The 57,671-nt window shown below is 64.8% G+C and carries 50 protein-coding genes and 1 pseudogene (1 of these 51 running past the window's edge); 17 read left to right on the forward strand and 34 right to left on the reverse strand.

Translation table 11 applies throughout. The features are described from left to right. From G6N25_RS09665 to G6N25_RS09685, 5 genes and pseudogenes are all read left to right on the forward strand, one after another. A protein-coding gene (locus G6N25_RS09665; protein ID WP_083073041.1) for an N-acyl-D-amino-acid deacylase family protein crosses the window boundary here: on the forward strand, positions 1-1,302 show its 3' portion. It extends 459 nt beyond the left edge of the window; 1,302 of the gene's 1,761 nt are visible here — the last part of the coding sequence; the start codon falls outside the window, past its left edge; it ends in the stop codon at positions 1,300-1,302. A 9-nt stretch (positions 1,303-1,311) separates the two neighbouring features. Then, positions 1,312-2,655, forward strand: coding sequence for an aromatic ring-hydroxylating oxygenase subunit alpha (locus G6N25_RS09670; protein ID WP_083073042.1), 1,344 nt, complete (start codon positions 1,312-1,314; stop codon positions 2,653-2,655). Between the two features lie 4 nt (positions 2,656-2,659). Further along, positions 2,660-2,756: pseudogene (locus G6N25_RS09675) on the forward strand (type II toxin-antitoxin system toxin 23S rRNA-specific endonuclease VapC20); the annotation flags it as partial. Between the two features lie 68 nt (positions 2,757-2,824). Continuing rightward, the gene (locus G6N25_RS09680; RefSeq protein WP_232065741.1) at positions 2,825-3,205 is read left to right on the forward strand and encodes a hypothetical protein; all 381 of its coding nucleotides are present in this window, start codon (positions 2,825-2,827) and stop codon (positions 3,203-3,205) included. Between the two features lie 242 nt (positions 3,206-3,447). Continuing rightward, the gene (locus tag G6N25_RS09685; protein ID WP_083073043.1) at positions 3,448-4,827 is read left to right on the forward strand and encodes an HNH endonuclease signature motif containing protein; all 1,380 of its coding nucleotides are present in this window, start codon (positions 3,448-3,450) and stop codon (positions 4,825-4,827) included. Positions 4,828-5,138: 311 nt separating this feature from the next. Here G6N25_RS09685 and G6N25_RS09690 read toward each other — a convergent pair whose 3' ends face one another. Together G6N25_RS09690 and G6N25_RS09695 are read right to left on the reverse strand one after the other, a co-directional pair. After that, entirely contained in the window at positions 5,139-5,744 is a 606-nt protein-coding gene (locus tag G6N25_RS09690) for a class I SAM-dependent methyltransferase (RefSeq protein WP_083073044.1), read from the reverse strand. Between the two features lie 88 nt (positions 5,745-5,832). Continuing rightward, the gene (locus G6N25_RS09695; protein WP_083073045.1) at positions 5,833-7,203 is read right to left on the reverse strand and encodes a sensor histidine kinase; all 1,371 of its coding nucleotides are present in this window, start codon (positions 7,201-7,203) and stop codon (positions 5,833-5,835) included. Positions 7,204-7,359: 156 nt separating this feature from the next. Here G6N25_RS09695 and G6N25_RS09700 point away from each other — a divergent pair, with 156 nt between their 5' ends. After that, positions 7,360-8,001 (forward strand): TetR/AcrR family transcriptional regulator, encoded by a 642-nt coding sequence (locus G6N25_RS09700; protein WP_083073046.1) that lies wholly within the window; start codon positions 7,360-7,362, stop codon positions 7,999-8,001. Next, a complete protein-coding gene (locus G6N25_RS09705) occupies positions 7,998-9,209 on the forward strand; it encodes an acyl-CoA dehydrogenase family protein (RefSeq protein ID WP_083073047.1) in 1,212 nt (403 codons plus the stop codon). Before G6N25_RS09700 ends, G6N25_RS09705 begins: the two co-directional genes overlap by 4 nt. Here G6N25_RS09705 and G6N25_RS09710 read toward each other — a convergent pair. From G6N25_RS09710 to G6N25_RS09780, 15 genes are all read right to left on the reverse strand, one after another. Beyond that, on the reverse strand, positions 9,133-10,356 hold the full coding sequence (locus G6N25_RS09710; RefSeq protein WP_083073048.1) for an LLM class flavin-dependent oxidoreductase: 1,224 nt from the start codon (positions 10,354-10,356) through the stop codon (positions 9,133-9,135). The two genes, G6N25_RS09705 and G6N25_RS09710, sit on opposite strands and share 77 nt — an antisense overlap. A gap of 4 nt (positions 10,357-10,360) precedes the next feature. After that, a complete protein-coding gene (locus G6N25_RS09715) occupies positions 10,361-11,746 on the reverse strand; it encodes an NtaA/DmoA family FMN-dependent monooxygenase (protein ID WP_083073049.1) in 1,386 nt (461 codons plus the stop codon). An 18-nt stretch (positions 11,747-11,764) separates the two neighbouring features. Beyond that, positions 11,765-12,928, reverse strand: coding sequence for an LLM class flavin-dependent oxidoreductase (locus G6N25_RS09720; protein WP_083073102.1), 1,164 nt, complete (start codon positions 12,926-12,928; stop codon positions 11,765-11,767). Positions 12,929-13,501: 573 nt separating this feature from the next. Then, positions 13,502-14,212, reverse strand: coding sequence for an ABC transporter permease (locus G6N25_RS09725; protein ID WP_083073103.1), 711 nt, complete (start codon positions 14,210-14,212; stop codon positions 13,502-13,504). A gap of 59 nt (positions 14,213-14,271) precedes the next feature. Then, positions 14,272-15,237, reverse strand: a complete 966-nt coding sequence (locus tag G6N25_RS09730; RefSeq protein WP_083073050.1) for an aliphatic sulfonate ABC transporter substrate-binding protein — start codon at positions 15,235-15,237, stop codon at positions 14,272-14,274. Further along, positions 15,237-16,019 (reverse strand): ABC transporter ATP-binding protein, encoded by a 783-nt coding sequence (locus G6N25_RS09735; RefSeq protein WP_179961714.1) that lies wholly within the window; start codon positions 16,017-16,019, stop codon positions 15,237-15,239. Before G6N25_RS09735 ends, G6N25_RS09730 begins: the two co-directional genes overlap by 1 nt. 97 nt (positions 16,020-16,116) lie before the next feature. Beyond that, on the reverse strand, positions 16,117-17,205 hold the full coding sequence (locus G6N25_RS09740; protein ID WP_232065745.1) for an ABC transporter substrate-binding protein: 1,089 nt from the start codon (positions 17,203-17,205) through the stop codon (positions 16,117-16,119). 17 nt (positions 17,206-17,222) lie between these two features. Then, positions 17,223-18,038, reverse strand: a complete 816-nt coding sequence (locus G6N25_RS09745) for an ABC transporter ATP-binding protein (protein WP_232065746.1) — start codon at positions 18,036-18,038, stop codon at positions 17,223-17,225. After that, positions 18,035-18,859 carry an ABC transporter permease gene (locus G6N25_RS09750; RefSeq protein ID WP_083073053.1) on the reverse strand — a complete coding sequence of 275 codons (825 nt, stop codon included), beginning with the start codon at positions 18,857-18,859 and terminating at the stop codon, positions 18,035-18,037. Before G6N25_RS09750 ends, G6N25_RS09745 begins: the two co-directional genes overlap by 4 nt. Continuing rightward, the gene (locus G6N25_RS09755) at positions 18,856-19,683 is read right to left on the reverse strand and encodes an ABC transporter ATP-binding protein (protein WP_083073054.1); all 828 of its coding nucleotides are present in this window, start codon (positions 19,681-19,683) and stop codon (positions 18,856-18,858) included. Before G6N25_RS09755 ends, G6N25_RS09750 begins: the two co-directional genes overlap by 4 nt. Further along, positions 19,680-20,549 carry an ABC transporter permease gene (locus G6N25_RS09760; protein ID WP_083073055.1) on the reverse strand — a complete coding sequence of 290 codons (870 nt, stop codon included), beginning with the start codon at positions 20,547-20,549 and terminating at the stop codon, positions 19,680-19,682. The genes G6N25_RS09755 and G6N25_RS09760 overlap by 4 nt, the downstream gene beginning before the upstream one ends. 170 nt (positions 20,550-20,719) lie before the next feature. Next, positions 20,720-23,620 (reverse strand): aminotransferase class I/II-fold pyridoxal phosphate-dependent enzyme, encoded by a 2,901-nt coding sequence (locus tag G6N25_RS09765; protein WP_232065748.1) that lies wholly within the window; start codon positions 23,618-23,620, stop codon positions 20,720-20,722. A 317-nt stretch (positions 23,621-23,937) separates the two neighbouring features. Next, on the reverse strand, positions 23,938-24,822 hold the full coding sequence (locus tag G6N25_RS09770; protein ID WP_083073056.1) for a cyclopropane mycolic acid synthase family methyltransferase: 885 nt from the start codon (positions 24,820-24,822) through the stop codon (positions 23,938-23,940). A gap of 117 nt (positions 24,823-24,939) precedes the next feature. After that, the gene (locus G6N25_RS09775) at positions 24,940-26,010 is read right to left on the reverse strand and encodes a GGDEF domain-containing protein (protein ID WP_083073057.1); all 1,071 of its coding nucleotides are present in this window, start codon (positions 26,008-26,010) and stop codon (positions 24,940-24,942) included. 85 nt (positions 26,011-26,095) lie between these two features. Continuing rightward, positions 26,096-27,010 (reverse strand): GGDEF domain-containing protein, encoded by a 915-nt coding sequence (locus G6N25_RS09780; RefSeq protein WP_232065749.1) that lies wholly within the window; start codon positions 27,008-27,010, stop codon positions 26,096-26,098. 378 nt (positions 27,011-27,388) lie between these two features. Here G6N25_RS09780 and G6N25_RS09785 point away from each other — a divergent pair, with 378 nt between their 5' ends. From G6N25_RS09785 to G6N25_RS23785, 3 genes are all read left to right on the forward strand, one after another. Further along, entirely contained in the window at positions 27,389-28,246 is an 858-nt protein-coding gene (locus tag G6N25_RS09785) for an LLM class F420-dependent oxidoreductase (protein ID WP_083073106.1), read from the forward strand. Positions 28,247-28,350: 104 nt separating this feature from the next. Beyond that, complete coding sequence (locus G6N25_RS09790; RefSeq protein ID WP_083073058.1) at positions 28,351-29,253, forward strand: DMT family transporter; 903 nt, start codon at positions 28,351-28,353, stop codon at positions 29,251-29,253. Positions 29,254-29,323: 70 nt separating this feature from the next. After that, on the forward strand, positions 29,324-30,163 hold the full coding sequence (locus G6N25_RS23785) for an SCO6745 family protein (RefSeq protein ID WP_163672317.1): 840 nt from the start codon (positions 29,324-29,326) through the stop codon (positions 30,161-30,163). Between the two features lie 89 nt (positions 30,164-30,252). Here the strand turns inward: G6N25_RS23785 and G6N25_RS23790 are convergent, their stop codons facing one another. The 3 genes from G6N25_RS23790 to G6N25_RS09810 all read right to left on the reverse strand — a co-directional run bounded on the left by G6N25_RS23790 (position 30,253) and on the right by G6N25_RS09810 (position 32,387). Further along, on the reverse strand, positions 30,253-30,849 hold the full coding sequence (locus G6N25_RS23790; RefSeq protein WP_232065750.1) for a type II toxin-antitoxin system HipA family toxin: 597 nt from the start codon (positions 30,847-30,849) through the stop codon (positions 30,253-30,255). Next, positions 30,839-31,069 (reverse strand): helix-turn-helix domain-containing protein, encoded by a 231-nt coding sequence (locus tag G6N25_RS09805; RefSeq protein WP_232065751.1) that lies wholly within the window; start codon positions 31,067-31,069, stop codon positions 30,839-30,841. Before G6N25_RS09805 ends, G6N25_RS23790 begins: the two co-directional genes overlap by 11 nt. A 157-nt stretch (positions 31,070-31,226) precedes the next feature. Continuing rightward, complete coding sequence (locus G6N25_RS09810) at positions 31,227-32,387, reverse strand: GGDEF domain-containing protein (RefSeq protein ID WP_142272516.1); 1,161 nt, start codon at positions 32,385-32,387, stop codon at positions 31,227-31,229. 907 nt (positions 32,388-33,294) lie between these two features. On the opposite strand from G6N25_RS09810, the gene G6N25_RS09815 reads away from it, so the two are divergent. Next, on the forward strand, positions 33,295-34,326 hold the full coding sequence (locus G6N25_RS09815; RefSeq protein WP_083073107.1) for a fused (3R)-hydroxyacyl-ACP dehydratase subunits HadA/HadB: 1,032 nt from the start codon (positions 33,295-33,297) through the stop codon (positions 34,324-34,326). Between the two features lie 42 nt (positions 34,327-34,368). Here the strand turns inward: G6N25_RS09815 and G6N25_RS09820 are convergent, their stop codons facing one another. The 9 genes from G6N25_RS09820 to G6N25_RS09860 form a co-directional block, all read right to left on the reverse strand. Further along, positions 34,369-35,373 carry a glycoside hydrolase family 6 protein gene (locus G6N25_RS09820; protein WP_083073061.1) on the reverse strand — a complete coding sequence of 335 codons (1,005 nt, stop codon included), beginning with the start codon at positions 35,371-35,373 and terminating at the stop codon, positions 34,369-34,371. Positions 35,374-35,658: 285 nt separating this feature from the next. Next, complete coding sequence (locus G6N25_RS09825) at positions 35,659-35,862, reverse strand: cold-shock protein (protein ID WP_009952110.1); 204 nt, start codon at positions 35,860-35,862, stop codon at positions 35,659-35,661. Between the two features lie 463 nt (positions 35,863-36,325). Next, positions 36,326-38,680, reverse strand: a complete 2,355-nt coding sequence (locus G6N25_RS09830) for a S8 family peptidase (RefSeq protein WP_232065752.1) — start codon at positions 38,678-38,680, stop codon at positions 36,326-36,328. A 155-nt stretch (positions 38,681-38,835) separates the two neighbouring features. Next, positions 38,836-39,813, reverse strand: coding sequence for an AAA family ATPase (locus tag G6N25_RS09835; RefSeq protein WP_083073063.1), 978 nt, complete (start codon positions 39,811-39,813; stop codon positions 38,836-38,838). Between the two features lie 480 nt (positions 39,814-40,293). Next, positions 40,294-41,196 carry an S-4TM family putative pore-forming effector gene (locus G6N25_RS09840; RefSeq protein ID WP_142272517.1) on the reverse strand — a complete coding sequence of 301 codons (903 nt, stop codon included), beginning with the start codon at positions 41,194-41,196 and terminating at the stop codon, positions 40,294-40,296. An 81-nt stretch (positions 41,197-41,277) separates the two neighbouring features. Then, positions 41,278-42,132: a CBASS oligonucleotide cyclase gene (locus tag G6N25_RS09845; protein ID WP_083073065.1), complete on the reverse strand. Its 855-nt coding sequence runs from the start codon at positions 42,130-42,132 to the stop codon at positions 41,278-41,280. A gap of 10 nt (positions 42,133-42,142) precedes the next feature. Further along, positions 42,143-42,652: a hypothetical protein gene (locus tag G6N25_RS09850; protein WP_083073066.1), complete on the reverse strand. Its 510-nt coding sequence runs from the start codon at positions 42,650-42,652 to the stop codon at positions 42,143-42,145. Further along, positions 42,649-43,083 (reverse strand): hypothetical protein, encoded by a 435-nt coding sequence (locus G6N25_RS09855; protein WP_142272518.1) that lies wholly within the window; start codon positions 43,081-43,083, stop codon positions 42,649-42,651. The genes G6N25_RS09850 and G6N25_RS09855 overlap by 4 nt, the downstream gene beginning before the upstream one ends. A gap of 49 nt (positions 43,084-43,132) precedes the next feature. Further along, the gene (locus tag G6N25_RS09860; protein ID WP_083073068.1) at positions 43,133-44,017 is read right to left on the reverse strand and encodes an AAA family ATPase; all 885 of its coding nucleotides are present in this window, start codon (positions 44,015-44,017) and stop codon (positions 43,133-43,135) included. 188 nt (positions 44,018-44,205) lie between these two features. Here G6N25_RS09860 and G6N25_RS24465 point away from each other — a divergent pair, with 188 nt between their 5' ends. From G6N25_RS24465 to G6N25_RS09885, 5 genes are all read left to right on the forward strand, one after another. Further along, complete coding sequence (locus tag G6N25_RS24465) at positions 44,206-44,619, forward strand: helix-turn-helix transcriptional regulator (protein ID WP_083073069.1); 414 nt, start codon at positions 44,206-44,208, stop codon at positions 44,617-44,619. Further along, entirely contained in the window at positions 44,597-45,133 is a 537-nt protein-coding gene (locus G6N25_RS09870) for an ImmA/IrrE family metallo-endopeptidase (RefSeq protein WP_083073070.1), read from the forward strand. The genes G6N25_RS24465 and G6N25_RS09870 overlap by 23 nt, the downstream gene beginning before the upstream one ends. A gap of 591 nt (positions 45,134-45,724) precedes the next feature. After that, positions 45,725-46,186 carry an XRE family transcriptional regulator gene (locus tag G6N25_RS09875; protein ID WP_232065753.1) on the forward strand — a complete coding sequence of 154 codons (462 nt, stop codon included), beginning with the start codon at positions 45,725-45,727 and terminating at the stop codon, positions 46,184-46,186. Positions 46,187-46,545: 359 nt separating this feature from the next. Continuing rightward, positions 46,546-47,541: a DUF4917 family protein gene (locus G6N25_RS09880; RefSeq protein WP_158084854.1), complete on the forward strand. Its 996-nt coding sequence runs from the start codon at positions 46,546-46,548 to the stop codon at positions 47,539-47,541. Positions 47,542-47,800: 259 nt separating this feature from the next. Next, the gene (locus tag G6N25_RS09885; RefSeq protein WP_142272519.1) at positions 47,801-49,147 is read left to right on the forward strand and encodes a hypothetical protein; all 1,347 of its coding nucleotides are present in this window, start codon (positions 47,801-47,803) and stop codon (positions 49,145-49,147) included. Here the strand turns inward: G6N25_RS09885 and G6N25_RS09890 are convergent, their stop codons facing one another. Further along, positions 49,148-50,014 carry a hypothetical protein gene (locus G6N25_RS09890; protein WP_158084855.1) on the reverse strand — a complete coding sequence of 289 codons (867 nt, stop codon included), beginning with the start codon at positions 50,012-50,014 and terminating at the stop codon, positions 49,148-49,150. It lies immediately after the preceding gene. A gap of 456 nt (positions 50,015-50,470) precedes the next feature. Between G6N25_RS09890 and G6N25_RS09895 the strand changes: the two genes are divergently transcribed. Beyond that, positions 50,471-50,653: an antitoxin VbhA family protein gene (locus G6N25_RS09895; RefSeq protein ID WP_083073074.1), complete on the forward strand. Its 183-nt coding sequence runs from the start codon at positions 50,471-50,473 to the stop codon at positions 50,651-50,653. A 234-nt stretch (positions 50,654-50,887) separates the two neighbouring features. On the opposite strand, the gene G6N25_RS09900 is transcribed toward G6N25_RS09895, so the two are convergent. Genes G6N25_RS09900 through G6N25_RS09915 form a run of 4 tightly spaced genes read right to left on the reverse strand, consistent with a single transcriptional unit; the run spans position 50,888 to position 57,511 of the window. After that, positions 50,888-53,509 (reverse strand): TniQ family protein, encoded by a 2,622-nt coding sequence (locus G6N25_RS09900; RefSeq protein WP_083073075.1) that lies wholly within the window; start codon positions 53,507-53,509, stop codon positions 50,888-50,890. Beyond that, on the reverse strand, positions 53,506-54,630 hold the full coding sequence (locus tag G6N25_RS09905) for an AAA family ATPase (RefSeq protein WP_083073076.1): 1,125 nt from the start codon (positions 54,628-54,630) through the stop codon (positions 53,506-53,508). Before G6N25_RS09905 ends, G6N25_RS09900 begins: the two co-directional genes overlap by 4 nt. Beyond that, positions 54,630-56,780 carry a Mu transposase C-terminal domain-containing protein gene (locus G6N25_RS09910; RefSeq protein ID WP_083073077.1) on the reverse strand — a complete coding sequence of 717 codons (2,151 nt, stop codon included), beginning with the start codon at positions 56,778-56,780 and terminating at the stop codon, positions 54,630-54,632. The genes G6N25_RS09905 and G6N25_RS09910 overlap by 1 nt, the downstream gene beginning before the upstream one ends. Then, the gene (locus G6N25_RS09915) at positions 56,777-57,511 is read right to left on the reverse strand and encodes a TnsA-like heteromeric transposase endonuclease subunit (RefSeq protein ID WP_232065755.1); all 735 of its coding nucleotides are present in this window, start codon (positions 57,509-57,511) and stop codon (positions 56,777-56,779) included. Before G6N25_RS09915 ends, G6N25_RS09910 begins: the two co-directional genes overlap by 4 nt. Between the last annotated feature and the right edge of the window lie 160 nt (positions 57,512-57,671).

Genomic DNA, 57,671 nt, shown 5'->3' on the forward strand with positions numbered 1-57,671 from the left:
GGCAGCCAGGTCGCCCACGGCGCCGTGCGCGCCTACGCGATGGGCGAGCGGGGCGCCCGCAACGAGCCGGCCACCCCCGACGACATCGTGGCCATGGCCCGGCTGGTCACCGAGGCGATCGAGGCCGGCGCGCTCGGGTTTTCGACGTCGCGCACGCTGGGCCACCGCGCGATGGACGGCGAACCCGTGCCCGGCACGTTCGCCGCCGAGGAGGAGCTGTTCGGGCTCGGCCGCGCCATGGCGGCCGGCGGCCAGGCCGTGTTCGAGCTGGCCCCGCAGGGGGCCGCGGGCGAGGACATCATCGGCCCGAAGAAGGAGCTGGACTGGATGCGGCGGCTGAGCGGCGAGATCGATCGGCCGGTGTCGTTCGCCCTGATCCAGGTGGACGCCGACCCGAACCTGTGGCGGGAGCAGCTGGACCTCTCCGCGGCCGCCCATGAGGCCGGCAGTCGCTTGCACCCGCAGATCGCCGCGCGCCCGTTCGGCATGATGATCGGATTCCAGGGGCATCACGGCTTCAGTCATCGGCCCACCTACCGCCGGCTCAAGGCCGAATGCGGCCGCGACGAGCTCGCGCGGCGCCTCGCCGATCCCGCGGTGAAGGCGGCGATCCTGTCCGAGGACGACCTGCCCGTCGACCCGACGCTGTTGTTCGACGGGATGTTCGCGTTGGTGCAGCACTCGCTGCACCGCCTGTACGCCCTCGGCAACCCGCCCGACTACGAGCCCACGCCCGACCGCACCGTCGCGGCGATCGCCAAAGCGCGCGGCGAGGACCCGCTGGCGACCCTCTACGACCTCATGCTCGAGTCGGACGCGAGCAACATGCTGATGCTGCCGCTGTTCAACTACGCCAACGGCAACCACGACGCGATCCGGGAGATGATGATGCACCCCGCGGGCGTGCTGGGCCTGTCCGACGGCGGCGCCCACTGCGGGATGATCTGTGACGCTTCCTATCCCACCTTCCTGCTGACGCACTGGGCGCGCGACCGGCGCCGGGGCGACAAGTTGTCGCTGGAGTACGTGATCCGCAAGCAGTCGCGAGACACCGCGCACCTGTTCGGCCTCACCGACCGCGGCACCATCGAGCCGGGCAAGAAGGCCGACATCAACGTCATCGACCTGGACGCGCTGACGCTGCACCCCGCGGCCATGGCCTGGGACCTGCCGGCCGGCGGCAACCGGATACTGCAGCGAGCGAGCGGCTACGCGGCGACGATCGTCAGCGGGACCGTGACCCGGCGCAACGACGTCGACACCGGGGCCCGTCCCGGCCGCCTGGTGCGCGGGGCGCGCTAAGGGTTGCCGATGAACGCGCCCGCCGGCAACCCGACTCGCACCCGCTCGCACGTCCTGGAGGACGCGATCGGCATCCCGCCGGAAAGCCCGACCCTGGTGCCGGCCGCCCGCTATTACTCCCCGGAGTTCGCGCGGCTCGAGGTGGAACGGATGTGGCCGAAAGTGTGGCAGCTCGCCTGCATGGTCGACCACGTCGCGCAGCCGGGCGATTATTTCGAATACCGCTGCGGCCCGTACGGCGTGCTGATCGTCCGCGGTGACGACGGCGTGTTACGCGCATTCCAGAACGCCTGCCGGCATCGCGGCAACTCGCTGTGCGTGGGCTCCGGTTCGGGGCTGAGCGAGCTCAAGTGCGGCTATCACGGCTGGACCTGGGACCTGGCCGGCACGCTCAAGCGGGTGCCCGACCGCAAGGGCTTCGGCTCGCTGCGGCTGTCCGACTTTCCGCTGGTGCCGGCTAGGGTCGACACCTGGGAGGGGCTCGTCTTCGTCAATCTCGACGTCGACGCGATGTCGCTGCTCGACTACCTGGAGGCGGTGCCCGACGACATCGCCTGGTGCAACCTCGGCGACTTCCGCTGCTACGCCACGCTCACCGTCGAGGTCGACGCTAACTGGAAGACGATCGCCGACGGCTACAGCGAGACCTACCACATCCAGACGCTGCATCCCGAGCTGCTGCGCTGCGTCGACGACATCCATGCGCCGCAACAGATCTGGGGTCACACGGGCAAGTCCGACCAGCCGTATGGCGTGCAGAGCCCCCGCTTCGACGGCGCGCTGAGCGACGAAGAGGTGTGGGACGCCTACGTCTACACGCAGGGCGCGCTGATGGGTGCCGCCGAAGGCACACCGTTCCCCGCCGCCGAACGCCGGCCCGGACAGACGGTCCAGGATGTGATCGCGGACCGCACGCGGGCATTCGCGGCCAGCCGCGGGGTGGACCTCGCGTGGGCGGACACGGACCGGATCACCCGGCTGCATCAGTACAACGTGTTCCCGAACATGACGTTTCTGGCCAACGCCGACCACCTGACCGTCATGTGTTCGCGGCCCGGCCCGGATCCCGATCGCGGCGAGATGGTCATTTTCTTGATGACCCGCATGGCGCCGGGCGCGGCGCGCAACAAGCCCACGGATGTGCGCGCGACCGCCGGTGCTGCCGAGCCGGGCGTGGTGCTCACGCAGGACATCGGGCTGCTCGCGGGCCTGCAGCGCGGCCTGCACCAACCCGGCTTCGCGCACTTGGTGCTCTCCAGCGAAGAGCGGCGCGTGATCAACATGCATCGCAATCTTGAGCGCTACCTCGATCTGCCCGAGCCCGAGCGGATGAGCGGCGGCAACGCGGTGTAGGGCACTGGAGGAAGAAGCGTGGGAATGGCTTGCCCGGCATGGCGAGCGGGAGTATTCGTTCGTCGACGCCGCGAGTTTCGCGCTGATGCGCAAGCCCGGATCAAAAGCTGTCGACGTAATTGGCTCAGACCTCCCGAAAGCGGCCCGAAGCGAACTAGAATTCCGCCTTGTGACGACCCCGTCTGGCGCCTGGGGCGACGAACGACGGCAACTCTTGCATCAGGTACAGATGCGATGTCAGGCGCTGGGCCAAAGGCGGGCGCGACGGCTGTGTCACCGCTTCGCCCGGGTCGGCGTCCACACCGCGCCGGAGCGCCTGCGGCAGATGGTGGCGGGCGCGCCCGTCGCGGACGACGAAGTGACGGACGTCAGTTTCGCTTTGATCGCGCTCCAGCTAGACCGTGAGGCCCGCGACGCGAAGCTCAAGCGCCTCAAGCGCCGCGGCACCCGCTCACTGATGCTCGTGGGTTTGATCCTGGTCGTGCTGAACTTCCTTTTCTGCATGGCCTACGTCCTGCTCAACCTGGCCCAGCAGGCCGCGCCTCTCTAGAAACATTCGGTTCTCACGAGGAACACGCGTCCACGCCCGCGCCGAGGCCGCGATGCCGTAGTGGCGGCGCAGGTAGTCCAGGAGTTTGGCTTCGTCGCCTGTGCGACAACCATCGCCGTGCTGTTACGAAACGAACGCAGCGTGAGGCTGCGGTGTCGGCCGGTCGAAAAAACTTGTGTCACTTTGGTTTCAGTGGTCACTGTGCCGGGTTTTTTGTCGGTGGGCTTCGATAGTTTCGGGTTATGGCTGGCAGCGGGGTGGATCGGGAGGTGATCACGGCTGCCTTCGACGCACTCGACGCGGCGGTTGATCGGGTGGCGGCGCTGAATTGTGAATCGCTGACCACTCCGGAGTGGCTGGCCTGGCTGCAACGCTGCGAACGGGTGCGCCGGCGGTTGCCCGCACTCGAACACGCACCCATCAACCACCTGGCGCGCCAGGCCACGTCTGAGGAGTTGGGGGGCACGCTGTCGCATGCCATCGCCGAGTGGGCGTTGATCACCCGCGCCGAGGCGGGTCGGCGCATTCACGAGGCCGCCGATCTGGGGCCCCGCCGCGCGTTGACCGGCGAACCACTGGCGCCGGTGCTAGCCGAAACCGCCGCCGCCCAGCGGGACGGGAAACTGGGGGGCGCGCAAGTCGCGGTGATCCGCCGGTTTTACCACCGACTACCCGGCTGGATCGACGCGGCGACCCGCGAACGCGCCGAAAAACACCTGGCCCGGCTGGGCACCCAGCATCGACCCGAACAACTCGGCGCGCTGGCCGATACCCTCGCCGACTGCCTCAACCCCGACGGCACCTATAGCGACGACGATAGAGCGCGCCGGCGCGGTGTCACGTTGGGTAAACAAGAAGCCGACGGCATGTCCGCACTACACGGCTGGCTCACCCCCGAAGCCCGCGCCACCCTGGAGGCCGTGTGGGCCAAGCTGGCCGCCCCCGGCATGTGCAACCCTGACGATCAGACCCCCACCGTGGACGGCACCCCGTCGCAAGACGCCATTGACAAAGACACCCGCAGCCCGGCGCAGCGCCAACACGATGCGCTGCTGGCCGCCCACCGCGCCCTGCTCGCCTCCGGCGAATTAGGTCAGCACAACGGCCTGCCCGCGTCGATCATCGTCACCACCACCCTGGCCGAGCTCGAGGCCGCCGCCGGCCGCGGGCTGACCGGTGGGGGCAGCATCCTGCCCATGAGTGATGTGATCCGCCTGTCCCGGCACGCCAGGCACTACTTGGCGATCTTTGACAAAGGCAAAACCCTGGCCCTGTACCACACCAAAAGGCTGGCGTCGCCCGCGCAGCGGATTGTGTTGTATGGCCGGGATCGTGGCTGCACCGCCCCGGGCTGCACCGTGCCCGGGTACTACTCCGAAGTGCACCACGTGGTGGGCTATGCCGTCTGTGGCTGCACCGACGTCAACAACCTCGCCTTTGGGTGTCCCACCCAACACCACATCGTGCAACCCGGCGGCTGGAGCACCCGCAAAAACACCCACGGCGACACCGAATGGATCCCACCCCCACACCTCGACCACGGCCAACCCAGAACCAACACCTACTGGCACCCCGAAAAACTCCTCCACCACGACGAACACGACCAAGACGACGACCCGTAGCGCGGGGCACGGCCGCGACGAGCCTAAGGTCGCTACCGCACCGTCGCCTTTGACGGGCGCGTGTCATTGAAAGTGCCTGACAACTACCGCAACCGGTCCCGGCCGGGCAAGCTGCGCGCCGGCCTCTGAGTCACCGGCTCCGCGCGATCAGGATGAGCATGACGAGGGTGAAAATGCCCGAACCGCAATTAGTTTGACCCTGACCGGTCCGGTGACGATGCCGAGCTTTTGCACCGCCATCATGAGCTTGTTCATCGGCTTGAGCCAGGCTGGCGGTCTGGGATAAGACCCATGAAGGATCGGTCCGTCTGTCAGGAACGGTCGGTCTTGCGGAAGCGGACGACGTCATGCCACCGGTTTCCGGTCGCTTCGACGAAATCGAAATTCTCGGATTCGGTGAGGTCGCGCAATTCCCGAACGCTCATCCGGTCGGGATCGGGGAACGCCTCGGCGAAGACGAGGCGCCCGCCTGACTTCAACACACGGCCCAGCGACCGGATGCACGCCGGTTTATCCGGCACCTCCCCGATCACCGCGGCGAGGAAGGCAACGTCAAAGGTGTTGTCCGGAAAGGGAAATCCCTCGGCCGCCTGGCCCGTAGTAAAGCCGACATCGTAAAAGCCGGCGTGCTCGAGCTGCCGTCCGGCCTTCGTCAGCATCTCGGGCTGGACGTCGAACAAGTCAAGCCGGCCGTACGGGAGTCGGCGGGCGATCTCCACGCTGTAGAAGCCCGGACCCGGTCCGACCTCCAGTACGTGCTCGGACCCGGTGAGGCCGAGCGCCTCAACCACCCGTGCCGGCTTGGCCAACGCCCGGCGGACGGGATTGTTGAGCAGGAACGCCGCCTGATGCGGGTACGGCGAGACTTCCTTTTGGCGCGTCTTGTGCAGCAGTGCGTCAACCCAGGTCGTCGGCATCGGGCCTCCTCAGATTCCGTGGCTCAAGTTAGGGTACCCTAACTTGAGCCACGGCGCCAGGTCGCGGTGCGCGCGGGCCCGGTCCGGTTCACGCGGGACCGCGGCCGTCGCCCGCCAGCTGCAGCAGAAGGCGCGTGCCGCCCAGCGGACTGGCGTGCAGGGATGCTGTGCCGCCGTGCAATTCGGCCTGCTGGGCGACGAGCGCCAGCCCCAACCCGGAGCCCGCACGCGCCGCGGTCGACCCTCGGGAGAAGCGTTCGAAGACCGTTATGCGTTCGGCTTCCGGGACCCCGGTGCCGTTGTCGTCGATGGCGATTTCCACGCCTTCGCTGGAACTGCTTACGTTGAGCCGGATTTCGGTGGCGCTACCGTGCTTGACGGCGTTGGCGATGGCGTTGTCGATCACCAGCCGCAACCCCGTGGGCAGCCCCACCATCAGCACGGTGGGCGACGGCACCAGCGACACCTGCACGCCGGGGTAGATGCGCAGCGCGTCGTGCGCGGCGCGATCCAGGAGTTCGGTGATGTCGAAGGGGACGAAGTCATCGATGGTGATCAGATCGCCCTGCGCCAGCCGTTCGAGCGCCGTCAGTGTCGCCTCGATCCGGCTCTGGGTGCGGATGACGTCACCCAGTACCTCGTGGCGCTGATCGGGGGGTAATTCCAAGGTGGACAACACCTCTAGGTTCGTGCGCATGGCCGTCAGCGGGGTGCGCAGCTCGTGTGAGGCGACTGCAGCGAAGTCCCGGGCCGACTCCAGCGCCGCCTTGGTGCGCTGTTGCTCGTTGCCGATGCGGGCCAGCATTCCCTCGACCGCTTCCGCGATCTCCACGGCCTCCCGCACACCGCGGACCTGGACCTCGTCGGGGCTGGACTGGGCGTTGATCGCCCGGGCCTGCTGGGCCAACAGCAGGAACGGATTGACCATGATCAACGAGATCACCCAGCCGACGAGGACCGTGCCGCCGATGACGCTGCCGCAGATCAGCAACACCCGCAGGTGCAGTTCGTTGATCCGATGTTGAGCTTCGGCCAGGGGCGCGGCGAGCGCGATCGAGGCCGGGCCCGCGGTGAAGGTGCGGACGCGGTATTGCACCCCGTTGATGGTGGTGTTCGCATATCCGTTGGGAAGTTTGGGCAGGACGATGTTGCCGGGAACGGACACGGCCACATCCCCGATGCGCGCGGTGCGCACCAGGTTGCCGTCCGGCGTGGGGCGATCGGGGTTGGCGAGCTGCGCGTTGTTGAGCAGCGTGTTGATATCGCCCAGGCTGCTCACCGAGTCCAGGCGGCGGTCCAGCTGGCTGTACTGGTCGTTGGTGACGCCGATCCATACCCACGCGCCCAGCGTGACGACAAGAGCGATCACCGAGAGCGCGCCGACGATGACGATGGTGCGCAGCGACAGCACCCGCCTCGGCAGCCGTACATGGCGAAACAGGGGGTTGTCGGGCTCCATCAACGAACTCGCACGGCCAGGCCGACGTCGCGGGTCTCCACAAGAGCAACGGTAACTTCCATGGTCTTGTCCTCCGTCGAATCCCCCGCGTGTTCGAGACGATTGTGCCCCGGCACGTATTTGCGTGCGCCTGAGGTGAGTGAGTACTCTCTCACCATGCAGATGTCGGGGCGTGATCGGCTGCTCGCCGAAGCGCTGAAGCTGTTCGCCGCCAAGGGGTACGCGGCGACGTCGGTGGCCGACATCCAGCGGGCGTCCGGCCTGGCGCCCGGATCGGGGGCGCTCTACAAGCACTTCGGTTCCAAGCGTGAGCTGTTGGAGGCCGCGGTTGCGCACCGGATCGACAGCATCGTGGGCGCGCGTCAGCAGTTCGATGCCGGGGAGCCGGGCAGTATCGAGCAGGCGGTTCGCACCGCGGGCCGGCTGATCTGGAACAACCTGAAACAAAGCGAGGAGTTGCTCAAGGTCACGCTGCGCGAGCCCGGCGAGCTCGGTGATCTCGACGAAAAGACGTGGCAGGTCATCACCGACAACGCCTATCAGCGCTTCGCCGACGAGCTGGCCGCCTCCAATCGTTCCGGCCGCACCCGCATCCCCGATCCGCAGGCGACCGCGGCCGTGGCGATCGCGTCGTTGTCTTACGCCGCGACGCTGCAGGCGCTGAGCGGCCGGCTGCCCGGCAACATCGACGAAGAGCGTTACTTCGAGGCGTGGGTCAACCAGACGCTGAGCGTCCTCGCGCAATACCGAAGCCCCGAAACCCTCAGACAGTCAACCGATTCCAGGAGTGAGCCGTGACGTTTTCACTGCAACTGACCGACGACGTGATCGAGGTGCGCGATTGGGTGCACAAGTTCGCGGTCGAGGTCATCCGGCCCGCCGCGTCCGAATGGGACGAGCGAGAGGAAACCCCGTGGCCGGTGATCCAGGAGGCCGCGCGGGTGGGCCTGTACTCACCCGACTTCTTCGCGCAGCAGGCGGGCGAGCCGACGGGGTTGGGCATGCTCACCGCGTTCGAGGAGATGTTCTGGGGTGACGCCGGCATCGCGCTGTCCATCATGGGCACCGGGTTGGCCGCGGCGGCGTTGGCCGGCAACGGAACTCCCGAGCAGTTGGGACGCTGGCTTCCCGAGATGTTTGGTACGCCCGACGAGCCCAAGCTCGGCGCGTTCTGCTCGTCCGAGCCCGACGCGGGGTCTGACGTCGGGGCGATCCGCACGCGGGCGCGCTACGACGAGGCCGCCGGTGAGTGGATTCTCAACGGCACCAAGACGTGGGCGACCAACGGCGGCATCGCCAACCTGCACATCGTGGTGGCATCGGTCTATCCCGAGCTCGGCACCCGCGGCCAGGCCACATTCGTCGTCCCGTCGGGCACCAAGGGTCTGGCTCAGGGGCAGAAATTCAAGAAGCACGGGATCCGCGCGTCGCACACCGCCGAGGTGGTGCTCGACAACGTCCGCCTGCCCGAGGACTTCATCCTCGGCGGGCGGGAAAAGTTCGAGGCCCGGATCGCGCGCGCCAAATCCGGTGCGTCCCTGGGCGGACAGGCGGCGATGAAGACCTTCGAGCGCACCCGGCCCACGGTCGGCGCGATGGCCGTCGGCGTGGCCCGCGCCGCCTACGAATACGCCCTCGAATACGCCTGCCAGCGTGAGCAATTCGGCCGCAAGATCGGCGAGTTCCAGGCGGTGGCGTTCAAGCTGGCGGACATGAAAAGCCGCGTCGACGCGGCCCGCCTGCTGGTGTGGCGGGCCGGCTGGATGGCGCGCAACAACCAGAGTTTCGATTCGGCGGAGGGCTCGATGGCCAAGCTGGTGGCCAGCGAGGTCGCGGTCTACGTCACCGACGAGGCCATCCAGATCCTGGGCGGCAACGGGTATACCCGCGACTACCCCGTGGAGAGGATGCACCGGGACGCGAAGATCTTCACGATCTTCGAGGGAACCAGTGAGATTCAGCGCCTGGTGATTTCGCGGGCGCTGACCGGCCTGCCCATCCGCTAGAGCCCTCGTGCAATTGGCTTCGGCGGGACCACTCTTCGGCGAGCAGCCGGTAGGAGCGCACCCGGTCTTGGTGGTCGTGGGTGATCGTCGTAAGGATCAGCTCGTCGGCCTCGGTCGCGTCGCGCAACCGCACCAGCTGATCGGCGACCTGAACCGCGGATCCGACGAACTGGGTGTCGACCCGGTCCGCGACAAGTTCGCGGTCGGCGTCGGTCCAGGTGTGGGCGCGCGCTTCGTCCGGGGTGGGAAACGGGATCGCGCCCTCGGCGGTGCGGATGCTGCGTACCCAGAGCCCGTAACCCGCGGCGAGTTCCCGGGCGGTGGCCTCGTCCTCGGCGACGACGACGTCCGCCGAGACAGCGACGTAGGGCCGGTCGAGCCCGGCCGACGGTCGAAACGCTTCCCGGTACGCGTCGGTGGCCTCGAGCACCGTCGCCGGGGCGACGTGGTAGTTGGCGGCGAACCGGAGGCCCCTGCTGCCCGCGACGGCGGCGCTCTCCCCGCCGCTGCTGCCCAGGATCCAGACCTGAAGGTCGGCGCCTCCCCCGGGCACGACGTGGGCCTCTTCGCCGTCGTCGGAACGGTAGGTGTCCGCGATCAGCGCCAGGATGTCGTCGACCTGCTCGGTGTAGTTCTGCGGCTGCGCGCCCGGCAGCTGCAGTAACGCTTTCTGCAACGCGAGGCGCGGTGACTTGAACAACGGCGTGGGATCGAATTTCGCCGGGATCAGCAGCCCGTTCGGTGTGCGTCCATCGATTAACTCCCGCGGGGTCGGAGCGGCCCGCGCCGACGACGCCGGCTCGCGCGGCTTGCCCCCGGAACGCCCCAGGCCGAGGTCGAACCGGCCGGGGTACAGGGCGTCCAGCAGGCCGAACTCCTCCACCGTGGACAGGGCGGTGCGATGCCCCATCTGCACAGCGCCCGAACCGAGCCGGATCGTCGAGGTTTCGGCGGCGGTCAGTGCCAGCAGCACCGCGGGTGAGGTGCCGGCAACGCCGGGATTGAGGTGATGTTCGGCGAACCAATGGCGCGCGTAGCCCAGGGACTCGGCGTGCTGGGCGAGGTCGATGCTGTTGCGCAGGGCCTGCGTCGCGGTCGAGCCCGACGAGATCGGAACCAGGTCGAGGACCGTTAACGGAGTCGTCATGGCCCTACGAAGCCACCCCGCTGGAGGTCGCCCGGCCGGCCGAACGCCGCGGTGCCGGCGCCAGCCCCAGGTGCTCGCGCAGCGTCGTGCCCGCGTAGTCGGCGCGGAACACCCCGCGCTCCTGCAGCAGCGGCACGACCCGGTCGACGAAGGGATCCAGCCCGCCGGGCGTGATGTGCGGGACCAGGATGAATCCGTCGCTGGCATCGGCCTGCACGAAGTCGTTGATCGTCGCGGCGACGGTTTGCGGTGAGCCGACGAAGGATTGGCGCCCGGTGACCTCGACGATCAGTTCGCGGGTGGTCAGGTTCTCCGCCTCGGCCTTGGCCCGCCAGTCGTTGGCGATCGCGATCGGGTCCCGGAACATGCGGACGCCAGCCCGGCCGCGCGAGATGGTGTTTTCCCCCACGACCGGGTCCACGCTGGGCAGCGGCCCGTCCGGGTCGTGGTCGGAAAGGTCCCGGTTCCAAAGCTGTTCGAGGAATTTGATCGCCGTCTGCGGGGACACCTGGGCGAGCCGCACCTCGTGGGCGATCTCGTCGGCCTCGGCGTCGGTGTCGCCGATGACGAACGTCGCGGCCGGCAGGATGAGCAGCTCGTCGCGGCGTCGCCCGTGGCGGGCGAGGCGGCCCTTGACGTCGGCGTAGAACGCCTGCCCGGCGCCCAAGGTGCTGTGTCGGGAGAAGATCGCGTCGGCGGCGGAGGCGGCGAAATCTCGGCCCTCGTCGGAATCGCCGGCCTGGAAGATCACCGGGCGACCCTGCGGGCTTCTCGGAACGTTGAACCGGCCGTGGATGTCGAAATGCGGGTCCTTGTGGGTGAATTGGCCGGCGTTCGGGTCGGACAGGAAGACGCCGCTTTCCTTGTCCGCCACGATCTCGTCGCCGCGCCAGGAGTCGAGAAGCTCCAGGGTGGTCCGCAGGAACGTCTTCGCCCGCTCGTAGCGCTGGTTCTCCGCCAAAAAGCCGCCGCGGCGAAAGTTCTCTCCGGTGAACGCGTCCCAGGATGTCACGACGTTCCAGGCGGCACGCCCGCCGGAGAGATGGTCCAGCGAGGCGAACTGCCGGGCCACCTCGTAGGGCTCGTTGAACGTCGAGTTGATCGTGCCGGTCAGGCCAAGCCGCTCGGTGACCGCCGCCAGGGCGGTCAGCACGGTGAAGGTGTCCGGGCGGCCGACCACGTCGAGGTCGTAGATCTGCCCGTTCTGCTCGCGCAGCCGCAGCCCTTCGGCCAGAAACAAGAAGTCGAACTTGCCCCGCTCGGCCGTCTGGGCGAATTGCGCAAACGAGCCGAACTCGATGTGGCTGCCGGCGGCCGGGTCGCTCCACACCGTGGTGTTGTTGACGCCGGGGAAGTGCGCGGCCAGGTGAATTTGCTTTAACGTGCTCATCTCGAGTCCTCGGAACTGTCAGGCGCTGGCGTAGTGGTTGGCGGGGCGGGGCAATCCGAGCAAGCCGCGAAGCGTGTCGGTCTCGTAGCCGCTACGGAACAGCCCTCGGCGCCGCAGCTCCGGCGCCAGGCCCTCGGTGATCTGTACGAGGTCATGCGGCAGCGCGGCGGGCCGCAGCCGAAATCCCGATAGCCCGGCGGCGTGCCACTCCTGCAGCACATCGGCCAGCTGTGCGGGGGTGCCGGCGAAAATTTCGGCGTCGCTTCGGTATTCGGTGCCGGCGAGTTCGTCGAGCCGACCCCGCCGCGCCCGTGCCGCCTCCGGGGTGTGATCGAGGAACGCCACCAGGTCGCCGAAGATGTGCAGCGCTTCCCGGCTGCGACCGGCGGCCCGCTGCACCGCGGTGATCTCGCCGACGATGTCGGCCGCCTGCGCGGCGCCGCGCGGGGTGACGAATCCGACGTCGACGCTGCCGGCGATCAAGTCGTAGGACGCGCCGCCGTGGCCCACGGCCGCGACGATCGGCTGGCCCTGGGGCGGACGGGGCGTGATCGAGGGTCCTTTGATGGAGAACCAGCGGCCTTCGAAATCGATGTAGTGCAGCTTGTGCCGGTCGATGAAGCGTCCGGTGGCGATGTCCCGGATCTCCGCGTCGTCCTCCCAGCTGTCCCACAAGCGACGCAGCACCTCGACGTAATCCGCGGCCTCGGCGAAGTGGTCGTCGATCACCTGCTCTTCGCGACGCCCAAAGTGGGCCGCCACGTCCGGGCGCACCGCGATCTGAACCCGGACCCCGGCTCGGCCCGTGCTGACATAGTCAAGCGTGGCAATCGATTTCGATACGTGGAATGGCTCGGTGTGAGTGACGATCGCCGTCGGCACGAGCCCGATGCGCCGGGTGCGCGGCGCGACCCGGGCGGCGATGAGCACCGCGTCCAACCGGCCGCGGACACGATCGGTTCGGTCGTCGGGCTCGAAGGGGTCGTCGGACTGGATCGCCAGCGAATCCTCGATGGTCACGAAGTCCAGCGATGCGCGCTCGGCTTCGGCGACCAGATCGGCCCAGTAACCGGCGTCGAACAGCTCGCCCGGTCGGGCGTCGCGTTCCCGCCACGCGGCCGGGTGCCATCCGGCGCCGTCGAGCGCCACGGCGAGGTGCAAGGGACTTGACGAATTAGCCATCACAAGACCTGTCTTCCTAATGGATACCACCACTGTGCCGAGGGGCTTCCGGGGATCGGCGGCGGCGACGCCGGTTGCGGCCGGGCCTGTCTGAGGCGGGGAATAATCCGTCGGCGGTATGGTGGCCGCCGCACGCGCGCGACGTGTCGGCGTCCGGCTACACGGACCGCCGCCAAGGAACCGGTTGCCGGAGGCGGTGCGGACATGTCGCCGGCCGCATTGTCGCCGCCCGTCCCGCCGCCCACCCGGTGCGGGTTCCGGCCTGGCACTTCAGAACCCATGTGTTCGTCGCCGGCGCTCATCACCCGACTCGTGGCCTCGCTACGCCGGTCGGCGCGCGCCGCGGCGGAGGCGGCGGATGGGCCTCTCGCCCCTACCGCGTCACCGCCACCGGCGTCGATATCGGGCGCCAACGCACGCCCCACGCGCGGCGGACCGGCTGAAATCATCGCGATTGCAACCCCGCGCGAATGCCCTACGTGGCCAACAGCGGCAGCACGCCCTCGCGAACCAGTACGCGGTGCCGGCGCCCCCGCGGGCGGCCATGCAAGTTGCGTCCCGGGCGGTCCTGAGCTAGCTGCGCCGCCGCACCATCCGACGCTCGAGAGCGCCCAGGGCAGCGTCGCTGAGCTTGCCCAATCCGGCCAGCAGAATGATCGCGAGCAGCATGATGTCGGTGCGGCCGGTGTTCTGGCTGTCGATCAGCAGGAATCCCAAGCCTTTCGACGAGGCGATCAGCTCCGCCGCGACCAGGAACAGCCACGCGTTCGCCAGGCCCAACCTGAGCCCGTTCACCAACTCCGGGGCAGCGGCGGGCAGCATCACCGTCGCCAACAACGCGGCGCCGCGCCGGCCGTAGGCGCGTCCCACCTCCACAAGCTGCGGGTCGACGTGTGAGAGTGCCGACGCCGTCGTCGTGTAGATCGGGAAAAACGCGCCGATGGCGACGAGCAAAAGCTTCGGTGTCTCGTCGATGCCAAACCACAAGAGCAGCAACGGCACCCACGCCAGGGAGGGAACGGTGCGGAATGCCGCGACCGTCGGCTCAAGCAACCTGCGCACGATCACCGAGAGCCCGACGAGGGAGCCGAGCACGAGCGCAGCACCCGCGCCCGCCAGATAGCCCAACAGCACCCGCAAAAGGCTCGCTTGGAGGTGGACCCATAAATCGTCATGCCGGAGCAGTTCGCCCAGCGCGGACACCACGTCGGCGGGAGGCGGCAACTGGCTGGCCGAAAACCACCCCTCCGCCGTGACAAACTGCCAGATCGCCAGCAGCAGGATCGGGACGATCAGTCCCGCCAGCGCGAGCGGCGGCTTGGCTGATAGCGCGGCGCGGACCCTCAGGAAGCTTGCTGGGCGAATTTCGGCTCGAACAGCGTGTTGAGTGCGTTGCGGCCGGCCTCTTCGGATTTGATGTCGCCGTCGGCCACCGCGATCGGCACGATACTGGTCAACACCACTCGCAGCGGATCGCCCGGTACCGGTGAGATGTCCAGCGCCGTCCGCTGCAACTCCTCCTGGGCCACGCTCGGCGTCACCTTCGCCTGCGAGGCCAACAAAGCCACCAATTCGTCGGGGTGCGTCTTCGCCCACTTCCGGGCCTCCTCATAGCTGTTGACCACCGTTTGGACGGCATCCGGATGGGCGGACAGGAAGTCCTCGCGAACGTTCAATACGCCGTAGGAATTGAAATCGGGGTTGCGGTACACCAGGCGCGAACCGTCCTGCTGAACCGTTTCCGCCATGAAGGGGTCCAATCCCGACCAGGCATCGACGTTGCCGCGCTGCAAGGCGGTTTTGCCGTCGGCATGCTGCAAATTGACGATCTCGACGTCACTGGCCGAAAGCCCGGCTGTCGCAAGCGATTGCAACAGGAAGAAGTACGGATCGGTCCCCTTGGTGACGGCGATCTTCTTGCCCCTCAAGTCCGCGACCGAATTGATGGGCGAGTTCTTCGCAACGACCAGAGCCGTCCACTCCGGTTTGCTGTACAGGTCGACGATCTTGATCGGTGTGCCGTTGGCCCGCGCGACCAACGCGGCCGAACCGGCGGTGGACCCGAAGTCGAGTCCCTTCGAGCGAAGGCCTTCGTTGGCCTTGTTGCTGCCTGCCGAGAGCACCCAGGTGACGTTGTAGCCCCGCTTTTCCAGTAGGTGCTGGTCTCGCAACACCAGGCTCAGGGGGTTGTAGTAGGCGTAATCCAGGTGAATCTCCTTTGCCGCCGTCGTCCCGTTGTGCGAACCACACGCGGACACGGCTACGACCGCGGCGACAACCGAGATGGCGGTCAGGTATCGACTTTTCACTACGCGTGCGCCTCCTCATCGACGGCGGTTCCGGGGCTGGCGCCGGTGCGCCTGGGTACCCCGAGTTCGTCCAACAACTGGTCGCGCAGCGCGGTGATGCGCGGGTCGCCGCGGTCCCGCGGCTTGGGGATCGCGACGTCGAATGCCGCGGCGATACCGGCACCTCCCGTTGGGTCGGCGCGCAAGATCAGCACCCGGTCGGCGAGGATCACCGCCTCGTCCACGTCGTGCGTGACGAGGAGCGTGGTCGTGCCGGCCTCCTGCTGCACCGCGTCCAGCAGGTCCTGCATCCGCAGCCGGGTCAGCGCGTCGAGGGCCGCCAGCGGCTCGTCGAGCAGCAGGACGCTCGGTCGCCGGGCGAGGGCGCGCGCGAGGCCCGCGCGTTGCGCCATCCCTCCGGACACCTGCCGCGGGTGGTGATCGCCGAATTCGTGGAGCCCGACGACGTCCAGCCAATGCCGCACCGTCGCAAGGCCTTCCGACCGCGCGGTGCCGGGTGGCAGCCCGAATGCGACGTTGGCCGCCAGGGAACGCCACGGCAGCAGGCGAGGTTCCTGGAAGACCATGGCGCAGCGCGGGTCGATCCCGTGGACGGCTTTTCCGTCGATCTCGATCCACCCATGGGTCGGACGGTCGAGGCCGGCGACCAGCCGCAGCAGCGTCGATTTGCCGCTGCCCGAAGATCCGAGCAACGCGACCACCTCGCCCGGCTCGACGTCGATGTCGACGTCGTGCAGCACGGTGTGCGTTCCGAACGTTCGGTCGACGCGACGAAGTGACACGCATGCCGGCGCCGGACTGGTCGACGTCACCTGCGCAGCCTAGGCATCGGCGCGGCCCGTCACGAGGTTTGGATTGATCATGATTGAAACCCCTGTCCTATTGCGCCCTAACGAATCCCGCGCCGACCGTCGGGTTGGCCCCCGCGTCGCGCAGCACCGCGATCGCCGTGTCCGGTTGGACCGCCCCGTCGGGCAGCGTGGCGGCGGGTATCGCCTTGATGCGGTACAGGAAGTCGGCGGCCGTCTTGATCAGATCGGCGCTTTCACCGGTGGGGACGAACGGGAGACGCAGGCGGATTCCGTCGGCATTGCCGCCCTGGTCGACGGGCCACTTGCGGTAGAGCGAGTCCCGGAGGTCGGCCGCCGAGTAGCCCTCGGTTTGACTCTGCGCCAGGCGGACGATCTCGTCGGCGTTTGCCGGGTCGGCGAGGAACCGCTGTGCGTCCAGTTCCGCCCTCAGCCAGCTCTTGGCAATGTCCGGGTGTTTGTCGGTGAACTCCTTGTCCATCACCAGAAATCCACCGTCGTGCTGGTCGGCCAGCGTGCCGCTGGCAACGCGCTTGGCCAGTCCGGCATTGACCAACTTGGACGGCACGGGTTCCCACACGATGGCGGCATCGATGGTGTGGTTCTGGAAGCTGGACGTGATCACGTCGATGCTCTGGTTGAGGTAGGCGGCGGGCTTCACACCCAGGGCCTCGAACGTGGCCTGCGCGATGCGGTCCGTGCAACTTCCCTGCGGCGTGGCGACGGTCTTGCCGCCGAACCAGGCGAGCGCGTCGCGCTGGCTGGCGAAGTTCGGCGCGTCCGGTCGGGTGAGAAACACCCCGCACTGGTCCTGTGAGAGCGCGAGTGTCGCGACGATGCGCAGGTCTCTCGTGCTTCGTTTACTCACGCCGACAATCGCCGGCATGTCGCCCGCGTAGCCGATCTGTTGTTTTCCGGCCAGCATCTGGCTCACGATGATCGAGCCCTGCAGGCCGACCTGAAAGTCGACCGTCGAGCCTTTCGGCAGGTACTTCTTCCAGAACTCCTTGCCGCGCATGACAACTCCGGACCATGCTTCGGTGTAGTAGGGCTGGTACCCGACGGTGAGGTGGACGGCGCCGCCGTCCGACACGATGTCGTTGCCGCCGATGTGCCCGACGGCGGCGCAGCCCGCGGCGGTCACTACCGTCGTCAGCACACCAATGAGTGTCTTTTTCAGTCGCATCGGCATCTTTCTGTCGTCAAAGGTGTTGGGGCTCCGGGTGGACGCAGTAAGTCCATGGCGCGGTGTTTGATGTGCTGCAGCTCGTCGTCATGGAGGAGGTCGGCGCGCCGCCGCGGACGGGCCGGCTTGATGGGGAACTCGTCGCGCACCCGCGCGGGTCGTTCGGTCATCACCAGCAGCCGGTCGGCGAGCAGCAGCGCCTCGTCGACGTCCGTGGTGATGAACAACACCGTTCGCCGTTGTTCGGCAAGGAGTTCGGCGGTGTACTCCTGCATCAGTTCGCGGGTCATCGCGTCCAGACCGCGAAACGGCTCGTCGAGCACCAGGACCGCGGGTTCGTTGATCAAGGCGCGGGCCAATTCGGCGCGTCGGCGCATGCCCCCGGACAGCTCCCCGGGATACCGGTCGCCGAAGTCGGCGAGTCCCACGCGGGTCAGGATGGCGTCCGCGCGCAGTCGCGCGTGCGGGCCGCGTTCGCCGCGTGCGCGCGGCCCGAACATGACGTTCTCGCGCGTCGTCAACCACGGCATGAGCGCGTTCTCTTGGAACAACAGCAGCCGCTCGGCGGAAGGCCCGTCCACCTCGTTGCCGTCGACCGTGATCCGGCCGCTCGTGACCCGGTGGTAGCCGGCGAGCAGGTAACCGATGGTGGTCTTGCCGCCGCCCGAGGGTCCGATCATCGCCACGATCTCACCGGGCGCGAGGCGAAACGAGCAGTCGTCGACCACTTTTACGTCCTCACGACCTCTGTGGACGTGAAAGGACACGTGATCGAAGCGCACCGTGCCGGCGGGGCCGTCCGTCACGACGCCACGCTTCGCCACGGCATCAGCCGATTCCCCAGCGCCCGCACCAGTCCGCTCGACAGGTAACCGGCGATGCCGAGGCTGATCATCGCCACGACGACTCGCGGTAACTCGTTGCCCTGGTAGGCGTTCCACACCAGGAAGCCCAGGCCACCGTCGCCCGACTGCTGCCCGCCGCCGGAGATCAGTTCGGCGGCCACGACGACCTCCCAGGTGATGCCCATGCCGACGGCCGCCCCGGTCACCAGCGACGGCAGCAGCGCGGGGAACAGGACTCGCCGGAAGACGTAGCGCCGGTTTGCGCCCATCGAGCGCGCGGCGAGGATGTGGCGGCGGTCGATTTCTTCGGCACCGCCAACGGTGTTCAGCACGATCGGAAACAGCGCGCCGAGGAAGGTCACGAACGTGATGGACAGCTCCTGGGTCGGCCAGAAGATGATGGCGATCGGCACCCAGGCAAGCGGGGGAATCGGCCGCAACGATTCGAATACCGGAAACACGACGCTTTTGAGCCGCGGCCGGGTCGCCATCAGCAGCCCCAAAGCGCCGCCAACCGCCAGCGCCGCTCCGAACCCGGCCAGGACCCGCTGGAACGACAGCGACCAACTGTTCCAATAGCCCGGGCTGCCAGCGAGTTTCAGGAAGTCGACGACGACCGCCGACGGGGGCGGCAGCTGACCGACCAACGGCACGGTCACGCCGGTCCAACCGTGCAGACGGGTGGCGATTTCCCACGCCACGGCGAAGGCGACGACGCCGATCGCGCCGCGCCTCAGGGCCGTGGTCTCGACGTTGCCGGCGCGACTGAGCAGCGTTGTCATCGCGCCATCTCCCGCTCGCCCGCTTCGAACGCGCGCCTGGCCTCGTCGCGGACCGCGTCGGAGACTTCGCCGACGAGTTCGCGGAAGTGCGGCGCGGTGATGATGCCGGGATCCCTGGGGCGGTCGAGGGTGACGTCGATCGTGGTCTTGACGCGACCGGGGCGGGTCGTCATGGCGGTGACGCGGCCGCCCAAATACACGGCTTCCTCGATGTCGTGGGTGATGAAAAGCACCGTGACCGCGGACCTGTCGTAGATCTGCAGCAGGGCATCGTGCATCGCGGCCCGCGAGATCGCGTCCATGCCCCGGAACGGCTCGTCGAGCAGCAGCACGGCGGGCTCCATGACGAGTGCGCGCAGGATCTCGACGCGCCGCAGTACGCCGCTGGACAGCTCCGCCGGGTAGCTGTCGGCGATGTCGCCGAGCCCGACGGCGCGCAGGCGCTCCCGCGCGATGCCCGCCGCGGCGCCGCGGCCGGCGCGGCGCTGCGCGACCAGGCCGTAGCCGACGTTGTCGGCCACGGTGAACCAGGGGAACAGGGTGCTGTCCTGAAACACGACGACGCGGTCCGGGCCGATCCCGGCCGTGGGCTGCCCTGGGCCGCACAGCAGTTGCCCGTCGAGCTCGATCCGACCGGATGTGATGTCGGTGAACCCGGCGATCGCCCCGAGCAGGGTGCTTTTCCCGCACCCGGACGGTCCCACGATGACATGGAGCTCGGCGGCCGCGATGTCGAGGCTGAAATCTTCCACCGCCGGCACCGGAGCGCCCGCCGTCCGGTATGCCTTGCCCACGGCGTCGAGGACCAGGTTGCCCCCGCTCACGCCCCGATGCTCCGTGCCCGGTACGCCATCAACCGGCTGCCCACGAGGCGAATCGCGGCGCTGCTGGCGAAACCGACCACGCCGAGCGTGATCATCGCGATGACGATCGTCGGGTAGCGGGTCGTCGTGTACGAGGCATTGATCAGGTAGCCGAGGCCGAACTGGCCCGCGATCATCTCCCCCGCGACGAGCGAGAACCAGGCGACTCCCATGCCGATCTGCAGGCCGGTGAAGATGTAGGGCAGCGCCCCGGGAACGACAACCGTGCGCAGCACCGTGCCGGGCCCGGCGCCCAGGCACCGCGCCGCCCGGATCAGGTTCTGATCGATCGAGTGAACTCCGAGCAACGTGTTCAACGTGACCGCATAGAACGCGGCCAGGTAGGTGAGGAAGATGACCGAACCCTCCCTGGTGTGAAACATCAGCATCGCCAGGGGAACCCACGCCAGGATGGGGATGGGTCGGATCAACTCGAAGACCGGAAACGCGTACTGGCGAAATCGCGATGACCACCCCAGCAGCAGGCCGAGCGGGATCCCCGTAACGAGGGCCGCCGTGAAGGCGATGGCGACGCGCCGAACGCTCGCCCAGATGTGCTCGTAGTAGGACGCGGTGAAAATGGACGTGCCGTAGGCCGGATTCGGGTTAACCCATTCCCGAATCACCTCGGTCGGGCCGGGAATGCCGCGAAACCGTGGCAGCGCCAGCGCGTCGACGGTCAAATACCAGCAGCCGACGAACAGCGCAAAGCCGAGCAGGGCCAGCGGAAGCGCCGGCGACAGAATCCGACGACGCATCGGCTTTGGCCTGGCTACCGCGCTGCGCTGAGTGGTCAGGGGGATCGCGTCGGTAGACAGGACGCTCACGAGCTGCCTTCCCTGGGAATAGAGAAGCCCCGTGGCTGAAGTTTGAGGCGTGGCCTCGAATCCGTCGCGGGGCGTTCTGGCGCAGACCCCGCCATCATTTCCGCACCGATGGCGCGCCGCAACGGTATAGATCGCGTTGACCAAAACCCGCCGGCCGCGGGCGCGCCGAGTCAGCCGGTGTGCACCGCGTCGCCGGGGTGCTGTTCGGCGCCGGCCTCGAGGGCGTCGCCCTCGCCGTTGGCCCCTTCGCGCTTGGCCTGCTTCTTCCTCGACGTTTTCTGTGGCGTTGGCGCCGCCGCGCGCTCCGTGGGGCGGTTTCCGTTGGGTGCCAACCCGACGGTCTCGCCGACCATCTCGATGGCCTTCTCGGTGTACACGCGGTAGCCGAATTCCGGTAAGTAGCCGTGGATCTCGGGTGTATCGAGGTCGCGCATGAATTGCAGTATCCCGCGGCTGAACACCTGGCCGGGCACCAGGACCGGAAATCCTGGAGGGTAGGGCGTCACGAACGTCGCCGACACGACGTCGACCCCCGCCTCCAGCCGTTCGTCAATCTGCTCACCGGTGAGGTATTCGCAATTGGTGTCGTCGTAGGAGAGGTAGAACCCTCGGCGGACATCCCCTTCCGGCGTCGGCTCGCTTCCGCTGTGATCCAGGAATGCGGGGTGAAAGCCGCTGAAATCGGGGAGGGGCAGCGACATTTCGGTAAGCCGATAGACGGCCCGCGCGAAGTGTTCGCGCTCGCCGACGCTCATCTCGGAAATGTTTTGGTCGAGCTCACCGGCGATGTTGACCAGGACTTCCACCAGGAAGGCGACGGAGCTGCGGGTGGTGCCGATGTTGGTCATGAACAGCACGCTGTTGCGTGACGTCTTGTTGATCTGGATTCCGTAGCGGTCCATCAGCTGCTGGCGTTTGAACGTGTCCCCGTCATAACCCGTCTGCCCGATGAACAGGGTGATCCTCGACGGATCGAGCACGAACTCGTCCTGATCCCAGGCCGCCATCATGTTGCGCAGCCCCGAGCGGAGGGGCTGGGCGATGGCCGAGGGCCGGAAGCGCTCGGGGATCAAATCGGACGTGCGAAGGCATCTCATGTACTTGCTGAGCAGCGGATGGTTGTCGATCGCGTCGCGCAGTTGCATCGCGTTCTCGATCTGGCGCTGCACCAGCTCGACGCCTTCCAGCGCCACCTGCCGGCGGCCGAGGTCCAGGGACGCGAGGATCTGGTAGTTCGGCGAGGTCGAGGTGTGCGCCATGTACGCCTCGTGGAACGGCTCCGCCACTTTCTGGTCGAAGTCCTGGTCGAAGACGTGGATCATCGATCCCTGCCGCAGCGCGGTCAGCGTCTTGTGCGTCGACTGGGTGGCATACACCCGCACCCGGGCCCTGGCCGGGTCGGGCATCAGGCGACGGTCCAAAAGGTCGTCGTCGCTTAGCGATTCGGCGGCACCGGCGGCGAAGTGCTCCTCGTAGCGGCGCCGGTAGTCGGGGTTTTGCAGCCGCTCCCGCAACGCCCGCGCCGAGGCCATCGCGGTGCGAGTCCGATAGACGGGGTGGAACCGCGCGAACGCGAACCAGGCCTCGTCCCATAAGAACACCAGGTCGGGCTTGATGGCGAGGCACTCCTCCATGACCCGCTCGACATCGTAGACGATGCCGTCGAAGGTGCAGTTGGTCAGCGACATCATCTTGACGCGGTCGAGCTTGCCGGCGCGCTTGAGTGCCAACAGCTTTGACTTGATCTCGCGCAGCGGCACCGCGCCGTACATCGAGTAGTCGTTGAGCGGATAGGCTTCCAGGTAAACGACATTCGCACCCGCCAGCATCATCCCGTAGTGGTGCGACTGATGGCAGTTGCGGTCGAGCAGCACGATGTCGCCCGGCGCCACCAACGCCTGGGTGACGATCTTGTTCGCCGTCGACGTCCCGTTGGTGACGAAGTACGTGTGGCGCGACCCGTAGGCCTGCGAGGCCAGCTGTTGCGCTTCGCGCAGCGGCCCGGTCGGCTCGAGCAGTGAGTCAAGACCGCCGCACGTCGCCGACGTCTCGGCCATGAACACGTCCAGGCCGTAGAAGCCCACCATGTCCTTGATCCAGTGCGAGTTGACGATCGACTTGCCCTGCGAAATCGGCAGGGCGTGAAAGACACCCGTGGGCCGGTGGCTGTACTGCTTGAGCGCGCTGAAGAACGGGGTGCGGTAGCGCGCCGCCACCCCCTGCAGGATCGACAGGTGAAGTTCGAGCATGCCTTCCCGAGCGTGAAACACCCTGCGGAAGTACTGGCCGAGGCGCCCGGCGATGTCTTCCACCTCGATTTCGGTCATGAGGTAGAGGTCGAGCTCGGGCCGCAGCGTCGCCAGGGAAGTCGCCAGGATCTGGGCGCGTTCTTCGGGCGACTGGTGATCGCCCAACTCGTCCGACACCGCCGTGTCGACGAACTCCGCCAGGGTCGACAGGTCCCGGGTCGATTGGTGCGAAAAGCGCCGCCGGATCACCACCGCCTGCAGGTTGACGTTCAGTCGTGCGGCGATGAGGGCCTCGTCTCCGCTGGACACCACGACGAGTTCGTAGACGAATTCGTCGTCGGAGCGGCGCCATTTCCGCACCTCGTTGCGCAGCGCCCGCTCTTGGGCTTCGGTCATCTTTTCGACGACGAGGACTTCGAAATAGGGGCGGTCGGCCGGCGTCGCCGTCTGATGCTCGAGCTGGCGCGGATCGGACGGGAACATGTCCAGCTCGTCGGCGCCGGCGTTGTCCACGTCCCCCGAGCGATACGACTCGGTGGTCAGCGCGCGGTTGATCCGCCCCACCGCCTGCGCGAACTTTTCATAGCTGCCGGCGGCGAAAAGCCGTTGAACGAGCGCGAATTGGGGAGAGCCGGGATAGGCCCAGTAGGGCTCGACCGTGCTGAGGCGGGCCAGCAGCTCCCGGCACGTGCTCAGGCATTGTTCTTTCAGCGCCCCCGCGGTGGTGGGGCGCGTCAGCCGATCGGCGGCTTCCTCCAAGCGGCACCACGAGTCGTTGCGGACCTGCCACAGACTGTTGTAGGCGCGCAAGTGTTCTGTCATGGCCGGGCCCTTCCCGAGTCGCGGGCGGCTCCGTGTCCCGGAGCGTCGCTCAAGGCTTGCAGACCCAATCCGCCCGGCGGTTACCGGAAGACAAACACTGCGCATCCGTCGGGTGACGGCCCGAGTAGACGGCGGTAACGGGGCTTTACGCCCTGCGCCGCCCGCGCCCGCGCCGGCCCCGGCGCCATCCTCGAAAGTGCAACTGGCGAAACGTTTCTCGGGAAATGCGTTGCCAGTTGCACTTTCGCGGCGCGCTTCACGCTTGACTGGTGCTGCCGGCATGGACGTGCTGCCGCCGCGAGGCAAATGCGCTTCCGTTAGCCCTTGGCGAGGGTGAACTGCGCGACGTCGGTGTAGCCCTCGCGGAAAAGGTCGGCGCAACCGGTGAGGTACTTCATGTACCGGTCGTAGACCTCTTGCGACTGAACCGCGACGGCCTCGTCCCGGCGCGACTCGAGGGCGGCCGCCCACGTGTCGAGGGTACGGGCGTAGTGCAGGCGCAGCGGCTGGACCCGCTTGACGGTGAAGCCCGCACGCTCGGCATGCTCCTCGACGACCTTGGCGTTGGGGAGATCGCCGCCCGGAAAGATTTCGTCCATGATGAACTTCATGAACCGCAGCTTGGTCATGGTGATGGGCAGGCCTCGCTCGGCGAACTCCTCTTCGCTCGGCTTGATGATGGTGTGCAGCAGCATTGCGCCGTCGACGGGAAGCGCCTCGTAGGCCATCTTGAAGAAGTCGGTGTAGCGGTCGCGCCCAAAGTGCTCAAAGGCGCCGATCGACACGATGCGATCCACCTTTTCGCCGAACTGCTCCCAGCCTTGCAGTAGCACGCGTTTGGCTCGCGCGCTGGGATGGCCGTCCAGCCGCTGCTGTGCGTGGGCCTGCTGATTGCGGCTCAGCGTCAGGCCGACCACGTTGACGTCGTAGCGCTCGAGCGCGCGGGTGATCGTGGCGCCCCAGCCGCACCCGATGTCGAGCAGCGTCATCCCCGGTTGCAGCCCGAGCTTGCCCAGCGAGAGTTCGATCTTGGCGATCTGGGCCTCCTCGAGCGTCATGTCGTCGCGCTCGAAGTAGGCACAGCTATAGGTCCGTGTCGGATCGAGGAAGATCCGGAAGAAGTCGTCGGACAGGTCGTAGTGCGCCTGCACGTCCTCGAAATGCGGCTCCAGTCCGACCGTTTCGCTACGTTTCTCGGTCAAGGCACTACCTCTGACGTTGATTTTTCCGGCTCACGGCGTGCGATCGATGCCGATCGACGTACCGGTTACCAGTGTATCCGGCCGATCACCAGCGCCGAACTGGTTGCTCTCCGGCGCCTACATCCTCGCGCTGTGGCAAGCCTGGTTTCCGCCGCTTCGTTTGGCGGCATACATCGCACTGTCGGCGATCATGATGAGTTCGTCAACCAGGCGGGCGACGTCGGGCCGGGTTAGTGGGTCCAGCCTGGCGCTTGCGGTGCCGATGCTGGCCGTGACTCTCGGGGAGAGCCCCGCGAAGGCCGTGCACAACCGCGCGGCCAACGCTCTCACGTCTGGGGTCGAGGACGTCAACGCGACCAAGAACTCCTCGCCGCCGGCGCGGCAGATCACCGCGTCGGCGGGAGCATTCTCGCGCAGCAGCTCAGCCACCTCCCGCAGGGCGCGGTCACCGGTTGAATGACCGTGGGTGTCGTTGATGTGCTTGAAGTTGTCGAGGTCGACCATCAGCACCGCCAGATGGGTGTGCCCCGGCGACGGATTCGCCAAGCGGCTACCGACCCCGTCGGTGAATGCCCGCCGGTTCAGCAGGCCGGTGAGGACGTCCTCTTCGGAGCGCTGAGCATACATTCTCATGGCTCGTGATACACCCCAAATTCCAAGGGGTACAGACAAATTGAGAAACGCGTTTATCCATAATGCCGACACCGCCGTGGCCATGTTGACTTCATGAACCAGCCGCAACGCCGCCGCGGTGGCGACCACCACCGCCACTGTGGCGTTGAAAAGGAGGAGCCGCGGGCTGTGGAAAACCGCGATGTAGCCGCCGGTGACGGCCATGGCGGTACACGCCAGGGCGGCAAGTGCCGCAGTTGGCTGGACCAGACTCCACCCGCCGACACACAGCACGCCGATGACCACACCGGCCCGCGATTGTCGACGGGTGGGCCAGTGCGTCAACCACAACACGGTGACGGCGATGGTGAACGTGGCGGCAACTCCACCGAGGATCACTTCGACGGGATTGGGCCGGTATTGGCTCGGCAATATGGTTAGTGGGACCAATGCCGACGAGCCGGCGAGGACGGCCAAAAATATCCGCGCCGGACGCAGCATTCCGTGTTGGCGCAGGAACGCGGTGATCCGGTCGTACTCGTCGGGTTGGCTCCACCAAGCCTTCAGGCGTGACATTAGTCAGCGAATGCTACTCCCGCTGTGAGCGTTGCGTTTCGACCCGGCAATCCCGGCCTAAGATCTTGGCCGCGTGCGACGCCAGCTACCTTGCCCCCGGAGGCACCAGCGCGGGATGGTGGCAAACCCGATTGCCCCCAGCGCGTTTGGCCTCGTACATGGCGGCGTCGGAAGTGCTGATCAGGTCCTCGATGAGTTGCATATCGGGCGGGGAGGCGTCGAACGCGACCCCGGAGGTTCCGATGCTTGCGGTGATCTCGAAGGGAATCTCAGCTATCGCCGCGCGAAGTCGTTCGGCCATCGCCACGGGGTTGGGTGTGGCGTCGGTGTCGACGATCACGAACTCCTCTCCCCCGATGCGACTGATCACGGCCGTGGGACGGCAGTTCTCCTGAAGGGCCGTGGCGACGGCGACCAGGACCCGGTCGCCGACGGCGTGCCCCAGGGTGTCGTTGACTCGCTTGAAGTTGTCCAGGTCGATCACCGCGATCACCAAGCACTTTGCCGCGAAGCGATCGCGATGCGTCATTAGCTCATACACCGCGGTGTAGAAGGAGCGCCGGTTGTGCAGGCCGGTGAGCGAATCCCGGTCGGAACTTCGAAGGTCGGTTCGCAGCGCATGCACCAACGATTGGATCCCGAACGGCACGCCGATGTTCAGTGCCATCACGGTGATGAGGCCGGCGCTGGCCAGGGCGATGTCACCCGTGGCCTCGACGAATTGATGCGCAAGGATAACCGCGCAGACGGTGGCCGCGGCGAAGTTGACAAGCACGTAATAGCCGGTGTGGAAGTACGCGATGAAACCGCCGAGGATCGCAAAGGTCGTGCATCCCATTAGCCCCGTGTAGGGGTTCGACAATCCCATGCAGATTATGGCGACGGCGGCGATTGCTCCCAGCAAAAATAGGATCGACTGCCGTCGGGTGGGCCAGCGCAGCAGCCAGAGGGTTGCGCCCGCGAATCCCAACACCGATATGACGACGGACGCGCCCCTCAACGTTGCCTGGGTAGGTCCGGTCGGGCTCCAGAGCATCAGGAGCGGCAAAGCCGCCTGTGATGCGGTGAAGGCGAAGGTTGCCCCCCGCCACGCGGTCTGGAGGCCACGGCCCTTCAGGTAGGCGCTGACCCAGTCGTACTGATCGGATTGCCTCACCACCGACGTGCCGATCCGGCGCCGATGTCGCGCCCGCAATGAAGCGACGCCGCCATCGGGTAAACCGCCACGAGGTCACACGATGGTTCTGTCACGTGATGAATTAAAGACGAACTTCAATAAAGTGCAACCCCGCCCAGAATGGCCATCCGTCGGCCGCTCGGCGTCCTGCGGGTTTCGTTGTGCGGGAAGCAATTGCGGCACCTCGTGGTTTCACCGAAAATGCGCATTGGAGTTGTGTTCCCCCAAACCGAAATCGGCGGAGACCCCGCAGCCGTACGCGCCTACGGGCAGCGCGTCGAAGAACTGGGATTCGCCCACATCCTCGCTTACGACCACGTCGTGGGCGCCGACCCGGAGGTGCACCAGGGCTGGCAGGGTCCGTACAACATCGACTCGACTTTCCATGAGCCGTTCGTGGTGTTCGGCTACCTGGCCGCGCTCACTTCGCTCGAACTCGTCACCGGCGTCATCATCCTCCCGCAACGGCAGTCGGTGTTGGTGGCCAAGCAGGCCGCCGAGGTCGATCTGCTCACCGGCGGGCGGTTCCGGCTCGGTATCGGGCTCGGCTGGAACGCCGTCGAGTACGAGGCGCTCGGCGAGGAGTTCACCAACCGCGGCAGGCGCTCGGAGGAGCAGGTCGAGGTGATGCGCAAGCTGTGGACCGAACGCTCGGTCACCTTCGACGGGAAGTATCACGCGGTGACCGGGGCGGGCCTGGCGCCGCTGCCGACCCAGCGACCGATCCCGGTGTGGTTCGGCGCGGCGTCCGATCGCGCCTACGAACGCGCCGGGCGGCTCGGCGACGGCTGGTTTCCGATGATGGAACCCGGACCCGGCCTCGACTATGCGCGCGCGCAGGTGACGCGCGCCGCGGTGGCCGCGGGGCGGAACCCCGACAGCCTCGGCATGGAAGGCCGGGTCAACTGGACCGGCGACCCCGACAAGGTCGCCGCCGATATCGCCGCCTGGGAAGCCGCCGGGGCCACACACCTATCGGTGAACACCATGAACGCCAGCCTCGCGACTGTCGACGACCACCTGACCGCGTTGGAGCGCGTCGCCGCCAGCCTGAGGTAGGCGTGGCACCACCTGGGTGATGCGCGTGGGCGGCGCGGCTGTAAAAAGGGGGAGCCAGGAGGCATGCATCCAACGCCCTTCCGACACCGACGGAGAAACCGCTCATGGACAAGGTGGATATCGCCGCGCTGCTCGCGCTGGGCGCTGCGCTGTGCGTCGCCATCGGCGACGTGCTTCAGCAACGTGCGACACACCGGATCACCGACACGTCGGTCGGCCTCATCGAATTGTTCGCGAGGCTGCTCCGCAATCCACGGTGGCGGTGGGGTGCCCTGATGATCGTGGCGAGCATCGTCTTTCAGGCGGCCGCCCTGAACCAGGGTTCGGTGCTGCTGGTGCAGGCGTTGCTTGTGCTGTCGCTGCTGTTCGCGCTGCCGATCGGTGCGAGGTTGTCCCGCCGCAGGGTGACCGGCCGGGAATGGGTCTGGGCCGTCTTGCTGACCGCGGCGGTGACCGTGATCGTCACGGTCGGCAACCCGCAGCCCGGCCAGTCGCGCGCATCGCTGCATACCTGGGCCGCGGTGGCGGCGGTGCTCGTGCCGCTGCTGCTCGGCTGCGTCGTGGCCGCCCGGATCTGGGGCGGCGCCCTGGCCGCGGTGTTGTTCGCGTTCGTGTCGGGTTCGCTGTGGGGGGTCTTCGCGGTCCTCACCAAAGGGGTCGTCTCCGCGCTCGGCGACGGCGTGGGGGCGGCCGCGCGGACACCCGAGTTGTATGCGTGGCTGGCGGTCGCGCTCGCGGGTTTCGCGTGGGAACAGTCGGCTTTCCGGGCCGGTGCCCTGACCGCGTCCATGCCGACCCTGCAGGTCGCCCAGCCGGTGGTGGCGGCGGCGCTGGGTGTGGTCGTCCTCGGTGAGACGCTGAATACCGGCCGCGCCGGGATGATCGCCCTGGCGGCGGCCGCGCTGCTGATGGCGGCGGCCACCGTCGAACTCGCGCGCGGCGACGCCGTCGATACACACAACAAGGTCGAGGCGCAACTCCCTGACGTCGTCGGCGAACCGGCGTAGTTACCTTGCGGCGCAACGTCGTTGGGTTGTCCTTCCTGCGTCACGGTGTGCCGGCGGTAAGGTCATGAGGATGAAGCGCACGACAGACAGCGCCTCGATTCACTCGCTGACGCGCCAACTGCGCGCCCTGGTCGAGCCGATCCTCGGCGTGGTTTTCCAGGCGCCGGAAGCCCGCGCCGGAGCGCTGGGGTTAGACCCGTTGGCGTGGTACATGGCGGGCCGGGCCGCGGCGCTTGGACCGGTGCGACCGGCCGCTGCCGCCGCCGTGTTTGCAACCTTCAATCCTGCCCTAGTGGAGCGAGCCTTGACGGGCGTGTGGGACCGGGTGGCGATCGACGCGGTGCTCGACGCGCGCCTGGCCAGCGCGTGCCGGCTCCTGGAACGCGTTGTGGGCCATGACGAATCGCGGCTGGCGCGCGCAAACGAGCTGTTGCGACCGATTTCGACCGCCGGACAGGTGTTCGGCGCCCCGCTGTACGCCGGCCTTAAATCGCTGGAGTGGCCGCAATCAGAGGTGGGGATCCTCTGGCGCTGCTGCGATCTGATCCGCGAACACCGCGGCGATGTGCACAATGCGGCGTGGCGGGCGGCCGGCCTGGACCCGGTGGAAATCAACGTGCTGTCCGAAGCGTGGCGGGGCGTCGAGTACGGCACGGTTTCGGTGAAACAAATGGGTTGGTCACACGGTGCGATGGGGCGCGCGCTCGAACGGCTCGAGTCGGCCGAGCTGATCAAGGACGGGGTCATCACCACGGCCGGCCGCGCTCTGCGCGAGGACATCGAACTCACGACATCGCTGCAGCAGACCGAGTTGGCGGAGTCGTCAGGGGGCTGCGCGGGCGAACTCTTCGAGCTGATTACCCCGTGGGCCGAGCAGTGCAGCAAGTCGGCGGTCACATATTGGGAGTAGCCGACATGACGGTTTCCCTCCTCGAAGCGCTCCAAACGCGACTCCGCGGCTTGGATGTCGGCCCCACGAGCCACCTGTAATGCCCAATCCTACTTCTGGACAAGGTGTTTCACTGCACCGCCGAGTGGCTCGGGCTTGATGATGTGCGTCGAGGCCGCACCGGCTTCCGGCCAGCCCCAGCCGCCGTCGGGCAGCGCCACCAAGAGCACTTTGTCCTGAATGCCGGCCAGCGACGCCTGGACCGTGGCGCCGCCGGGCAGGTGGTGGATCGGCAAGTCCGCGACGAGGCTGTCGACTTCCTGCTTAGTCAACCGACGAGCATGACCGGCATCCGGCAGCACACCCTCGGTGAGAAACTGAACAGCGCCGGCACATTCCGCACCCACCTGTTCCAATAACCTCATCGTGTCGGTGACCGACACACCGGCCTCGGTAGCGACGTGGCGGCGCAGGTTGCCCTCTGGCAGAAGACCTTTCACGAACGCCGATACCTGCCCCGACCCACTGCGCCGATCCAGGACAGGCCGACGTGAGACCGGCAACGCCAGAGACAGGGCCCTACTTCCGTCGCCGAAGACATCGAGCGCCTCCTCAGTGAATTCCAAGCGCAGACGAAACCGGCTTGGCTCACTTAGCCTGGCGAGGTGAACACCGTGCAACCAAACATTGAGCGCCTTACGCGCCATCGAGCACCGCCACACGGGAAAACTTCGGCACCAGCGCGAGCGCGATGCCGCACTCCGACAGCGCACGCAGCGCGGTGTCGACGCTGACGGATTCGCCCCGCTCGAGGCGGGAGATGGTCATACGGGTGACGCCGATGCGATCAGCGAGCTCATCCTGGTGGAAGCCCTTGTCCTGGCGTGCGCGCCGAACGTATTCGCCGAGTTCGGCGGTGTCGTACACCAGCGGAACAAAGTGATGCATATTTCGATCATACGATAATTGCGTTGGGATGCTCGATATTTTTAGCATCGCCGCCGAGTGCTCCGGCGATCGAAATATGAAGCTTCTGGGGTTGGCGTCGGGGATACTCGCCTGCGGCCCGCAAGCGCCTGTAGCCTCAGGGTGCGTCGTGATTCCGGCCCCGGTCTGTGATTGCCGGGCCGCTGTGAGGCCAGCCGCCCAGCGAGGCCTGTCGATATCGAATTTGGTTGCCACCGCAACGTTTTGCGTCATACATGGCGGTGTCGGCGCAGCAAATCAGCTCGTCGATGACATCGCGGGCAGGTGGGATCGATCCCAAAGGCACCCGCGCGCTGACGACTCCGATGCTGGCGGTGATACCGAATGGGGTATCGGCGATGGCGCGCCGCACCCGCTCAGCGGATTCTTCCCCGTCCGCGTGGTCGGCAAGTTCGGCGACGAGGAACTCCTCACCGCCGATGCGTGCCACGACCGCGCCGTCGTGATGGCGTCGAAGGATATCGCTGACGGCAACCAACGCGCGGTCACCGACCGCATGACCGAGAGCGTCGTTAAGCCGTTTGAACTGATCCAGGTCGACCATGGTGACCGCCAGGTACTGCTGGGCGGCGCGTGTCCCGCCGCCGAGCAGTTCACCGGTGCGCCGATAGAATCCGCGCCGGTTCAATAACCCACACAGCGGATCCACGTCGGAGAAGGCGACATCGATGGCCAACCGGTGGACGAGCACCTGGGTGGCCATCGGCACGGCCAGCACGGCGACCGCGACCACCGAGAAGGTGCCCACGGCCGCCACCCAGTCACCGCTCCTAATCCCCTGCACCACAGCGAGTGTGGCAGCGGTGCCCAGCGCCACCGCCAAGTGTGCGGCCAGGATCCGCGGCCTGTGGAAGAACGCGATATAGCCACCGAGCACGGCGAAGGTGACGCATCCGGCCAGACCGAGCAACGCATTGCGATAGCTCAGGCACGCGATCGCGATGCCGCCGTCGGAGATCGCTACGTAACACACAGATTGCCGGCGGTTCGGCCATCGGCGCGCCCACAGCACCGCGGTCGCCAGGCACGCCGCGGCCGCGCCCAGCGCCGCGGCCATCCCGACAGGCCGCCACGAGCCAGCGGGACTCCACTGCATGCCGATAGTGTTCGCGCTCAGAAGAACGGTGGCGGTGGCCACCGTTCGGCGAACGAGGCCCTGCAGATCTTGTGTCGCTAGATAAGCAGACAGCCAGTCGAAGTGATCGGCCTGCTGCCACCAGGAGACCAGTGATCGCCCGTCGCTGCCAAGGCTCCGCATCCCGTGTGTCCCCTTACCAGCTGGACCCAGCTGTCGTCGGGCGGCCCGATGATGCGCTGTGCGGCCCATGTCATCCATTCCGTCCATGACATTGCAACCGAGAATATGACATTCGAATTTGAGAAACTGTAGGTTTCTTGAGTTTGGCTGCATCTGGCAGTGCTCTTGGCCTGCGCTTAGCTGACCTGTCTCACGTCGGCGGCGCCGGGGTTTGTCTCACGAAACGCCGCATTTCCCACGAGGCATTGCAATCAGCGTTCTGGTTTCCGGGCGTCCCGTGGCGCGCAGCATCTGATCCGCGAACACCGGCCCTTATGGCTCGGTCGGCTCCACCCTGTCACGCGGTGATCGCTCAAAGTCTCTGCCTACCTTATGTTTTGGCGTACCGCGACGCGGTGAGGCGTCGCCGATCGTGGCGCTGAGCGTGTCGAGTTCGGCCAGAACGTCGGTGGCGGGCCAGATCCGGTTGCGGGCGCCGCTGGGCAGTAGCTCCAGGCTCCCCGCCGGCGGTGTCGGCGGGCCACGCCGGACACCTCGTGGTGGTCACATGTGTCACTCGCGTCTCGGCTTTGGAGGCACATACCGTTCTGCCCACCTAACCGCGACAATCGCGGTGGCTGTCGCGCGTAGGTAGACACATCGTCGTATGCCGACCAGCCAGTGACCGATGTGACCTGGGATTGACGCCCGACCTTTGGCCCGCCGCGCCCCGGCTGGGGGCGACATGAACCCGCAGCAGCAGCTCCCTTGACCTGCGGCGCTCCCTGCTGTCTCAGAGCGGGTTCAAATTCTGTCGACTCGCCAAGGCAGGCAGGAAAGCCGGGATAGTCGCGATCGGCGGTGCCCGCACATTACTGTGCTTTGGTCGGCCTCACCGAACAAGCCGATAGAAGAGTTGAGCCAATTCATGACCGCAGCAGCAGAAGCGTCGGAGATCGCGTCGCGAGTCGGCCACTACTACCAGGTGGACGACACCTACCAGGTCGGCCGCGAGAAGGTACGCGAATACGCCCGTGCAGTGCAGGACAAGCACCCCGCACACTGGGACCCAGCGGCCGCGGCGGAGCTGGGCTACTCGGGCGTGGTGGCGCCACTGACGTTCACGTCGATCCCCGGCATGATGGCCAATCGCGAGATGTTCGAGTCGGTGGTCGTGGGCTATGACACCTACTTGCAGACCGAAGAAGTCTTTGAGCAGCACCGCCCAATCGTGGCCGGCGACGAATTGCACGTTGACGTCGAGCTGTCGTCGGTGCGCAGGATCGCCGGCAGAGACCTGATCACCGTGACCAACACCTTCACCGACGCTGCCGGCGAGCGGGTGCATACCCTGCACACCACCGTCGTCGGCGTAACCGCCGACGACGTCGATCCGGCGATCAAGGCGACCGTGCAGAACGCGATGATGCACGACGCGTACGCACTGCCGATCGGCGAATCCGAGTCCACCTACCAGAAGACGGTGCGCCCCGATGGCGAGATTCGGATCGCCGACGGAGGCACGACCCGCACGCCAGGCACACCCGACTTCGGCGACGTGAAGGTCGGCGACGAGCTATCGGTGCATCACGCCCGACTGTCCCGCGGGGACCTGGTCAACTACTCCGGCGTGGCCGGCGACGCCAACCCGATCCACTGGGACGAGCAAATCGCCAAGGCGGCGGGCCTGCCGGATGTGATCGCCCATGGGATGCTCACCATGGGCCTGGGTGCCGGATTCGCCTCCGCGTGGTCTGGCGACCCCGGTGCGGTTACCCGCTACGCGGTGCGGCTGTCCCAGCCCGCGATTGTGTCGGGTGCCGAGGGCGCCGACATCGAGTTCAGCGGCCGGATCAAGTCGCTGGACCCGGCGACCCGCACCGGTGTCGTCCTTGTCGGGGCGAAGTCCGGCGGCCGAAAGATCTTCGGGCTGGCGACGTTGAGCGTCCGCTTCCGCTGACCCGGCGGCACTGGTGACGGCGGTCCGCGCGTGCGGCCCCGGCTACCGGCCCGCGTTATGGACCAGATCGATGGCGTACTGATTCACGAAGTTGCCCGCCGGCGGATCACCTTTACCGCATGTTCCGTCGGATTCACCGGGACGTTTGATCCACAAGTAGGCGTCGGCGTGCGCGCCGGCAGTGGCCGCGGTAGGCGGAGCGCCAAGCGCTCGGCCGCTGGGGTTGCACCAGTTGAGCTCGGAGTCGGGCGCTGGTCCGGCTCCGTTACGCGACGTGTCGATCACGTAGTGCGAACCGTTCGTGAGGCCCGAAATCGCCTCGCCGTAACCGATTTCGTCCTCGGTGGTGAAGAAGTTCGCAGTGTTGATGCTGAAACCCCGCGCGTGGCCGATACCGGCCTGATTAAGCCTGGCGGCCATGTCGTCGGGGCTGTGCCAGCGCAGGTGACCGGCATCGACGTATACGGCCGCGTTCGGATTCCGGGTCAGCGCGTCGACGGCGTAGCGAATCAGGTCGTAGCGTTCTTGGCGCTGATCGGCTGACAGACAGTCGGCCATGGCGAGCGCATCGGGTTCGACGACAATCGCCGCCCGCGAGGCGCCCACGTCGGATGCGATGCCGTCGATCCATGCGCGGTATTCGCCGGCCGACCCGAAGCCACCCGCGGCGAAGCTGCCACAGTCGCGGTGGGGGATCCCATAGAGCGCCAGAACCGGGATGGCGCCGGCGGCGGCCGCGTCGCCGGTGTACTTCGCGACCGTGGATGCCGAAGAGCCCGGGACGATCCAGTATGCCTGCGGCGTGTTGGCGATGGCGGTCAGCTCGGGACTCGGCGGATCGGCGCTCTGCGCCGCGCGCATGGCCGCCGACGTGGGATTGACGTAGAACGGCGCTCCAGCCAACGGGTTGCCGTCAGCGGCCAAGCGCACCGCCGGGGCGCGCCCGACCTGCGGCGGGTCGGCGGAAACAACCATGCAGGCAACGGCCGCAACAGTCAGGAAGGGAGCAACCCACCGCGCGAGAGCGCGAGCAGCTGAGGGGATCACATCAGGAAAGTTAGTGCGTCAAGGCTTTGGGCGCGAATCCCGGTGGCAATTCTCTGGCATGGGCTTCGGGCCTACTGCGTTGGGGTGGGCCGGGTGCGCAGCCGGATGACGGGGAGTTCGCGGTCTCCGGTTTTCACCGGGAACTAAGCCTGCGAGTGTCGCCGAGGCGCTGCCAGCCGCCTGGAACGACGGTACCGATCAGGCCGAGGAGCCACAGCACCGGCCGTAAACGATCTGTGGGCCGGCAAAGGATAATCCCCTGCCGGCCCACAGATTACGTAAAGATCAGACCGCGGTCACTCCGGTGGCCTGGGGGCCCTTGGCGCCCTGTCCTACCTCGAACTGAACCCGCTGGTTCTCCTCCAGTGAGCGATAGCCACCGCCCTGGATCTCGGAGTAGTGGACGAAGACGTCCGCACTGCCGTCATCGGGAGCGATGAAGCCGAAGCCCTTTTCGCCGTTGAACCATTTCACGGTTCCTTGCGTCATATTTTCTGTACTTCTTTCGTTGACTTTCACGAATGCAGAACACATTCGCCGTGCAGCCTACCCCACAATCGGGAATCTCTAAATCCGTCTTCGACGGTGGCGTTGCGGCGGGGCACCCACCGGACAAGCGGCCCGCGGCGTTCAAGCAGTTCAGCACGGCGTTTCTGGAACAGCAACACGCCGGAGCGAGGTCTCGCGCGGTCGCGTTGACTTCCATCCAATCCAGACCATGGGTCAAGAGCCCTAACTCAACGCTCCTTGTTAAACAATAGGCACCCGCTTGCTAATCTTCCCTGCACCTCGACAACAATGTAGGTTCTCACGGTTCGCCGCATATGCCCGTACCGCTGAACTGGCAATTCTCGATCTGTCTCACGATGGCAGCGTCGTGGTTCGTCTCACGGAGTGCTTCATTTCCTACGACAGCACGGGAATGCGCACTAACGCCCGTTCAGAGTGTGCTTCATTGAGGTCGTACCGCCACGCGCGCAGCGACCTGGTCCCGGACTTGGCTGTAGACGTCGACGTTGATAGTCGGGGCTACCCACAGTGAGACTGCTACCGCGAAGTCCACAGCGCGTCCACCAAGTCCGCCAGCTTGTTCATAGCACTTAACCCGAATGTTCATATCGCTTCCTTGCCCGGAAGCGAACGTCTTTTCCAGTTCCCATGTTTGGTGCTGTACGGTTGTTGCGCCGCGAGTGGTTACGGCCGATGGATGGCCGGCTGGCGCACCAAGCGTTGGGATGGCACCGCCCGGCGTTACGAAAGATAAACTTGCGCAACGGTACTGGCGGCTGCGCCAGTTGACTGGCGTAAGCCAGGCAAGGGTTGCATCGATCTGTTTTGTCTCGCGAACGTTAAGTCCGTCAGGCAACGGAAACAACAGCTCTTGCTCTTCTGCTGCCCCAATTGAGCCAAGGTAGAGGACTACTGCCTCGTTAGTGGCACATCCGTCCGCATAGTCCCGTGATACGACGCCATTTCCGATGGCGATCTCCGGGAACAAGGGATCGTAGGCTAGATCGGGCGGCCACGCAGTGCCATGAACCAATAGTGCCTTTATCGCAGCCGCTCGCTGACGGCGAGTTGGGAAGGTTCCCGCCGCAATTTCATCGACGAGATCATGGAGGCGTGCAGCCTGCCGCGATACCAATGCTGCGGCGAAACTTGTTCCTGTTACATGAGTTTCATTGCGGCCCGCAGGGGTCGCCACCTTAAGCCCGGGGCCAAGAGGCGAGAGACCGCGTAACGTGATCACTTCCTGAGCGATTGCACCGTCGACATAAAACGCTCGACCACCATGGGTCATTACGTCCGGCTTGATGCTGCGGCGATATCCACTTCCCGTCGCGGTCACGGGGCTGATACTCGGACATCCGTCCGTCGGGTCGACGAGGTAACCCTGCGCAACTGCTTCAGAACCGTCGTCGTGAGTAGCGCCCACGGTGATTGCATTGACAGATTCCGCCGGAGCAAGCATCCGCCGTTCATTCTGTCGACGATCGATGGCTTCCAGCAGTATCTGACGTCGATCAGTTCCCACCGCCCCCGTGAGATCCGTTGACAACAAAGGACTTAGCGACAGCTTTCCGTAATTTCCTACGGAAATTACGACGAGAACACCGTATTCGTAGCTCAGCCAGTCGATCGCACGCGCCCAGGAAGACAGGATGGTCTCAAACGGCACCGCGGGGTCACCCACTGAGATGTTGACAATAGTAACGGTGGGTGCCGCTGCGGGGCCGCCTGGGCCGTCCTCGAACAGCTCCCGGAATACCCGCCACATGAGATCTGGTACCAGCTCGCTGGATGGCAATTCCTCTGTCCGATCGGCTGTCTCGTCCGACGGAACCAGCACGGGGCGAACCAACACAGGCCGAGCCGCCGGCACTTGATTCGAACCACGGTCACCCCACACAGCGATCGAAGCTGTCCAAGTTCCATGTCGGCGTTCGCTGACCGTCGCCAACTGGGTGAGATCGTCTGGGTCATAGACGTTTACCCGATCACGTAGCAGGATATGATTCGCCATGGGCACGCCGTCAAGAAGGCAAAGAACGGGGTCGCCGCCGGGCAGCGGGTCGTCGATCTCCGCAGAGATCTCAACGGAGGGTCCGACTATCGGCAACGACTGCCCCGTGATTCGCAGGTACATCACATTGGCGGAACGGACTAGGCGGACACCATCAAAGTTGCCCGCTGCGAGTTCGCGCAATAGCGCAGTCGGAACCTCGCACTTGAGCCCATGAAATCCAATCTGATCGATGACCGCCACCGTGGCGACTCGCCCACCCGCCTGCTCGACCAGAGCCGCAACCTCCCGCTGGCTCTTGTCGCGTGCAGCGGGACCGCGACGGTACCAAAGCTCGACCTCGATTGAGTGGAGGCGATCGTCGATTCGGCCTTCGAAATACTCGTCCCAATCTATCGTTTGCAACCGGTCTTGCGGACCCCACGGCCGAACATCCTTGAGGTGGGCGAACAAGTCTCGTAATGGCGAGTACCCCCGCGGCAGTTCTCGACTGTCTCTCCATGCGCGCCACAATGACAAAAGGTTGTCGAACGCCGACTGATTCATGCACACCGCGTGAAGACATGATCCGATGAACGGATTGCGGGGCTTGTCGCTCGTGAGCCGGACATCGTCGGTCGGCAGTACAGCATCTTCGGCTTCAATCAACACTTCGATGCCGAGCTTCTCGGCAACGTTTGCGAGGTCGATCTGTTCGTCGAGCGCCTCGAAAACGAGGATCAGCTGCGGATCAGCGGCCTGGATGGAATCCGAGATACGCACCTGGTCGCCAATTGCAACCATCGCAGCGTCAAACTGTGCGTCGATGCGCCGATTGCGGGCTTCCGGATCGGTGAATTGAGCTCGGCTCCCGCCTCCACGGCGGGCTGGTATAGCGCGGGGTGGTGCAGCGCGCCCCAAGATCACTGGTCTGGTCGAGGCGCGTTCTTCAGGCGGCATTACCCGTCGTCACCGTCGGCTCGCGCGGCCCATTGTTTAAGAACCTGCTGGGTAACCGCCGTGTCGTCTGGCTCAGGACCCGACAGGATCGAACGTCGCTGAACATCGAGTGCGAACTCTTCGAGCTCAGCGAAGCTGACCCGACCAAGCCGGTCCGCGATGGTTCGCTGCGTCAGACCCAGGCGGATTCCGGTCTTAGCAGACCAAGCTTGTAGCCATTCAACCTTCCCCGCCCGAGTTGGTTGAGGAAGGTTGAGCCTCAGTTGCATCCGGCGCCAAACCGCTCGGTCCAAGAGCTCGGCGTGGTTGGTTGCCGCTATCACCACCACGTGGCTAGGTAGGCGATCAACCTGCAATAGCAAAGAACTGACCACGCGCTTGATCTCGCCCGTTTCGTGCGTGTCGCCGCGTTCTTTCGCGACCACATCGAATTCATCGAAGAACAAGACGCACGGACGGACGCGTACGGCGTCGAAGAGTGCTTCCATCCGCGACGCAGTTTCGCCCAGAAAGCTCCCGATCAGACCCTCGTAGCGAACGCTGAGCAGCGGCACAGCGAGTTCGGTGGCAACCGCTTCCGCCAAGGACGTCTTGCCACCACCGGGAGGGCCCACGAGTAAGACGCGGTGCCGAGGTTCAACCCCATGGCTGCGCAAGAGATCGCGTCGATAGTGTTCCTCGGTTAGCTGTCCGACGGCGTGACGCACCTCGGATGGTAGGACCAAGTCCGATACACGGCGCTCCGGCTCTTGCTCGTAGAACAAGCCTCTGGTCGCCTCGCTGCGGCTCAGCGCCGTCACACTCGATGAAGACTGAGGCCGTTTTCGGCGCAGCGCCTCTGTGAGCTGCGAAGCAAGGACATTGTGCCGCTTATTTTCCTCCTCGGCGATCAATGCCTCAGCCGCACGCCTGAACGCGAGATCGTCACCACCTGCACCCGATTGGACGAGTGCTAGGAGCAGGTCTGCACGTGCCATGGCCCTTGTTCTCCTAAACCCGCGCGGCAGTCACCGTGCCGATATCCTACCGAGTGCCCGGGCGTTGGTCCGCAAACCCGCCGACCAGTTGCGCAAGCCAACTCGTTCGTCACAACGGAATCTCTGGCTGTCTAAACGCGAGGTCGCAGTCGTGGATGAGACGACCGACGATCTGACGGCTGACGCCGACCGACTCCGCTACGTCTCGCAGCGACAACCCGCTGCCGCCCATGGAACTCGATCAGCCGTTCGCGGGGGAGCGCTTCCTTGGCCGCCGCGTATGCCCGATTGTCGGGAGTCAGCACCAGGTTGTCCCGGTGCGGGATCCCGCCGGGGTCCGGCGTGGATCTCTAACAGCGACGCGCGCCTACAGATTCTCAAGATCCGTGTTATTTCGTGACATTCTGACCTCGGCTTCCACCCGCGCGCCCGCACGGCATTGGCGACAACCACAACAAGCCCCCACCACCGCGGCACCCATCAATCGGCGAGGCCGCGGCGCCGCGCTTCCTCCACCCGGGCCTGAGCGGAGCTGCGCATGGCTGCCTCGTTCTTCGTATGGAAGACGCTGTCAAGCCAGTCAGGGATATACGGGTTGTTCTGGCGGAATTGCAGGATTTTGTCCTGAATTTCTCGCACGTCCTGTTCGGTCGGGGTGTCGTTTCCGCTCGTGCCTTGCTCCCAAAGGTCAGTGATCTTCCGCTCGGCGGAGGCTTTGGAACGGGCGGTGTCGAAGTTGGCCACACTCTGCTCGACGATCTCTTTGGTGGGTGCCAGGAACGGGACGCCTACAGCGAGCAGGAAGTCCGTCACCGGAAGTCTCAATATGGCGACCTGGACGCCGATCAACGTCAGTGCGAGGACCCCAAACGCACCGATTAGCATCCACGCCCAAAGGAAGTGCATCGAGGCGCCCCAGCCGAGGTTTGACGATTGGCAGATCAGGAGATCGAAGGGGCGGTGGGTGCCTTCAGTCGATACATACCAGTTCTGGTCGCGCCCTCCCCTGTAACGGTTGGCGGCTCGGTTGACGTCATGTGCGTTCGGCTGGTCGGCCTGGTGTCTGTTCCAACGGATCTGGAAGACCGCCGTATCAAACTTCTCCTGGATGGCCGCGGCCCGATAGCGCCAGGTTTTCTCTAGACTGCTGGCGGCAAAGGCGACCAGCAGGAGCACGGCACCGCCAACGCCGCCGATCAGAGACCGGGCTGACGGCAGCGCGACTGCGCATGCTGCGCTGGTGCCGGCGAGCACGAATACGACGATGACCCGGATTGCAAACACAGCTTTGGCATCTGAATAAGTCCGCGCTTGGGCTGCAACGTGCCGTCGCATATCAACAGTGTTCTGTGCCTCGAATACCGAAGGCGTCGTCATGGACATGATTTCCTGGTATCCCTCGGCAGCAAGTGGACGGGGCGATCGAAGATCAGCCGGGTGGCCGGCGATTGCGGCCTGCGTCGCTCAAGGGCGTGGCATGCGGTCACCGAACAGCTCCCGCCATTTGTCCACGGCTGCGCGTTCCTTACCGTGCGCCTCCAGCAGGATGGCTTCCTCCGCTGCCGCCAGCCAGCCACGGATGTTGGTTTGCTGCTGGCTGCGCTGCCAAGAGTTGCTTCCGGCATTCACGTCGGGACCAAGGCCGGCCGGGTCGGGCCAGTCGGCAGTGATTTGGTCGGCCATTGAAGCGAGCAGAAACCGCACCTCGTCCTTGAAGGCGCCGACTGGACTTTCGACGAGTTCGAGCGCCATAACCTCGATGAGGAACGACGGCTGGATCGGCTCACCTGCCTGCCGGTTCATTCCCTTAAGCATCTTGACCAGCGGGACGAACTTGCCGTCGCATTTCGTGTTCTTCTCGGTAACCATGCGCGCATGCTCGTTGGGGTTGGTGTTCATCCAATGCAGACCATTCGGGATCTTGTATCCGTCGTCGGTGGCGAAGGCTGGGGCGATTTCGTAGGACGCGACCTCCTCGCCGCTGTAGTAGATGGTGACGACCGTGTCGTCGGCGGCAATGTCGGACCACTTTTGCTCGATGACCTCTCTGAGGGCGGTCACGGCGGCGGTCCCTGTGCCATTAGCCAAGTGCCCTTGGGGTCCGTCGGGGTCAATGACGATGAAAATGTCGATGTCCTTGAGTTTCTTGGTCTTTGTGTGGCGGTCGTAGCTACCGGTGAGGAAGTCCTCGTTGAGCGACCAATACTCCCGAATATGGTCACGGATCCGGTGGTGTCGGCTCACCGCGAGGTTACGTTCGGTTGTGGTGATCTCCAGGTTTGTCTTCAGGCCACCGAAGGCATCGTCGACGTAGGTCATTTTCTGATCCTCAGATGGTGTGGACACGGGCAGTAGCGATGGCATCAGGCGCGCCAGCGAGAGTGCCGATGCTTCGGGTTCGAAGACCGCTGGTAGATGCACGTGTGCCGTCTGTCCAACCCGGCTGCTCGGACGGAGTCCAGCGGTAGGAGCAGAACAACCTGAAAGTGGTCCCTAGTGGGACGCTCTGGATCTTTGCGAGGTACGTCAGCAAGGAGGCGTTGTCAGCGGTGAACTTGCGGTCGCCGATGCCGCCCGCGGTGTACGTCACGACGAATTCGAACACGGGCGCGACGGTGCCGTCGGGTCTCACGCACTCCACTGCAACTTGCTCGAGGCTTCCCTCCTCGATCCATCGAGTGATGGCGTTGGCGTTCAACTGCCAGCGCTGGAAATGGCGGGCCGTGTCGATACCGAGCGTGACCAGGATGTCACTGATCGAGGCCATGATCGTGTCGGAAAGGTGCGTGGCGGTGTGCGTCCGCGTGTAAGAGTAGGTCGCCGTATTGGTCGTGGTCACTGGGCACCTCCGAGCCGGCGAAGCGCCGACTCGTTGATCCTCAGAGGAACTCCCGTCGTGGCGGCGGCCTGCTGCTTCGCCCCAGGACCGGTTGGCGGGCCTACTTTGAGATGGTCTGCGTCCTTGACCGCGCCGGTGACGACGCCTAGGAGGTGGCCTGGCGGCTGGATGTACAGCGCCCAGGTGTTGGGCGCAGACGCACCGCCTGGAACTGGCGCCAGGTTCTCCTCGATCGTGAAGGCCTCGTCACCTCCGATGATGTAGATCTCGAGGCGCAGGTCACCTGCAACCAGGATGAATGGCGTTTCGGCGGCGGCTCCGGAGGCCGCGATCGTCGGGGCGAGACCATCCAGTGGAAGGAGCGCGGTCGCGACAGAACCCGCCGGGACGTCACTGCTTCGTTCGAGCGTGTCGACTAGCAGGTCCTTCACGACGGCCCACGCGTCGGCGGCAGAACGGACCGGCGTCCCAGCGATGGCTCTAGTCCGCTGCACGATCCACCGCCCATGACTTCGCCGGCTGCACCAGCCATAGAGATGAGGCCTGCTCGAGGTCGTTAACCGTGAGGCATCCGGGATCGAGGGTGGTCTCGACGCGGCGCTGCATGGCCTCGGTGACGAGCTTGCGGATGCGGCGGCCATCCATACCTGCCAACTTCGGGGCCACCCGCGCTAGTGCTGGGGCAGCCGCAACCTTCAGCAGAGCCGGGTAGGCGGTGGCGAACCCGGTAAGCGTCTCCTTGAGGATCTGGGTGATCGCAGCCTCGTCGGGCAGCGGCACCATGACGGTCACATCGGCGCGCGACATGAGGGCATCGTCGAGCGCCTCGGTGAAGTTGCTTGTCGCTACGACGAAGATGTGCGGCGCAGTGGTGGTCATCTCGTCGAGCGCGGTCAGGACGGCGTCGGTCGCACGGTGAACGTCGGCGGGGTTAGCAGCCAATGACGCGGACCCACGCGCGACCGCCATGCTCTCGACCTCATCGAGCAGAACCACGGTCGGTATCCCGTCGTCGGCCATGAGCGGCACGTGCTCGGCGAGGAGTCGGTGCACCCTCTGCTGACTTTGGCCGTGTTCGCCGCTCATAAGGCCATGTGGATTGATCTCGATGAGCCGAGCCTTGCCATCGATGGTCTCGGCGACCTTGGAGGCAAGACCGCGGGCAAGTGTGGACTTACCGGTCCCCGGCGGGCCCGTCAGAAGGGCGAGCCCATGCAGCGCTGTGACATGGAACGGCAGTTTCGAGCGAACGGTCAGTGCGAGGAGGGCCGAGCGCAGCAGGCGGTCCTTGACATCGCCCGCGGTGACGATGACATCCCACAACGGGTCGTACCGCTCGTGGGGCACCACGACGTTGGCGGTCACGCAGTCTGCGACATCAGCAGTCGACACAAGTCCTCCTAGATCCGGGCTGACCGACTACCAGTGTATTGTGTTGCAAACACGCCGAAGGATGTCAGTGTAGCTGTCATAGTAGCGGCCTGAGAGTCCGGTGGTCAATCTCAGTCGATAGTCCGGCGTGTCAAGTTTGCGTCACAAACGCTCCGGCGGTTATGCTCTGGGCAGTCGCAGATGCCATTCTGGCCCGGGGAGGCGTTGTGGACTGGGCCGAAGACGTGGTCGATGAGATTTACATCGACGTCGGATCAAGAATCCGGTCTGCACGGATAAAGCAGGCATGGAACCAGGCAGAGCTGGGCCGCAACGTCGGTCTAACACGCTCATCCATTGCGAACATCGAGGCTGGCCGACAAAGGGTGTTGGTTCACTCCCTTCTCCGCATCGCCGATTCGTTGAACGTCGCCGTGGAATCACTCCTCCCCGGTACCGATCAATTACATCAGCTCACAGATAGGCCGCGATCCGCGCCAGATCTGACAGGACAGACTGACGCGGCTCGGGATTTCGTGACTTCTGCTCTTCGTCGCACGAGAGAGGGAATACATGGCTCAGCTGAGACGACATGAAATCGAGCGAGACGCGGCCAAATTACTAGAGCGACATAATTTCAGATCCGCACCCATACCGGTGGAGCTGCTCGCCCAGAACGAAGGGATAGAGGTCGTTAGAGTGGCGGCAGACTGGAATGAGTCAGGCTTTTTGTTGCGCGAGGAAGGCCGCCCCCCAATCATCGGTATCAATCGCAAGACCTCACCAAAGCGCCAACGGTTCACTATTGCGCACGAACTTGGCCACTGGCGACTCCACGAAGGCAAACCACTCATCGTCGATCAATCAGTAATGGTAAACAAGCGCAACGACGTTTCAAGTCAGGCTTCGGATTTGCAGGAGATTCAGGCCAATCAGTTTGCAGCAGCGCTGCTCATGCCCGAAAGTTTAGTTCGAGTACGCGCGAACCATTCAGCAATAGAGGGGTTTCGATCGCGAGACGAGTTAATCTCAAGACTGTCGAGCGAATTCGACGTGAGTACTGACGCAATGAGCTGGCGGCTCGTCAACTTGGGAATATTGTCGTCTTGAGCGTCTGTTTTTGAATACAGCTCGGAAGTCGGCGTGTTAGCGCACACGGCGGCATCGTTATGGCAACTCATCACATGTACATCCTTTCAGGAATCGCGGCGCGGTAGCGCCCGCTACCCACCTCAGCCAAGAGCGCCGCGGAGCTGACGTGTCCGGCCTCGCCAGCGACTGCGGTGGGGCGGACGATTTCGCGGATGTCGCTGCCGCTGGCGTTCTCAGATAGCGCGCCCGCCACCGTGGCGGCGTCGATGGTGTGGCCGCCGGGCAGGAGCGCTCTACTCCGGCCCGAATTGGAAGCGTGGATCAACCGGCTGGACTCCGCGTCCGCGGTTGGCCTGGACGCCCCCGAACGAACCCGTGAAGTGGTGCAGCGCGCTGCCCGACGCCGACGAGCTGATCCGCACCAACGGGGCGACGAGCGCTGCGGACCGGATCCACCCTGCATTGCACGGGACCCAATTGCCGAACCCTGCGAGGGTTGCCATCTGACGGGTTCCAGTTCCGTGAATGGCGCAGAAGTCCCAAGGCGCGATGCCGGAAATTCGGCAGACGCGCAGAGGGACCCCGCGTGCGTAGGGTGTTGTTTGGCGGGTGGTTTTTGTGGTGTTAATGGTGTTGTTTGTACGGATCTTCCCGGTTTATGCATGGAGGTGCGAGATGCCTGTTTTGACCCCTTCAGCTGCACACAAGCTTGATATCGACGCAGCTTCGATGTCGATCCGTGAGATCGCTACGTACTTGCAGGACACGGTCGGCCAGCGCGTCTCGGCTGCGATAGCTGGCTTGGCCGACGCTAAACAGATAGGTCGCTATACCCGCGAGCACGGCCCGCAACCGCATGCGACGACTGATCGTCGGCTGCGCGAGGGCTACAAGGTGGTCCGGATGCTTGTCGACGCTTACAACGATGAGACCGCCAAAGCATGGCTGTTCGGCACGAACATGCGGCTGGATGATCGAGCGCCGATCGAGGTCCTAGGTGGTGCGACTGAGACGGCGGATTTCACGATGGTGGTGCAAGCAGCGCGCCAGGTGGCTACCTTTCAGGCGTGAGCGGCAGCCCGGTCGATGGCCCACTGTGGCGTGTCGGATGTCATCGCACGCCGGTTGATTTCACTCCGCTGGGCCTGTACGGATTCTCGCACCGGTTCGACGATGTCGACCAGCGGTTCCGAGCACTGTATGTAGCCGAGTTCGAGGTGATGAGCCTGCGCGAGGTGTCGGCGGACTTCCGGCCACGAACTTCGTGCACGGTTGAGCCCAGGCCCGCAGCAACCTCCTCCTCGGTGTAAGCGGTCAAGAAGAGCCGCGTCGTAAGACCAGCGACCACCACGAGGTTGGCCATTACCTAAAGTCCATTTCAAGATGATGGATTGGTACGGCCTTAGCCAGGAACCGGAGGAGTTATCGACGTGGCCGAGACGGACAATCTAGTTGACTGGTCGAGTCTTTCCGAGGACGTGTGGCCGACATTGCTTATCGGCAATGGTCTAAGCATCAACACCTGGCGGCGATTCTCCTATTCTGAGCTGCTTACCGTTGCAGCGTTGGAACCCCCAGCCATCCAAATATTTTCGGACCTAGAGACGACGAACTTCGAAGAAGTTCTCGAGGGCCTATGGCACGCCGAGCGGGTTCTGGTGGCCATGGGCCAGGAGAGCATCGGTGTCCGCGACCTTTACGCTCACGTACGGCACGAGCTCGTCGCCGCCATCAAGCGAGTCCATATTCGTTGGACTGACATGCCAGTTGAAAATCTGCAGCAGATCGCGGCAGTGCTTGATCAGCACCGCTGGGTCTTCACGTTGAACTACGACTTGCTTACCTACTGGGCGTCGATGGACAACCAGACGACGACGGAGATCGTCGACTTCCTCTGGAATAACCCTTTTGATCCCCTCGATTCCGAGATCTGGTCCGCGAGCGCCACCGGCCTCGTATTCCTCCACGGCGGCATCCACCTATGGCAGAACTCGGCGACGGGCGAATCAGGAAAATGGACCAATCAGCAACCAGGTGGGCTACTTTCGCAACTCGACGAAACCCTTGAGACTAATCCAGATCGGCAACCATTGATCGTCAGCGAGGGGCGGTGCGAACAGAAGCTACGCGCAATCCGACGCTCAGACTACTTATCCTTCGCCTACCAACAACTCTCGACTAACACCGATCCGACAGTTGTTTTTGGAGCGAGCTTCGGCGCCCAGGACGCGCACATCGTGAAGGGGCTACGCAAAGGCGGCCGCCGTAGGATCGCGATCTCGGTCCTACCCGGCGAGGACTACGAAATCATAGCGACGATGGCCCGGTACCGAGCCAATCTTCCGGATCAGGACCTCGTGTTCTTCAACTCAACAACCCATCCCCTAGGGGACGCTGCGCTACGGGTCGCCGATAACCGGCTCTGACTGCGCGGATGACTCCCTCGCCTGGCTAGTGGTCTTAGCCTCCGCTACTACCGACGATCGCCGAACACGTCGGCACACAGATCCATAGCTTTTCTTTATGTCGGTCGCGCGCCGATACTGTCTAACGACGGTCGATAAAGCGGATCGCGGCGACCTCGCCGAGTTTGTGTTCTCACCAGCAGCGACTACGCGCCATCGATGCAGGAAATCACAAACACAAACATGCGGGACCGAGCTCGTTTAGTGCGATTCTGGCCTCATGCGCCGCGACCAACCTCTGACCGCTCGACAGGTTCAGGTTTTGAAATGGATCGCAAAAGGCTGCCCTGACGGCGTTTGGCGGGACTTTACATACAAAACAACCGCATACGCTTTGGCGGCGCGGGGCATGGTGACGGTGGATCGGCGCCGCAAGCAGTGGTCGGCTTCCATCACCCCCGAGGGCGATTTCTACCTCTTGCATGGCCCGTTCCCCACGGAGGCCACACCCGACGGCGATACTCAAACGTCCGAGAGCAACTCGGGGGCAAACGATCTCGCGATGAAGGTCCTCGCGGAGCTCAGATCCGGGGACGGGCAACTTACCGTGGAATCGCCGACCGCTCGTGAACGTGCGCAATACCGCCGGGCGATTCACCACTTGATCACCGCTCACCAGGTTCCGGAAGGTTTCGTGCTGCGTCACGCCGGTCGCGATCGCGGCGATCTCGTCATACGCCTCATCTGTGAGGCCGATGAGCCTCGGTCAGCGCCGACGCCGCAGGTGCCGGTGCCGGTGCCGGTGCCGCCATCAAAAGTTCAGGTCAGCGGCGAGGTGCGCACGCTGGGATCCGAAGTCCGGATGGCGGTTACCGAACCTTCGAAGGAGCGGGCGTTGCGGATCCTGCAGGCCATCACCGACGAATGCGCTTCGCGGGGCTGGACACTTGACCGTGATCGACGAGATGACCGCCGGTTCGAGATCAACACCAGCGAGTGTTCCTTCGAACTGAGCCTCCGTGAGGAGCTCGTCGACCGCGAGGTGCCAGACGACGAGAAACTCGGCACGGCAAAGTATTCCTGGCAGCGAGTCCCCCTACAGGTCAAAAAGGTTGGGTCGGGACGACTGACGCTGCAGCTAGGCCAGTACTACCGAACGAAGTCCTGGTCGGATCGGAGCCGTTGGACCCTCGACAGCAAGCTGGGTGCGTTGTTCGCCGAACTTGACAGCCGGGTGGCCGAAGCAGCCACCCAGAGGCGGCAACGCGAGGCCGATCTGACACGGCGACAGCAGGAGTGGGACACCGCCGTCCTCGCTGCGAAGCAGGCCTACGTAGGCGATCTCAACCGGCAGCGGCTGCACGAACAGGCCGGTCGGCACGCACAGGCACAGGCTCTGCGCGACTACGCCGAAACTCTCGACGACGTTGTTGCCGATTGCACCGACATCTCGGCGACCGAGCCAGTCCGCAAATGGCAGCGATCGGCTCTCGACGAGGCCGCCAGGATCGACCCGATCAACAACCCCGACGTGCTCTGCCATCTCGAACCCGACACCATCACGCCCGACGAGTACGCGCCGTTCATGCCCAAAGGCATGAACGCACACCGGCGCCCCAACCATTAACTACGACTCGCTGTGCCGCAGCATTTCTACCGGTGTGCCAAGCTGGCGGCCCAGAAGCTCAGCCTCCTGCTTTCGTCCCGACGCTCGCAGTGCATTGATCGCGGACTCGGCGATCTGCCCGACACGGTGAATCTCTTTACGCAACTCTGCCAACTCGTCGTACCGATCGACCGCCTCGACGCCGCACCATTGCCGTAGGATCGCCCGGCGCGGCTTGCAGTACTCGTTGTCGGTCTGGATACAGATGTCGGCCGGAATGGTGTAGTCCGGCCGAGAACCTCGACCGCGATACCAATGCCCGTGGATCGCCTCATAGCGCGCCTCGCTCTCCTCTTTCTTCACGGCATCCAGGATCGGGGTCGGGTTGAGCCGCACAGCGGCCGACGCGATCTTTTCAGTGACCGGCCAAGGCGCCACCAGATCGTCACCGTCGGTGAACCCGTCAGGGCATTGTGCCCACAAGGTCTCACTTAGGCCGGTGATCTCGGCGAGGCGACTCGAGTTGCTGATCCGACATGCGCCGGACTCCCGGTACGCCATGCGCGCGACGTCGTCATCGATCAGCGTCTCGAAGACCACCTCGGCGGCTCTACCGACCGGGTCGTCGCCGTTACCTAACTCGTCGATGCGATTCCAGCGCGCCTCATGTTTTCGGAACTCATCGACCGCCGCCCAGCGCACCTTCAAACGCGCCGGCGAGACCCACTCCTGGCGACCCTCGAATCTTTCGTCCACGAACCGCACCAACACCCGAGGAGGTCGTTGTGTCCCTGGCTTGAGCACTTCGACTTCGACGACGTCATCTATCTGCCGGGCACGATAGGCCCATGATTCACCAACCTGAGGCTGGCTCTCCGTGATCGTCATACGACAAGTGTGGCCCGCGCCGGTTGCCCAGCGAATGTTTTCTTCGGAGTAGGGGGGCGACCACCCGTGCTCCCGTTCGCCCTTCGTCGTGATGTGGAACTCTGCTGCGTCCGCGAACCGCCCCGGCTGCAGCGACGGTGTCGAAGTTCACGATGTGCAGGACGGGCGTGCCGAGTAGCTGCGCCCACACCGCCGGCGGCTGTTCTTGCCCAGTTGTCGTTTGACCGGCGGATGGACACGCTGCCGACCGGTTCCGGAGCCAGCGGATTGTCCGCTCCGAGGTCATCACCGCAATCAGGCCAGCGGCGTCGGAACAACGCTGCCAGCTAACACCTGGCCGATGGAAGAGCTACTTCTGCACGGTCGTTTCGTACGCAGTCGAGCCTTGACCCGAAGTCAGTTCCGTCGATTATCCTGAGACGATTCTGAAAGGAATTGACTGAAGGTGGTGTCCAGGTGACTGAGCTGCAAAAGGCCCAGCGCCGGGTCAAGACCGTCAGGGCGATCCGCCGCAGTACTGAACTCGAAGGTTCCCGCAGCACCAACGCCACCCGCGCCGACCAAGTCGCCTACGCCCGCGGGACTATCACCGCCGCCGAGCTGAGAGATCGCGTCCGGCGGCGATACAACGTCCAGTAACCGGACCATGAGTGTCGCAGGCCTGGGACACCAGCAATCTCTATCGGAAGCGGCATCCCCGGCACGAACATCCTGAGGACCGAGTCGGTGCCCGCACCGATCGATGCGCTGCGAGACGCGTAGAACGACCTCGTCGAGCCACGTATCGAACTCCGCGATGTACCCGGGTTTGGGTGACCGCTCATATGATCTTGAGCGGCCCGCTGGCTTGCCTCTGGGGAACGTCAGTGCGCTTCATGGTTCGACCTGTTTCCCTTCGGTAACCGGTTTGGATTCCGCAATCGCGTCGATAACTTGCAGGCCCGCGGCTGTGATTGTCATCGGGTGTCCTCGCTCGGCGCGTTTCAGCAGTTGCATTTCGAGCTCGCTCTCGATACGCCTGATCTTCAGTGTGAGTACGGACTGTCGGACACCTAGATGCTGTGCGGCAATTGTCAGAGTCGGATAGTTCGCGGTCGCCGCGAAGCACTGCAACCGTGTCCAGCCACCGGGTGCGACCAACGCCGGCCTGAGCAACTCCGGGGCCTCCGAGGACAGCGCCCGCGCCGTCCGGACCGCTATATGGCTTCCACCACCTCGATTGCGCAGCGGTATACCGAATGTCTTCGCCCAACGAGCAACGGTCGACAGTGAGACTCCAGCTTCAGCGGCGATCTCGGTTAGCGACCGTTTCCGGTTGACGTACCGCTCGAAGAGCCAGTCTCGGTCGAAGATGTGCTTGACTTTGGGACCAGGCGTTGCCACCTGCAGTCCGTACTCCCGAGCAAGGCGTGCCACAACCGACCTGCTGACTCCCACTTCGGCGGCGATATCCGCTAACGACATGCGTCGATTGTTGTAGAGATCGCGCATCCGTTCGGGGGGCAGCGCCATCTTTGCAGCGCGATATGCACCCAGGCGTGGCGGTCTGGGTGCTGAACCGCTGGCCCACCCCGGCGGGTCTGCCGGATTCATCTCTGCGAGATATCGCGCTGCGTCAACACTGACCCGGAGTTCGTTGGCAATCTCACCGATTCGCATGTTCCCCGCGGCGATGTGGCCGAGCGCTCCAGTACTGCCACGTGTCGGATCGAAACCCGGTAATCGCATGTTCTGCAACAAGTTCTCTTGTGGCTGCCACGTCGCAGGTTCACCGTGGACGTTCTGCCCATCGAGAAAGTCTTGGGCATACTCGTATAACGCGCCTGCGAGATCCTTGGTCATACCGCCAGCGAAGTTGGCTGTAGCCTTGCGGAAGTGTGTGGTGCTGTCGGCAAATGGGGCGGCGTCGGCGTGCATTCCGCTCAGCCTCTCGTACAGAAAACACCGCGCCGCTCGGGCACGTACTCGACCAGCGCCGGGTGATCCTGTATCTCGGCACATTTGCGCCCACACGCTGTTTGGCAGCAAGTCCGTGTAGTCGAGGTACCGCCGACGTCCGTAGTCGATCGGCGCGCCATGCTCTTCTAGATATGTCGCCATCTTCGTCAGGGCTTCGCGGATTTCGTGCCACTGCTGCTGGCGCTGCAGCAGCTGAAGAATGCGTGAAACAGCACCCTTTGTGAGTGGGCTATCAAGCAAGTCCACGCACTCGGTGAGGGTAATTCTCCTGCGTACCAACAGGATTACCGCCGACAGTCCCATTCGCAATTGCCGTTGATCGCAGTTTATAGCGGCGAACCGTAACGACCACACCGGCCACAGGGCGGTAGGCAGTGCGGTCACCAAATGCTTTGCAGAGGACTGAGATCTTGGCCGCGCCGGCAAAGGGCAAGCGATTCCGTACCGCAGCTGGTCGCTCGGCTTGAGAAAAGGTTCTAGGGACTTGAGTTGGATACCGACAAGGACCGGGCTTGATTGGCGTCCCCATCCCATGTTCGTGGCATGTATGGCATGGCCACGTTCTCGCGATGAGACGACCAGCCACCGGAGCGCCTCGGCTGAGCTGCGGACGGTGGTGGTGTCGAGTGCGCTCAACGCCGCGACCACGCCGACTGCCGCTGTAGCGGCGCGCGCGGGCATCCTCAATCCAGGTTTGAGTACTCCACCATTAGTTGTCCTGGCGCCGTTCGAAATCAAGTGAAACTGCCCGATCAGATCCGCCGGCACGTGCTGTGCCATGTCCTTCGAAGTCCCGTACCGCAACGCGCGTCCCGCGATGGCACGGATGTCGGCCAGTGCCTTCATTCTCGGTTGCGGGTGGGTGGCGTACACACCGAATGTTGCGGTCTCTGCCGCAATGACTTCGTCGATGATCCGTTGAGCTTGCATCACAGGGTGCTGCACATCGAAGATCGCGGATCGGATGGCGGTGAGGTCACCGTGGCACCGTTGGTGATTGCGCGCATCTGCGGCACGCGCAGCGCACAGATTTGGTTGTGGCACGAACTCTCCGATATGTGGCCGGTTGCGTTGAACCGCGCCGCAGTCCATGCATGCATCGGCCAGCAGGCAGTTGTGGATCGTGCAAGCGAATGTCCAGCGGAGTCGCCATTTCAGTTGCCATCGGCCGTTGCTGTCCGCCAAGCACATCGGGCAAAATCGTGAGCCCGTGCCACGGCCCCATAGAAAGCCTCGCCCCAATGCTTCGACTGGGGTGTCGACGTAGATTGCTCGACCGAAGTATGTCGATAGCGTCATCGATTCCAACGCCGACGGACTGGTACCGGTGGCGGCCGACAATGCATCGCACTCGTCCGACGTCAGCTTGAGGATCCAGGAGCTGTCACCACTTGGCTTTCTCGCGGGAAGGCCAACGGCGGGCAGGAGGTCGCCGAAGGCCGTTTGGGTGCGGTTGGCGATGGCTTCCAGCCAGGAGTCCAGAGCTTCGCCCTCAATCGGTGTGGCGCGGATGGGCAGCGTTCGAACGCTGTTCATCCAGCCTTGCCCAGTCTGGTCGTCAACCGTTCCGCTTGGAATGCCGCCTCCAGTTCTTGGCGACCCCTCTCCGAAGCCTCATCGTTTTTAACGTGATCCATCAACTCGCGGGAAAGCACCTCTGCGCCGGTGCGGACTGCTCGCTGACATCCCCGATTAATCAGTGTCATGAGCGAGCCGATGTGCCCCGTGCTGCGTGCGAAGAGATACTCCGACAGGTCATCGGCGAGCATGCCGGGATACCCGTCTGCCAGGACTACGCGCTGCTCGAGGGCTAGAAGGAGTTGGCGCCATTCCAGGCGCCCCTGGTCGGAATTGATCTCGAAAGCTTGCATGCCGAGTTTTGTTGTGCGCCGCCCTGTTTGGGCTATCACCGCGTCCTCATACGCATGGCCTTCTGAGAAGAGACCACGGGCCGCCAGCCCGACTCCGACGAAGACCAAGGTGACCGGAAACTCGTTTGCGATGTACTTGAAATGGTTGCTGATTTCCACTCCGACCGTGTTTCGCCAACGCAGGAAATGCAGGTCGTCGACGATCACCATTCTGGTTTCGCAGCTCAGGACACAGTCCAACGCCCGGTAAGAATAGTCAGCAGCCTTCCCCTTGCTAGTTCCCGGGTGTGCGTAGAAAGCAAGCATGGCCCTGTTGAAATCAACCATGCCGGTGTTGCCGGTCAGGCCGACCCTGCAAACGGGCCAGCGCTCGTTGCCTGTGCTGGTCTGAGATCCTCGTTCTTTGATTTCGCGGCGGTGAAACTTCTTGGCGAAATCCAGTACGGAGGTCGTCTTGCCGAGCCCAGGAAAAGCCTCGATCGCGACCGCGCCTTTGGGCTTGTCTCCGTCCTGGACATTGCTGTCGACGATGTCCCAGAGATCCTCATGCAGAGCGGCCAGCTGTGGAGTCTTGATAGGGCCGAGGTTCGCATGCCACTCACGACGCTGACGGTTGTAGTCGTCGAAGGTCTCCTCACTCAACGACTCCAAATCGGATCGTGTCAATGATTCCGGTCGGATGCGCGCCGGCGTCCTTACGAACCGCTGCCAGCCCTCCTTGCGAGCAAGCGTGAGATTGTCCAACCGGGCCTCTGACTCTTGCTGCGCCGCTTTCTTTTCAGCCATCAGGCGTCTTCCAAGGCGTCGGCGTAGAAGTTGTTGGCGCAGTCATCGAGTTCGTCCTCGGCGTCGTCATCACCGGTCTCGGGATCAGCTTCGTCGATCGTCTTTTCCGCGTCCTCGTGGCCGCGAGGATCTGCTGTCGCTAGCACGCGTGCGACCGACGGCAGGGTAGCGACCTCGTCCTGCGCGGCGCTCTGGCCGATCAGGGTGTCTTCGCGGGAGAGTCGTAAAGCCATGCGCCGCTCTGCCAGCGTGGAGCCCAGCCCGAGGTTCCACCGCTCCAACAGATCTGCGACCGCAAGTCGATCATCGGGGTACGTGTACTTCGAGGCTGCGAGTTTGCGCGCGAACTGGAGAGCATCCTCGCTGAGTGGCATTTCTATCGACGGTGCGTGCTCCCACATCAGGGTGTGCCACTCACGTGTTTCTGGATCGCGGAAGTAGGCGCGGGTGATGTCGTCGGGGTCGTAGTGAATAGGCCAGCGGCCCTTGGCTTTCCCCTTGTACGGACTGGTCATGTTGCGGTAACCATTCAATGCGGCTCCGTTGTAGCGGCGACCGCCCAAGTCCACCCCGTAGTGCTGGACCTTGCGGAACTCCGCTTTCAGGAACTCGTAACCCAAACCGGGATCACGTGGGACCTCAATGTAGCCGGCGCGGGCGACGCCGTGCTCAAACATCTGCGCGGGAGACATCCGTAGCCCCGGCACGTGTGGATCAATCAGACTGTCGTGCGGTCGGCGGTGATACACCACGGCCACCCATTCGCGGATGATCGCCTCCAACTCGTCAAGGTAGAAGAACGCTTCCGATTCAGGATCCAGCCCGCGGGAGTGCACGTCCGGGCCCTTGTATCCCGGCAAGGCTTGCAGTAGGTCCTCGCGGATGGTGCGGAAGAACCGCTCGACCGGCCCCTTATCCCGACCCGTCCGCAATCGCGCAGGCTGTATCGAAATTCCCATCCGCTGGCACACGCTCGTCAAGTGCTCGGATACGTAGATCTTGCCGTGGTCGATCACGATGGTCTCGGGCACCATCGCCGGCCCGGCCGCGCCGACCACGGGCCCTTCAATCGCGTCAACATCTATCAGGACGGATCTCGGAACACCGTGCTCGGGCCGTACCGTTTGGGCTGGCCAGTCCTTGCCTGCTGGCCGCGGCCGATACGCTTGATACAACACAGATGCGGCGTCCACCGACTTCGTCGATACCGGCGTCACCCTGATCCCGATGACACAACGCGTGTACCAATCCATCCCGATCGTCAGTTCTGCCTGCACCCACCGCAACGTGCTCGGATCCAGTGCGAAAACGTCCAGCCGCGTGGTGTCCATCAGCAGATATTCACCCGGCCGGGTCGGGCACAGTTTTCCGTACACGCCATCCGGCCGTTCAGCGATGTCGCGGTTCCTCTTGGTACTCAACCGGAAGGTTGGATACCGGTTCTCTAAGTCGGCAAGAACGCGGAACGCCGTTGCGCGGGAGGGCACCTGCACGACGCCCTCGCCGAACCGCGCGACAACTCTGGCGTTGGCCCGCGTGATCACCATCGTCTGCGATGGGCGCGACTGGTCTGTATGCTCCACCATCACTTCAACGGCGGTTTCGGTCCACCGCGGGTCCACGTTCGCACCCAGGCCAGCTGTCCTCCTACCGCGCGTCGACGCCAGTCCGGCTTCACCGTTCTTCTGGAACTGCTGAACCCAACGCTCGATGGAACGCACCCCAGCACCAAGCTCGCCCGCTTTGCTCGCGTAACGTCTCGACAGAGGTACATCGGCTTGGTACTCCCGCCGCGGCTCCCCGGGAAGCGCCAATTCCTCACTACCCGAACGGAACCCAGTAAGCACCTCACGAACATGCGCCGCTCGCTCGATCATCTCGCTTCGCTCAGCGTCGCCGAGCTGAGCGAGAATAACCCCGGCCGGCTCGAAGTCATCATCGCCGGACGGCCCGTCCCGTTCCGTGATCACTCGCGTGCCGTTCGACATCAGAAGTTCGTTGAGGCGGGCCCGGATGAGGGCTTGCTTCGACGTGCCTTTTAACACGACGTCCATCCCTGTCTGACCAGCATGGATCTCAACGATCTCCACCAACTCCCCGTCGTGGACAAGCCGAGCGCCCACGCCGATTCGTACCCCTGCTGAAGTCACGCAGGCCTCCTCAGTTCTGTTCGTCCGCTCAGTGGCACGCTCAGATCGATCAACAGTTCCTGGCGCCAGACAAGATGCAGCACTGCAGATTTGACGTGGTGGATCGGCTCCCCTGGCATACACCTGAGCGCGTCCGCGAGTGGTGAGCCGTCCAGATTCTTCTCCCGTAGTTGTGCCAGGAGCTCCGACCGGAACAGCCAGTCGCGCCGGTATCCCGCTAGGAAGCGGACGTTCTCCAGCTCTACTGCGACGGGCTCGGTCGCCACTTCATAACTCCAGCCCCGCGCCTCAACGAGTTCCCGAGTCCACTCGAATGTGAAGGCCACATTGGGATTGGAGAGACGGCGGGCAGGCTTCACATCCACGACTACAGGACCTGTATCCGTAATCAACAGGTAGTCCGGGATGTGCTTGCGTGGATTGCGGTCGACCGAAGCCCGGAGCAGAAATGGTTGGGCGACGATGTGCCGCACACTCATGTCGAAATCAGCAAAAATCAAGCGCGCCAATTCAAGTCGTGATTCGTAGATAACATGACCGCCAACAGTGCTCGACCAGTAGGTGCCCGAGTAGTGTTTCTGCCCGCGGTGCCAGCGAAAGGTCCGCCAGGGAGCCGCGTTGGCAAGTTCATCGATCCCGGCCGCAGTCCACTCTCGTGGAACTTCACTCAGGTCGTCAGCACGTCGGTACGAGACAGAGGCCATCGACGCCTTGTCTCTGCTGCGGCCCATGGCGATCACCTCGGCCCTGCAATCGGATCAGACTGCTTTGGTGACCTGATCGTCACATGGCCGTCGACACACCCTTGGGATTGAACAACCCGCGCGTCTCACCAACTTGGCGGATCCGCCATCACTCCGCCATCATTCGTGAGATTCCGCCACGTTCCGT

It is taken from the genome of Mycobacterium heidelbergense, from assembly GCF_010730745.1.
Taxonomy (GTDB): Bacteria; Actinomycetota; Actinomycetes; order Mycobacteriales; family Mycobacteriaceae; genus Mycobacterium; species Mycobacterium heidelbergense.

Coding starts and splice junctions, on each gene's coding strand:
- G6N25_RS09685 (WP_083073043.1), top strand. CDS start 3,448: ATGGCTGGCAGCGGGGTGGATCGGGAGGTGATCACGGCTGCCTTCGAC.
- G6N25_RS09750 (WP_083073053.1), bottom strand. CDS start 18,859: ATGACAACGCTGCTCAGTCGCGCCGGCAACGTCGAGACCACGGCCCTG.
- G6N25_RS24465 (WP_083073069.1), top strand. CDS start 44,206: ATGCTCTGGGCAGTCGCAGATGCCATTCTGGCCCGGGGAGGCGTTGTG.
- G6N25_RS09840 (WP_142272517.1), bottom strand. CDS start 41,196: ATGTCCATGACGACGCCTTCGGTATTCGAGGCACAGAACACTGTTGAT.
- G6N25_RS23785 (WP_163672317.1), top strand. CDS start 29,324: ATGAAGCGCACGACAGACAGCGCCTCGATTCACTCGCTGACGCGCCAA.
- G6N25_RS09845 (WP_083073065.1), bottom strand. CDS start 42,132: ATGACCTACGTCGACGATGCCTTCGGTGGCCTGAAGACAAACCTGGAG.
- G6N25_RS09905 (WP_083073076.1), bottom strand. CDS start 54,630: ATGGCTGAAAAGAAAGCGGCGCAGCAAGAGTCAGAGGCCCGGTTGGAC.
- G6N25_RS09695 (WP_083073045.1), bottom strand. CDS start 7,203: ATGGAGCCCGACAACCCCCTGTTTCGCCATGTACGGCTGCCGAGGCGG.
- G6N25_RS09710 (WP_083073048.1), bottom strand. CDS start 10,356: ATGACGACTCCGTTAACGGTCCTCGACCTGGTTCCGATCTCGTCGGGC.
- G6N25_RS09890 (WP_158084855.1), bottom strand. CDS start 50,014: ATGACGATCACGGAGAGCCAGCCTCAGGTTGGTGAATCATGGGCCTAT.
- G6N25_RS09765 (WP_232065748.1), bottom strand. CDS start 23,620: ATGACAGAACACTTGCGCGCCTACAACAGTCTGTGGCAGGTCCGCAAC.
- G6N25_RS09810 (WP_142272516.1), bottom strand. CDS start 32,387: ATGCGGAGCCTTGGCAGCGACGGGCGATCACTGGTCTCCTGGTGGCAG.
- G6N25_RS09670 (WP_083073042.1), top strand. CDS start 1,312: ATGAACGCGCCCGCCGGCAACCCGACTCGCACCCGCTCGCACGTCCTG.
- G6N25_RS09825 (WP_009952110.1), bottom strand. CDS start 35,862: ATGACGCAAGGAACCGTGAAATGGTTCAACGGCGAAAAGGGCTTCGGC.
- G6N25_RS09835 (WP_083073063.1), bottom strand. CDS start 39,813: ATGGCACGTGCAGACCTGCTCCTAGCACTCGTCCAATCGGGTGCAGGT.
- G6N25_RS09870 (WP_083073070.1), top strand. CDS start 44,597: ATGGCTCAGCTGAGACGACATGAAATCGAGCGAGACGCGGCCAAATTA.
- G6N25_RS09700 (WP_083073046.1), top strand. CDS start 7,360: ATGCAGATGTCGGGGCGTGATCGGCTGCTCGCCGAAGCGCTGAAGCTG.
- G6N25_RS09690 (WP_083073044.1), bottom strand. CDS start 5,744: ATGCCGACGACCTGGGTTGACGCACTGCTGCACAAGACGCGCCAAAAG.
- G6N25_RS23790 (WP_232065750.1), bottom strand. CDS start 30,849: ATGGCGCGTAAGGCGCTCAATGTTTGGTTGCACGGTGTTCACCTCGCC.
- G6N25_RS09785 (WP_083073106.1), top strand. CDS start 27,389: ATGCGCATTGGAGTTGTGTTCCCCCAAACCGAAATCGGCGGAGACCCC.
- G6N25_RS09885 (WP_142272519.1), top strand. CDS start 47,801: ATGCGCCGCGACCAACCTCTGACCGCTCGACAGGTTCAGGTTTTGAAA.
- G6N25_RS09790 (WP_083073058.1), top strand. CDS start 28,351: ATGGACAAGGTGGATATCGCCGCGCTGCTCGCGCTGGGCGCTGCGCTG.
- G6N25_RS09720 (WP_083073102.1), bottom strand. CDS start 12,928: ATGGCTAATTCGTCAAGTCCCTTGCACCTCGCCGTGGCGCTCGACGGC.
- G6N25_RS09775 (WP_083073057.1), bottom strand. CDS start 26,010: ATGTCACGCCTGAAGGCTTGGTGGAGCCAACCCGACGAGTACGACCGG.
- G6N25_RS09815 (WP_083073107.1), top strand. CDS start 33,295: ATGACCGCAGCAGCAGAAGCGTCGGAGATCGCGTCGCGAGTCGGCCAC.
- G6N25_RS09715 (WP_083073049.1), bottom strand. CDS start 11,746: ATGAGCACGTTAAAGCAAATTCACCTGGCCGCGCACTTCCCCGGCGTC.
- G6N25_RS09830 (WP_232065752.1), bottom strand. CDS start 38,680: ATGGTTGCAATTGGCGACCAGGTGCGTATCTCGGATTCCATCCAGGCC.
- G6N25_RS09900 (WP_083073075.1), bottom strand. CDS start 53,509: ATGAACAGCGTTCGAACGCTGCCCATCCGCGCCACACCGATTGAGGGC.
- G6N25_RS09915 (WP_232065755.1), bottom strand. CDS start 57,511: ATGGGCCGCAGCAGAGACAAGGCGTCGATGGCCTCTGTCTCGTACCGA.